Source organism: Natrialba sp. PRR66, from assembly GCF_034808065.1.
Lineage (GTDB): Archaea > Halobacteriota > Halobacteria > Halobacteriales > Natrialbaceae > Natrialba > Natrialba aegyptia.
The window spans coordinates 1-57671 of sequence record NZ_JAXHGN010000003.1 but is presented as its reverse complement, the minus strand read 5'-3'; the positions used below and the strand labels follow the sequence as shown (position 1 = coordinate 57671).

At 64.7% G+C, this 57671-nt stretch carries 45 protein-coding genes and 1 pseudogene (1 of these 46 running past the window's edge); 16 read left to right on the top strand and 30 right to left on the bottom strand.

The window, feature by feature from the left end:
* Positions 1-612, top strand: the end of a protein-coding gene (locus SM755_RS10730; RefSeq protein ID WP_323172653.1) for a (Fe-S)-binding protein. Its footprint begins 1641 nt before the window's first position; the window shows 612 of its 2253 coding nt (coding positions 1642-2253); its start codon lies beyond the left edge, outside the window; it ends in the stop codon at positions 610-612.
* 191 nt (positions 613-803) lie between these two features.
* Here SM755_RS10730 and SM755_RS10725 read toward each other — a convergent pair whose 3' ends face one another.
* Positions 804-2678 (bottom strand): PAS domain S-box protein, encoded by a 1875-nt coding sequence (locus tag SM755_RS10725; protein WP_323172652.1) that lies wholly within the window; start codon positions 2676-2678, stop codon positions 804-806.
* 205 nt (positions 2679-2883) lie between these two features.
* Between SM755_RS10725 and SM755_RS10720 the strand changes: the two genes are divergently transcribed.
* Positions 2884-3213, top strand: coding sequence for a YbjQ family protein (locus tag SM755_RS10720; RefSeq protein WP_006665417.1), 330 nt, complete (start codon positions 2884-2886; stop codon positions 3211-3213).
* A gap of 112 nt (positions 3214-3325) precedes the next feature.
* Here the strand turns inward: SM755_RS10720 and leuS (SM755_RS10715) are convergent, their stop codons facing one another.
* The 5 genes from leuS (SM755_RS10715) to pheA all read right to left on the bottom strand — a co-directional run bounded on the left by leuS (SM755_RS10715) (position 3326) and on the right by pheA (position 11135).
* Positions 3326-5998, bottom strand: a complete 2673-nt coding sequence (gene leuS, locus SM755_RS10715; RefSeq protein ID WP_323172651.1) for a leucine--tRNA ligase — start codon at positions 5996-5998, stop codon at positions 3326-3328.
* Positions 5999-6140: 142 nt separating this feature from the next.
* Positions 6141-9143 carry a leucine--tRNA ligase gene (leuS, locus tag SM755_RS10710; protein ID WP_323172650.1) on the bottom strand — a complete coding sequence of 1001 codons (3003 nt, stop codon included), beginning with the start codon at positions 9141-9143 and terminating at the stop codon, positions 6141-6143.
* 95 nt (positions 9144-9238) lie between these two features.
* Positions 9239-9670 (bottom strand): Hsp20/alpha crystallin family protein, encoded by a 432-nt coding sequence (locus tag SM755_RS10705; RefSeq protein WP_323172649.1) that lies wholly within the window; start codon positions 9668-9670, stop codon positions 9239-9241.
* 94 nt (positions 9671-9764) lie between these two features.
* Positions 9765-10220, bottom strand: a complete 456-nt coding sequence (locus tag SM755_RS10700) for a peroxiredoxin (protein WP_323172648.1) — start codon at positions 10218-10220, stop codon at positions 9765-9767.
* Between the two features lie 96 nt (positions 10221-10316).
* Entirely contained in the window at positions 10317-11135 is an 819-nt protein-coding gene (gene pheA, locus SM755_RS10695) for a prephenate dehydratase (RefSeq protein ID WP_323172647.1), read from the bottom strand.
* Between the two features lie 326 nt (positions 11136-11461).
* Between pheA and SM755_RS10690 the strand changes: the two genes are divergently transcribed.
* Positions 11462-12202 carry a rhodopsin gene (locus tag SM755_RS10690; protein ID WP_323172646.1) on the top strand — a complete coding sequence of 247 codons (741 nt, stop codon included), beginning with the start codon at positions 11462-11464 and terminating at the stop codon, positions 12200-12202.
* Here the strand turns inward: SM755_RS10690 and SM755_RS10685 are convergent.
* On the bottom strand, positions 12199-13521 hold the full coding sequence (locus SM755_RS10685; protein WP_323172645.1) for an MFS transporter: 1323 nt from the start codon (positions 13519-13521) through the stop codon (positions 12199-12201). The genes SM755_RS10690 and SM755_RS10685 overlap by 4 nt on opposite strands.
* A 413-nt stretch (positions 13522-13934) precedes the next feature.
* On the opposite strand from SM755_RS10685, the gene bluB reads away from it, so the two are divergent.
* Positions 13935-14603 (top strand): 5,6-dimethylbenzimidazole synthase, encoded by a 669-nt coding sequence (gene bluB / locus SM755_RS10680; protein WP_323172644.1) that lies wholly within the window; start codon positions 13935-13937, stop codon positions 14601-14603.
* 106 nt (positions 14604-14709) lie between these two features.
* Here the strand turns inward: bluB and SM755_RS10675 are convergent, their stop codons facing one another.
* A complete protein-coding gene (locus SM755_RS10675; RefSeq protein ID WP_006665426.1) occupies positions 14710-15018 on the bottom strand; it encodes a non-histone chromosomal MC1 family protein in 309 nt (102 codons plus the stop codon).
* A 236-nt stretch (positions 15019-15254) separates the two neighbouring features.
* On the opposite strand from SM755_RS10675, the gene SM755_RS10670 reads away from it, so the two are divergent.
* Entirely contained in the window at positions 15255-15452 is a 198-nt protein-coding gene (locus SM755_RS10670; RefSeq protein ID WP_006111025.1) for a hypothetical protein, read from the top strand.
* Between the two features lie 370 nt (positions 15453-15822).
* Positions 15823-18732: a M14 family metallopeptidase gene (locus SM755_RS10665; RefSeq protein ID WP_323172643.1), complete on the top strand. Its 2910-nt coding sequence runs from the start codon at positions 15823-15825 to the stop codon at positions 18730-18732.
* Positions 18733-18776: 44 nt separating this feature from the next.
* Here SM755_RS10665 and pheT read toward each other — a convergent pair whose 3' ends face one another.
* From pheT to SM755_RS10645, 4 genes are all read right to left on the bottom strand, one after another.
* Entirely contained in the window at positions 18777-20492 is a 1716-nt protein-coding gene (pheT, locus tag SM755_RS10660; RefSeq protein WP_323172642.1) for a phenylalanine--tRNA ligase subunit beta, read from the bottom strand.
* Entirely contained in the window at positions 20492-22042 is a 1551-nt protein-coding gene (locus SM755_RS10655) for a phenylalanine--tRNA ligase subunit alpha (RefSeq protein ID WP_323172641.1), read from the bottom strand. Before SM755_RS10655 ends, pheT begins: the two co-directional genes overlap by 1 nt.
* Positions 22043-22511: 469 nt before the next feature.
* Positions 22512-23942: a hypothetical protein gene (locus SM755_RS10650; protein ID WP_323172640.1), complete on the bottom strand. Its 1431-nt coding sequence runs from the start codon at positions 23940-23942 to the stop codon at positions 22512-22514.
* Between the two features lie 125 nt (positions 23943-24067).
* On the bottom strand, positions 24068-25708 hold the full coding sequence (locus SM755_RS10645; RefSeq protein WP_323172639.1) for a tryptophan--tRNA ligase: 1641 nt from the start codon (positions 25706-25708) through the stop codon (positions 24068-24070).
* A 98-nt stretch (positions 25709-25806) separates the two neighbouring features.
* Between SM755_RS10645 and SM755_RS10640 the strand changes: the two genes are divergently transcribed.
* Entirely contained in the window at positions 25807-26772 is a 966-nt protein-coding gene (locus tag SM755_RS10640) for a MoxR family ATPase (protein WP_323172638.1), read from the top strand.
* Positions 26773-26793: 21 nt separating this feature from the next.
* Here SM755_RS10640 and SM755_RS10635 read toward each other — a convergent pair whose 3' ends face one another.
* The 10 genes from SM755_RS10635 to SM755_RS10590 all read right to left on the bottom strand — a co-directional run bounded on the left by SM755_RS10635 (position 26794) and on the right by SM755_RS10590 (position 40319).
* Positions 26794-28884, bottom strand: coding sequence for a hypothetical protein (locus tag SM755_RS10635; protein WP_323172637.1), 2091 nt, complete (start codon positions 28882-28884; stop codon positions 26794-26796).
* Positions 28884-30218, bottom strand: coding sequence for a DUF58 domain-containing protein (locus SM755_RS10630; protein WP_323172636.1), 1335 nt, complete (start codon positions 30216-30218; stop codon positions 28884-28886). The genes SM755_RS10635 and SM755_RS10630 overlap by 1 nt, the downstream gene beginning before the upstream one ends.
* The gene (locus SM755_RS10625; RefSeq protein ID WP_323172635.1) at positions 30211-31149 is read right to left on the bottom strand and encodes a hypothetical protein; all 939 of its coding nucleotides are present in this window, start codon (positions 31147-31149) and stop codon (positions 30211-30213) included. Before SM755_RS10625 ends, SM755_RS10630 begins: the two co-directional genes overlap by 8 nt.
* On the bottom strand, positions 31146-34067 hold the full coding sequence (locus SM755_RS10620) for a hypothetical protein (protein ID WP_323172634.1): 2922 nt from the start codon (positions 34065-34067) through the stop codon (positions 31146-31148). Before SM755_RS10620 ends, SM755_RS10625 begins: the two co-directional genes overlap by 4 nt.
* 156 nt (positions 34068-34223) lie before the next feature.
* Positions 34224-35411 carry a tubulin/FtsZ family protein gene (locus SM755_RS10615; RefSeq protein WP_323172633.1) on the bottom strand — a complete coding sequence of 396 codons (1188 nt, stop codon included), beginning with the start codon at positions 35409-35411 and terminating at the stop codon, positions 34224-34226.
* Positions 35412-35588: 177 nt separating this feature from the next.
* A complete protein-coding gene (gene endA / locus SM755_RS10610; protein WP_323172632.1) occupies positions 35589-36668 on the bottom strand; it encodes a tRNA-intron lyase in 1080 nt (359 codons plus the stop codon).
* Positions 36669-36735: 67 nt separating this feature from the next.
* A complete protein-coding gene (locus SM755_RS10605; RefSeq protein WP_323172631.1) occupies positions 36736-37512 on the bottom strand; it encodes a DUF91 domain-containing protein in 777 nt (258 codons plus the stop codon).
* Positions 37513-37624: 112 nt separating this feature from the next.
* The gene (locus SM755_RS10600; protein ID WP_323172630.1) at positions 37625-38512 is read right to left on the bottom strand and encodes an ABC transporter permease subunit; all 888 of its coding nucleotides are present in this window, start codon (positions 38510-38512) and stop codon (positions 37625-37627) included.
* Positions 38509-39276: a phosphonate ABC transporter ATP-binding protein gene (gene phnC, locus SM755_RS10595; protein WP_323172629.1), complete on the bottom strand. Its 768-nt coding sequence runs from the start codon at positions 39274-39276 to the stop codon at positions 38509-38511. Before phnC ends, SM755_RS10600 begins: the two co-directional genes overlap by 4 nt.
* A 47-nt stretch (positions 39277-39323) precedes the next feature.
* A complete protein-coding gene (locus tag SM755_RS10590) occupies positions 39324-40319 on the bottom strand; it encodes a substrate-binding domain-containing protein (protein WP_323172628.1) in 996 nt (331 codons plus the stop codon).
* 207 nt (positions 40320-40526) lie between these two features.
* On the opposite strand from SM755_RS10590, the gene SM755_RS10585 reads away from it, so the two are divergent.
* Together SM755_RS10585 and SM755_RS10580 are read left to right on the top strand one after the other, a co-directional pair.
* The gene (locus SM755_RS10585) at positions 40527-41027 is read left to right on the top strand and encodes an AAA family ATPase (RefSeq protein WP_323172627.1); all 501 of its coding nucleotides are present in this window, start codon (positions 40527-40529) and stop codon (positions 41025-41027) included.
* Positions 41028-41122: 95 nt separating this feature from the next.
* The gene (locus tag SM755_RS10580) at positions 41123-42310 is read left to right on the top strand and encodes an HD domain-containing protein (RefSeq protein ID WP_323172626.1); all 1188 of its coding nucleotides are present in this window, start codon (positions 41123-41125) and stop codon (positions 42308-42310) included.
* Between the two features lie 18 nt (positions 42311-42328).
* Here the strand turns inward: SM755_RS10580 and SM755_RS10575 are convergent, their stop codons facing one another.
* Positions 42329-42655, bottom strand: a complete 327-nt coding sequence (locus SM755_RS10575) for a MazG-like family protein (protein ID WP_323172625.1) — start codon at positions 42653-42655, stop codon at positions 42329-42331.
* A gap of 106 nt (positions 42656-42761) precedes the next feature.
* Here SM755_RS10575 and SM755_RS10570 point away from each other — a divergent pair, with 106 nt between their 5' ends.
* The gene (locus SM755_RS10570) at positions 42762-43358 is read left to right on the top strand and encodes a DJ-1/PfpI family protein (RefSeq protein WP_323172624.1); all 597 of its coding nucleotides are present in this window, start codon (positions 42762-42764) and stop codon (positions 43356-43358) included.
* A gap of 62 nt (positions 43359-43420) precedes the next feature.
* Positions 43421-44119: an HAD family phosphatase gene (locus SM755_RS10565; RefSeq protein WP_323172623.1), complete on the top strand. Its 699-nt coding sequence runs from the start codon at positions 43421-43423 to the stop codon at positions 44117-44119.
* On the opposite strand, the gene SM755_RS10560 is transcribed toward SM755_RS10565, so the two are convergent.
* The 5 genes and pseudogenes from SM755_RS10560 to SM755_RS10540 form a co-directional block, all read right to left on the bottom strand.
* Complete coding sequence (locus tag SM755_RS10560; protein ID WP_323172622.1) at positions 44116-45153, bottom strand: poly-gamma-glutamate hydrolase family protein; 1038 nt, start codon at positions 45151-45153, stop codon at positions 44116-44118. The two genes, SM755_RS10565 and SM755_RS10560, sit on opposite strands and share 4 nt — an antisense overlap.
* A 224-nt stretch (positions 45154-45377) precedes the next feature.
* On the bottom strand, positions 45378-47735 hold the full coding sequence (locus tag SM755_RS10555) for a DEAD/DEAH box helicase (RefSeq protein WP_323172621.1): 2358 nt from the start codon (positions 47733-47735) through the stop codon (positions 45378-45380).
* Positions 47736-47829: 94 nt separating this feature from the next.
* Positions 47830-48429: a hypothetical protein gene (locus SM755_RS10550; protein ID WP_323172620.1), complete on the bottom strand. Its 600-nt coding sequence runs from the start codon at positions 48427-48429 to the stop codon at positions 47830-47832.
* Between the two features lie 118 nt (positions 48430-48547).
* On the bottom strand, positions 48548-49063 hold the full coding sequence (locus tag SM755_RS10545; protein ID WP_323172619.1) for a PH domain-containing protein: 516 nt from the start codon (positions 49061-49063) through the stop codon (positions 48548-48550).
* A 111-nt stretch (positions 49064-49174) separates the two neighbouring features.
* Positions 49175-49294, bottom strand: a pseudogene (locus SM755_RS10540) (sodium:dicarboxylate symporter); the annotation flags it as partial.
* Positions 49295-49424: 130 nt separating this feature from the next.
* Here SM755_RS10540 and lipA point away from each other — a divergent pair.
* The 5 genes from lipA (at position 49425) to lpdA (ending at position 56193) form a co-directional block, all read left to right on the top strand.
* Positions 49425-50435 carry a lipoyl synthase gene (gene lipA / locus SM755_RS10535; RefSeq protein WP_323172617.1) on the top strand — a complete coding sequence of 337 codons (1011 nt, stop codon included), beginning with the start codon at positions 49425-49427 and terminating at the stop codon, positions 50433-50435.
* Positions 50436-50793: 358 nt separating this feature from the next.
* Entirely contained in the window at positions 50794-51903 is a 1110-nt protein-coding gene (gene pdhA / locus SM755_RS10530; RefSeq protein ID WP_323172616.1) for a pyruvate dehydrogenase (acetyl-transferring) E1 component subunit alpha, read from the top strand.
* A gap of 1 nt (position 51904) precedes the next feature.
* Positions 51905-52915 (top strand): alpha-ketoacid dehydrogenase subunit beta, encoded by a 1011-nt coding sequence (locus tag SM755_RS10525; RefSeq protein WP_323172615.1) that lies wholly within the window; start codon positions 51905-51907, stop codon positions 52913-52915.
* A 1-nt stretch (position 52916) separates the two neighbouring features.
* Complete coding sequence (locus SM755_RS10520) at positions 52917-54569, top strand: 2-oxo acid dehydrogenase subunit E2 (protein WP_323172614.1); 1653 nt, start codon at positions 52917-52919, stop codon at positions 54567-54569.
* Positions 54570-54681: 112 nt separating this feature from the next.
* Positions 54682-56193, top strand: a complete 1512-nt coding sequence (lpdA, locus tag SM755_RS10515; protein WP_323172613.1) for a dihydrolipoyl dehydrogenase — start codon at positions 54682-54684, stop codon at positions 56191-56193.
* Positions 56194-56276: 83 nt separating this feature from the next.
* Here lpdA and SM755_RS10510 read toward each other — a convergent pair whose 3' ends face one another.
* Positions 56277-56573, bottom strand: a complete 297-nt coding sequence (locus tag SM755_RS10510; protein ID WP_323172612.1) for a hypothetical protein — start codon at positions 56571-56573, stop codon at positions 56277-56279.
* Positions 56570-56947 carry a helix-turn-helix domain-containing protein gene (locus tag SM755_RS10505; RefSeq protein WP_006665454.1) on the bottom strand — a complete coding sequence of 126 codons (378 nt, stop codon included), beginning with the start codon at positions 56945-56947 and terminating at the stop codon, positions 56570-56572. The genes SM755_RS10510 and SM755_RS10505 overlap by 4 nt, the downstream gene beginning before the upstream one ends.
* Between the last annotated feature and the right edge of the window lie 724 nt (positions 56948-57671).

The window sequence follows — 57671 nt, the reverse complement described above, 5'->3', positions numbered from 1 at the left end:
ATCGTCTGTACCGACCCACACTCCTACAACACCTTCAAGAACGAGTATCCGGAGGTCGACTTCGAGGAGTTCGCCGACGATCCGATGATGCCCTTCGAGTACACCGACGAGTGGAACGCGGACGGCGAGATCGACGTGCTCCACTGGACCCAAGCCGTCGAAGAACTGGTCACCGAGGGCCGACTCGACCTCGACGGCACCGAACTCGACTACACCGTTACCTACCACGATCCGTGTCACCTCGGCCGGTACAACGACGAGTACGAGGCCCCGCGCGAACTCATCCGCGCCACCGGCTGCGAACTCGACGAGATGCCGCGCAACCGCGCGAACTCGTTCTGTTGTGGCGGCGGCGGTGGCGGCCTCTGGATGGACTTCGAAGAAGAGCCGAAGCCGAGCGAGGAGCGCATCCGCGAAGCGTTAGAGGACACCGACGCCGGTGCCGGCGTCGAGAAGTTCGTCGTCGCCTGCCCGATGTGCATGACGATGTACGAAGACGGCCGCAAGACCGGCGGCTACGAGGACGACATCGAAGTCGTCGACGTGGCTGAACTCGTCGTCGAGGCGATCGGTGCCGAGGACGAGGCGAATCTCGAACTCGCGGCGGACTGAGCGGATACTGCGTTCTTCTCGGCGATTCATCCGTGTCTGTGGTTCGTTCGGAGCGACGGCTCTCGGCTCGACTGTCACCCACCCGCTGTGTGAACGCACGGACCTGCCAGAAGGCGCCTCGAACCCGGCCGCGGTGGTCACTCGTTCCCACACGTCGCGTACCGGCGCGTACTGTCGTCGCTGCGCGGTCGCTATGGCTCGTCTCCAGTGTTCGCCGGCAGGGTGAACACGAACGTTGCCCCGTCGCCAGGCTCCGACTCGACCCAGATCTCGCCACCGTGGCGTTCGACGATTCGTTGCGCCAGTGCAAGCCCGAGCCCGGTGCCGCTGTGTTCGGTCCGGTCGTGAAGCCGCTGGAACACCTGAAAGATTCGGTCGGTATCGTCCGGATCGATCCCAATCCCGCTATCGGCGACTGCGAGCCGCCACATCGATCCCTCCCGCTCGGCCGAAATTTCGACGACAGGCGGCTCGTCGCCGCTGTACTCGATCGCGTTACTCAAAAGGTTCTGGAACACCTGTCGGAGTTGGCTCCGATCACCGCTCACACGCGGCAACTCCTCCGCACCGATTTCCGCGTTCGACTCGTCGATTTGCAGCTGCAAATCGTCGATGACGTCCTCGAGAACATGATCGAGTGCGACCGGTTCGAGCGGCTCGCCTTGCGTCTCGACCCGTGAGTACTCGAGCAGCCCGTCGATCATCTCGCGCATCCGCTCGGCCCCGTCGACGGCGAACTCGATGAACTCCTCGCCGTCCGTATCGAGTTCAGTGCCGTATCGCTGCTCGATGAGTTGCAGGTAGCTGGTAACCATCCGGAGGGGTTCCTGCAGGTCGTGCGAGGCGGCATAGGCGAACTGTTCGAGCCGCTCGTTGGATGCTTCGAGTTTCCGGCGTTGTTCCGTTCGTGTTGTAATATCCCGTCCGATTCCCGCAAGCACCGGATTTCCCGCAGGGTCCTCGAGTGCAGCGGCGATGAACTCGTATGGAACGTGCGTGCCGTCTTTCGTGAGTAAGTCCGCTTCAACGCGGGCGTGTCCGGTTTCGAACACCTCTTCGATCGTGTTCGTAATCGACTCGTGGTCGTCCTCGTCGAAGAACTCCAGTGCGTGCATCGACGCTATTTCTTCGTCGGTGTATCCGGAAACCTCACAGACGCGCTGGTTCCACCGCTGGAGGGACACGTCCGCGTCGACGACGTAGAACACGTCGTCGATTGCGTTCAAGATGTCGTCCGTATACTCTTTGTACTGGTTGAGTTGGCGTTCGCGATCGCGGAGTGCGTACTCGGCCTCCTTCCGCGGTGAGATGTCTCGGAACAGCCCGACGAAGTATCGATCACCGTCGAAGAAAAAGTCGTTCAATGAGATACCGAGCAGGACTTCGTGACCCGATTTGTGCTGGCCGGGGAGTTCGACGTACTCCCAGTCGATGTGTCGGTCTCCGGTTTCGAGATAGCGGTTGAGTGCTTGCAGGTGTGCCTTGCGGAGCCGCTCCGGGATAATACTGAGTTTGCTGCCGCCGACGAGTTCGTGTGGCGTGTAGCCGAGGATTCTCTCGACGGCGGGGTTTGCGTACTGGATCTTACTGTCCGTATCGAGGACGATGATTCCGTCGGACAGTGCGTCGGCGAGAGCGGCGAAGGCTTTTGCCGGCGCTGTTTCTGTGCCGTGGGGATCGCTCCACTCGGGATGGAAAGCCGCCATCGATGGCGGTTCCGAACGGCGATGAAGTGTCCCGATGATAACGGTATTCGTGCTAGAAGCGGGTCGGTCGAAATAGCCGTCAAAAACGGCCGTGTCGCCGTTCGCGGTCGGTATCGTGAGCGGAACTGTGATCGCTGTGGTCGCGTTCGTGGCCCCCGAGTCACCGCTTAGAAAGGCTTCCAGTCGCTCAGGAACCGTTAGAAGGAGTGATTGCAGCGATTTCCCGCGAAGCGTTTCTGGGGCGTATCCCGTTTGCTCGGCGAGCGTGTCGGTTGCGGTGATGATCTCGCCGCTCGGGGTCAGTTGGACGATTGCGATGTCTGCTTGCGCCAACAGCGATGCCAGCTCTCGCGGGGCCATCAAATCGCCGTCTGCCGAGGGGCGATCGCCGGAACGGGTCACGAATGCGTTACCGGGGTGACGATAATAAGTTACACTATTGCCGCATAGTCCAGATTCACATACATTTCAGCTGTGTCGTCTCTCACGCTATTCGACAGCATCGGCCCTGATTACGATAGACCGGTCCACGAAGTTTATAATAATCCGATGAGACCGAGTCGGTATGGACGACATCACGATCGCTACGACGGACGAACTGGACGGCCGAGAAGTAACCGAGTACTGCGGGATCGTCACGGGCGAGGCAGTCATCGGCGCAAACGTCGTGAGCGACATCGCCGCCGGCATTCGAGACGTCGTCGGCGGCCGGAGCGGGTCGTACGAGCGAAAAATCGAAACGGGCCGCGAAGAAGCGATCGCAGATATCCGCGAAGAAGCAGCCGATCTCGGCGCTGACGCCGTCGTCGGGGCCTCCTTCGACTACGAAGAGATGGCAGAGGGCATGCTGTGGGTCAATCTGTCGGGCACCGCCGTCAAAACGCGCCGTCGATAGCGACCGCCGATCGAGTTCAGCGCGCGGTATTCATACGGACTGCTGTCAGTCATTTCCGGCGCACCCGCGCCTGTCCTGCAGTTGCGCCGGTAAATCGTTACAGCAGACCGTATCAGTCCTCGATTTCGATCGCCGGCCGCCCCGGTGCTGCGTTCTTGTGGACGCTTTCGCCGACCTCGTCGGCGTGCACGACCGAAACGGGCGCGTCGAACTCGCGTTCTATCAGCCAGGCCGCAGACTCGAGGGCGTCGTGTTCGTCCTCGGGACCGAGCGTCATCGACAGCGCTTCGCGCTCCGCCTGCAGGTCCTGTCCGTAGTCGGCCGCCACGTCACCCTGTTCGCGGATGTGCGACTCCTGCATGAGTTCGCCGATCAGGTTATCGGCGTCGCTCTCGACGGCAATCTCGAGGGCGTCGTACTTCCAGGTCGGTGCGACAACGACCTCGATCGCGTCGGGATCCTCGATGCCAGCCACGTCGATAATGTCTCGAACGTCCTCGCGCGTGTTCTCGACTAACTGCCGGCGCTTGTCGACGTGCTCGCGGTCGACGCTCGCGGTCGGCCACGGCGCGTCCACGACGAACTCGTCGTTCCCGAGTTCAGTGTACAGTTCCTCGGCCAGGTGGGGCGCGACGGGTGCGAGCAGTCGCACGACGGCGGCAAGGCCGCGCTCGTAGGTTTCGGCGTGTGGTTCCGTGTGACTGGCGTAGTTCCGCAGTGTCCGCGTCAGATCCTGCGTTTCTCGCAGCGCACGGTTGAACGTCAGGTCGTCGTACTTCTCGCCGGCGATGGCGATCGTCGCGTCGATCTCGTTTGCGACGTAGCGCGCGATGGCGTCTTCCTCGCCGTCGGGTTCGTTCGAAACGAAGTCCTCGACCAGTTCCTTTAGTCGTGCGAGGAACGCGTTCGTCGATCGCACGCCCTCCTCGCTCCAGTCGAAGTCGCGTTCGGGCTGGGCGGCCTGCATCATGAACAGCCGCGCGGTATCCGCGCCGTATTCTTCGACGATTCGCTGCGGTGAGACGACGTTGCCCTTCGACTTGGACATCTTCTCGCCTTCCAGTTGGACCATCCCCTGGGCGAGCAGGTTCGTGAACGGTTCGCGGTGTTCCAGTCCCTCGTGGTCTGCAAGCACCTTCGTGAAAAAGCGCGAGTAAAGCAGGTGCATCACGGCGTGCTCGATGCCGCCGACGTACTGATCGACCGGCATCCAGTCGTTGGCGCGTTCGAGATCGAACGGGGCGTCTTCCAGGTCTGGAGAGACGTACCGCAGGAAGTACCACGAGGAGTCGACGAAGGTGTCCATCGTGTCCGTCTCGCGTTCCGCCGGTCCGCCGCAGTCGGGACAGGTCGTTTTCTTCCACTCCTCGGCGGCGTCCAGCGGGTTCCCAGTCGTGTTGATGAACTCCGGGAGCTCGACCGGCAGGTCCTCGTCGGGAACCAGCACGGGACCGCAGTCCTCGCAGTGGACGACCGGAATCGGCGTCCCCCAGTAGCGTTGGCGGGAGATTCCCCAGTCGCGCAGCTGGTACTGCGTGGCTTCCTCGGCGCTCTCGATGTCCTCGGTCAGGCGCTCGCGAGCCGCTTCGCTCTCGAGACCGGAGTACTCGCCCGAGTTCACCAGCACGCCGTCGTCGGTGAACGCGTCCTCGCTCACGTCGGGGACCGTCGGTTCCTCGCCCTCGGCGGGTTCGGACTCGGGATCGGTCTCGGGATCGGGTGCGATAACGGGAACGATCTCCTCGCCCATCTTCTCCGCGAAGGCGTGGTCGCGCTCGTCGTGGCCGGGGACGGCCATCAGCGCGCCCGTCCCGACGTCCGAGAGGACGAAGTCGGCCACGTAGACCGGGATCTCCTCGCCCGTGGCGGGATTCGTGGCTGTCAGGTCCGTCGGGACGCCGTTCGGTTCGTCGCCCTCCGGGTCGGCCTCGTGCTCGATGAACTCGCGGACGGAATCGTCTTCCGCGGCCAACTCCTCGCTGATCGGGTGGTCCGGCGCGAGCGCGAAGAACGTCGCCCCGTGGATGGTGTCGATTCGGGTGGTAAAGGCCGTCACCGGACCGTGGTCTTTGATTTCGAAGTCCACCTCGGCACCGTACTGTCGCCCGATCCAGTTGCGCTGCATCTGGCGGACCGAGTTCGGCCAGCCCTCGAGGTCGTCGATATCCTCGAGCAGTTCGTCGGCGTACTCGGTGATCTTCAGGAACCACTGCTCGAGTTCGCGTTGCTCGACGGGGGTGTCACAGCGCCAGCAGAGTTCGGCCTCGCCTTCGACCTGTTCGTCGGCGAGGACGGTCTCGCAGTGTGGACACCAGTTGACTTCGGCGTCGCGGCGTTCGACGAGGTCCTCGTCGTGAAACCGGGAGAAGAGCCACTGGTTCCACCGGTAGTACTCGGGCGTGCAGGTGGCGATTTCGCGGTCCCAGTCGTAGCCAAAGCCCATCGCCCGCATCTGGTCGCGCATCGTGTCGATGCAGTCGACGGTCCAGTCGCGGGGGTTCGTATCGCGTTCTTTGGCGGCGTTTTCCGCGGGGAGACCGAAGGCGTCCCAGCCCATCGGGTGGAGTACGTCGTCGCCGCGCATTCGACGGTATCGGGCGTAGGCGTCCGTAATCGTGTAGTTTCGGACGTGGCCCATGTGGAGTTTCCCGGACGGGTACGGATACATGCCGAGGACGTACGTCGGATCGTCGACGTCGTCCGGCGTCCGATACGCGTCCGCGTCGTCCCACGCGGCCTGCCAGCGTTGCTCGACTGCTGCGTGGTCGTATCCCGCGTCGCTCATTAGGTAGGTGTGGGGGCGACGCCGCCCTATATTTTCGCATTACCGTTCGACGTGGTCCGAAGAAACGGCCGTCGTGCCATCTAGTCGTCACCGCTTCCGAGACCGGCCGCGTTCCGTTCGCCTGGACCGACTGGCGGCCGTCCTACTCGAGGTGAATCGCCGGCCGGAACGGCTGGGCCTGGCTCGCCTTGCCACCGGGATCGACCGGGTCGCCGTCCTCGTCGTAGACGTCGACGTCAGCGTCGAACTCGCGGGCGAGGAACGCGGACGCGTCCTCGTAGACGGCTCGCTCGTCGATCTCGGACAGGGACGCGAGCGTCGAGTCGTCGCGCTCGCGGACGAACGCGACGAGATCGCCGACGAGAGCGTTGACGGCGTCGCCTTTCTCACGCAACGCCTCGTCTTGCATCACGTCGCCTATGACTCGACCCTGATCCGGACCAACATCACGGACGGTATCGAGGACGCTGCGCTTCCAGTCGGCCGCGACGTAGAGTCGAATCGTCTCCGGATCGGTGTCGGTGACTGCGATGATATCGCGAACGTCTTCGAGGACGCCTTTGACCAGCCGCTCCCGTTCGATGACGGTTGGATTCTCGAACTCGGGAACGGGTTCGGGCCAGGGAACGTCCTCCGCGGGCTCGCCGGTCAGGCGCTCGTGGAGTTCGTTTGCCATGAACGGGACGAACGGTGCCAGCAGCCGCAGTCGAGTTTCGAGGACCGTCCGCAGCGTCCAGCGGACGCCCGGTCGCCGAGCGCTCACTCCGCGAGTGCGATGCTCGGGCGAGCCGTCGGTCCCCCGTTGATCGAGGTTCACGCGGCGACGGTACCATTTGAGGTGCTCTTCGAAGCGGTAGAAGGCACGCTGGCTGGCGGTACGTGTCTCGAAGCGCTCCATGGCGTCGGTGACGGTACGGACGGTCCGCTGGAGTCGGGCGAGCAGCCAGCGGTCGATCGTCTCGAGGTCTCGCTCGCCTTCGGAGTCCTCAATCACGTCGACGGCGCGGTTCCAGAACCGTTCTAGCTGGTCGCGGGTCGAACCGACTTCGTCGGCCCGCCAGTCGAAGTCCTGCCAGGGCTCGGAGCTGTTCAGCAGGAAGAACCGAACGGTGTCTGCGCCGTACGTCTCGATGGCCTCGTCGGGTAACACGACGTGGCCCTTCGAGGAACTCATCTTCTCGCCCTCGAGCAGGCCCATACCCATGCTGGTAATCCCCTTTGGCCACCGGTCTTCGTCGAAGAGTTCCGCGTGATGGTAGAGGAAGAACGTGAGGTGGTTCGAAATCAGATCGTTGGCCGAACAGCGGTAGTCGACGGGGTACCAGTAATCCCACTCCTCGCGCAGGTCCAGCGCGCGCTCGTCGGGGTCGGCCACGGCGTCCTCGCCGTAGAACAGCGTCTCGAAGAAGTCCCGGTCCAGCTCCTCCGGTGGAACGTCCTCGAGCCGGTGGGCGATCGTGTAGTAGGCCATGTAAATCGTCGAGTCCGACAGGGGTTCGATGACGAACTCGTCGTCCCACGGTAACCGCGTCCCAAGCCCGTAATTGCGGATGCAGGGCCACTCTTCGAGCCAGTCGACGGTGTGGGTGTACTGCTCGCGGGTCGTCTCGGGGATCGCATCGAGGTTCTCGATCGCTCGTAGAGCCTTCTCACTCCACTCCTCGTCGTTGTACCGCAGGAACCACGTCTCCTGTTCGGCGACTTCGACGTCGCCGCCGCAGCGACAGACGACGTCCTCGTCGAAGTCGTACATCGCGTCGAAGACGCCCTGCCGTTGAAAGTGCGATTCGAGTTCATCGCGGACGTCCTCGATGCTCTCGCCGGCGAACTCGCCGTACTCCTCGATCAGTTCACCCCGGTGGAACTCGCGGTTGTACAGCTCTTGGGTGGCCTCCTCGAGCGCGGGATCGCTCGAGGATTCGACGCCGTGGTCCTCGACGGCGTCTTTCGCGGGGAACTCGCCGTACCCCTCGATGGTGAGGATCGCCCGCGGTTCGATCGCCCGGATCTCGTCCGGATCGAGCCCGTATTCGGTCAGGTCGTCGGCCCGCGCTTTCGCCTCTTCCAGGGCGATCCAATCGTCGGGCGAGTGGGCCGGAACGGACATCACGACGCCGGTCGCGTTGTCGGTGTCGACGAAGTCAGCCGGAACGACGATGATCTCCTCGTCGGTGACCGGATTCGCGACGCGCTCGCCGACCAGCTCGGCTCCCTCGAAGGTCTCCTCGACGTCGACGTTGCGGGCCTGGAGGTCCAACTTCTCGGTCGCTTCCGCGGAGACGATCCACTCCTCGCCGCCGGAAGACGCACCCGCGCCTTCCTTGCCTTCCTCGCCGTCCGAGCTGTCCGAGCCGTCCGAGCCGTTAGAGCGCTGCTCGGCGACGTCTACCGTCACGCGGGCGTAGGTCGCGTCGGGGTCGACGTACGCGTTGGTGACTCCACGGACCGTCTCCGGGCGGAGCGTGGCCATCGGATAGACGACGCCCTCGTCCTCGTCTTCGAATTTGATCAGGGTATACTCCTGAAATTCTGCATCTTCGCCCTCGAGCAGGTCGTGAGTCGTGACCGGCTGTTCCTCGTTCGTACAGTAATTGACGGGATGCAGCCCCTTCTCGAGCAGCCCGCGCTCCTTGAGGGTCTCGTACTGCCAGGCGATGAACTTCGAATACCGTTCGTCGTTCGTCGTGAACTCGCGACGCCAGTCGATCGACAGGCCGAGCCGGCGCATCCCGGTCTTGTAACTACAGTCAGCCTCCTCGATGAAGTATCGTGCGTAGCCCATCGGCGTTTCGAGTTCCTTCAAATCGGACTCGGGGACGCCGAAGGCGTTTTCGAGGCTGTGTATCTGCTCCTCTTCGCCGCTTTTGAGCCGTTCGACTGCGCCGACGATCGGCGTGCCCGTGACGTGCCAGCCGATCGGGAACAGCACGTTATCGCCCTGCTGGCGGCGGTATCGTGCGTAGACATCCGGAACCGTGTACGTGCGAGCGTGGCCGATGTGCATCCCGCCGCTCGGATAGGGGTAGGGAACAGTCACGAACGTCACGTCGTCGGCCCCTCGTCGGTCGGGATCGGCCTCGTACCGCCCCGACTCGGCCCAGCGCTCGCGCCACTCGGCCTCGAGTTCCCGCGGGTCGTAACTCATGACTGCGTCTTATGCCGGATCGGGTAAAAGTACTATCACGTTTGGCATGTGCCGCTGACCGAGAAAAGTGTCCCGCGTCGTCGTCCACCAACCGCTCACTCGATGTCGATCCGCTTTGACTCCTCACTTCCCGACTCCTTCGGCAATCGAACGGTCAACACGCCGTTCTCGTATCCAGCCGACACGTCGTCCTCGTCGACCGGCTCCGGCAGCCGAATGCTGCGGTTCGCCGTCTTTCGAGTTCGTTCGTGTCGGAGGTATCGCCCCTCCCCCTCGTCGTCCGCGAACTTGGCTTCCTCGGTGCGGTTCGCTTCGAGTCGCAACGTTCCCTCCGTGAGCGTCAGGTCGATATCCGCGACCTCGTAGCCCGGCAGGTCGGCCGTCACGACGAACTCGTCGCCGGTATCGGTCACGTCGACCGGTACCGTTCCGGGGACCTGCAGGCCGCCGCTTGCCATCCCTTCCTCGACCTGCTTGCTGACGCGGTCGAGCATCTCCTCGATTTCGTCGAACGGGTTTCGTCGCATACGTCCACCTAGGTGTTCGAGGTGGATAAATTCTGCCCGTGATAAAACAACAGAACGGGCCTGCGAGTTCTTCGAGCGAGGCGACTCGTCTACACTACTCCGGCAGCGTCGCCAGGTCGTCGTCCAGCGCGTCGAGCAGTACCTCGCGTGCGTGCCCGTCCGGATCGACGTTCTCGTAGACGGCCCGTATTTCGCCGTCGGCGAGGACGAACGTCGTCCGCGGGGCTGCCCCGTCCTCCACCTCGACGCCGAAGGCGTCGGCGACCTCGCCGTCGGGGTCCGCGAGCAGATCGAACTCGAGTTCTTCTGACTGAGCAAACGAGCTGTGAGACGCCACGTCGTCGGTAGAGACGCCGTAGACCTCGACGCCAGCCTCCCGATAGGTCTCGCGCTCGCGCTGGAACTGCGTGGCCTCAGTTGTACAGCCGGGCGTGTCGTCGCGCGGGTAGAAGTACACGACGGTCGGATCGTCGAACGCGGGGGAAACCGCTTCGCCGTCCTGGTTTGGCGCTGTCACGGTCGGCGCGTCGTCGCCTGTTGTCAGTGTCATCGTTTCCGGTCGTGTGTCCGCGAGACAAGGGAAAACAGTTTGTGGTCGGTGTCAGTGTCGGTGTCGATATCGTCGTCCGCGGGCGGCGAATCAGCCTCACTCGACGACGTGTTCCATATCGTACGAGCCGAGTCGCCGCACCCAGCCGTTCTCGGCGAGCGCTTCGAGTTCGGCGATGGCTTCGCTCGTTCGCGCTTCGTAGAGGCCGGCCTCGATGTCGACGTGGAAGATGTAGTCGCCGAGGCGCTGGCCGCTCGGGCGGGATTCGACGCGCGTGAGGTTGATGTCGCGGTCGGCGAAGGGTTCGAGCAGTTCGAGCAGCAGTCCGGGGTAGTTCGCGTTCGGATAGACGACGAGCGTCGTCTTACCGCCGCCTTTCGACCGATCTTCGGCGGGCGCGACCGCGAAGAATCGCGTCGCGTTCGAGTCCTGATCCTGGATGTCCTCGGCCAGCACCTCGAGCGCGGCGTCGTCGGTGGCGTTTGCGGGGTGAGCGATGCCGGCGACGGAGGGATCGTCGCGGGCGAACTCGACGCCCTGGGCCGTGCTCGCGACGGCTTCGAGGCTGGTGTCGGGGTATTCTCGTTCGAGGTAGGAGCGACACTGAGCGAGGGCCTGCGAGTGGCTGGCGATCGTTTCGAAGTCGGGGCCCTGTGCGAGCAGCGCGTGTTTGATCGGCGTGACGATTTCGCGGACGACGGCCACGTCGTACTCGGCGAGCGCGTCCAGGCTCTCCGTGACGCTGCCCTCGATGCTGTTCTCGATGGGGATGACGCCGCGGTCGTACTCGCTGCTCGCGACGGCATCGACGATCGAGGTCACGGACTGGCGAAAGTCGATCGCATCCGTGTCGGCGATCGACTGTGCCGCCCGGTGCGAGTAGGTCCCTTCGGGGCCGAGTGTCACTGCGGTCATCGCCACTTCATTGCCGAGAGAACGTGAAAATACCCGGGGTTCGTGCCGACGTTGCCGGGGTGTTCGGTGCGGTCGCCGCGGTCCGGCACCGCCTTCCACCCCGGTATCGGCGATAACAGTTATCTGGGGTCGACACAGTCGTGTTCACTACCCCGCAGTTACGGCCGAGTCGTCTCGATACGAACGGCCACAGATATGGATACAGACACGAATACGATGACCGACACACCACCCATTTCGATCCGCCGTCGGCGACAGCACCGTCAGCACACCATCTCAGGAACCGCCCGTCCCGAACGTCTCGAACTCGTCGGAGGGAACCGATCGTGATCGGTCCGCTCGCCCTCCTCGGCGTGTCGAGCGTCGTGCTCGTCGCCGCCGCGCTCGCGTTCTACTGGCGGACGCGATCGCTTCGCCCGAACTCTCGACCGTACGGGTACGCCGTCGTCGTCGCAACGATCGCGATGGGAATCACCTATCTGTGCATGGCTGTCGCCGACATGTCCGGGATCGGGACGGATTTCATCCGGTTCATCGGCTATACGGTCATGTGGGCTGCACTCCTCCCCGTCGTCTGTGCCGTTGCCGGTGCCGATCGCCGGCTGACGCTCTTGCTAGTTGCCGTCGTCGTGGGTCGGCTTTGGGTCACCCTTGGAAGCTGGTTCCTCGATGGAGCGCTCGCGATGATCGCAACGCTCGGCACGTTCGGCGCTCTCGGCGGCGGGCTCTACTTGCTGTTCGGACCGATCTCCCGCGCGACGAGATCGCTCCCGGCCGAACGAGCGCTCTTGTTTACCAAACTCAAGTACCTGCTCGTCCTCGGGTGGGGCGGTCTCGTCGTGACCGGACTGCTCTCGGGAAGTCTGAGCCTCGCGGACGACTTCGTCGGCCAACTCATCGTCATCTACGTCGAGGCGATCCTGCTGCTCGGTTTCGGCGGCATGGTCCTCCGGAGCTCCGCGGCGCTCGAACAGACGGCGTCATCGACCGGGCTTCTCTCGTTCGATACTGAACTCGGCGATGCTGACACGCCTGAATCCACGGAGCACGTCGACCACGCCGATTAGTCGTCTCCCGTTGGATTGGCAGCACCGATCGGTTCGTCGCCGCCAACGGCCAGGCCATCCTCGGTCGCACGCTCCGCGATCCGGGGCTGGAAGACCCACGAACAGAGCGCCAGAACCGGGATCATCGTGACGGCGACGACCGCGTACCCGACGTGCAGATTGGGAAGGAACGGCGCGGCAAACACGAGCGGATAGACGGTGCCACCGACAGTTCCGATCCCGCCGACGACGCCGGAGACGGTGCCCGAATTGTTCGGGAACATCGCGGGAACCTGTGCGAAGATCGCTCCTTCGGAGAACGCACAGCCGACGCCGACGAAAAACCCGGCGACGACCGCGACGTAGATGTTGCCGGTCAGTCCCGCGGCCGTCATCACCAGCAACGACACGACGACGAAGACGAGCATCGTGAACGTCCACTGTTCGCGGTAGCGACCCTCGAACCACGGCAACACGGACCGTTCCGTTCGAGCGACGAGATCGCTAATGTAGCCACCGATGGGACGAAGCAAACCAGCCGCAATCGAGAACGTCGCCGCGAACGTCGCCGCGATCACGATATCCCCCTGACCGAACGCCTCGCGATAATACGTTCCGAGCCAGCCGTTCATCGCGACTTCGAGCCCGAACGTCATCACGTAGGCGGCCGACAGTACGATCGCGCCGTACCGTGTGCCCACGTAAAGCACTCGCCGGAGACTGGCGCTCTCCCTCGTCGCACGACGCTTCTCCTCGGTCTTTGCGGCATCTCCGAACAGGGAGTAACTGAGTCCCAGAACGATGGCGACAAGCCCCGTATAGAAGAACGCAGCGCGCCAGTTCGTCGAGAACAGCGGGCCAGCGTAGTCGGCCCCGAAGATCCTTGGCAGCGTAACGTATGCACCGAGCCCCGCGCCGGCGTTTCCGACACCGGCGAAGATGCCCTCCGCCATTCCCAGATTCTCCTCTTTAAACCACTCAGAAACGTGTTGAATGCCGATGACGAACGTGATTCCTGCCAGGGAAGCGATGACTCGCGAAACCGTGAATACCTCGTACGTCTGTGCGAACGCGCTGATCACCGAAAAGACACCGACGATGACGAGCGTCACACTGGCCGTTATCGGTGCACCAAAGCGGTCAGTAAGTGGCCCGATAAGGAGTCGGCCAGCCGGAACCGCAACGACTGCCGCACTCGAGACGATCCCGAGTTCAGTGACCGAGAGTCCGAACTCGGTGGCGATGTCGTCGGTAAACGGGGCGAACGAGAACCAGATCGTAAACCCCAGATTGAACATGAGCGTCGCGAGTATCAGATTCTTCCATTTATCGTCGATCATAGACACGCATCACCGCCCCGTTGTCAGGGGTGCGTCTACTGAGACTGACACACTATTGGCGGGGTTCGAATCGTGTCGTTCTCCAATTGAACTCGACTGATGGCGGATAGTTGTACTCATGTGGTGGAGAGTACTGGACGTATACAAGCATATAGGCTTAGTTCTTAGATAAATATGAAACGTATGCTGGCTGGGGTACTACCCTAATCCGTATTATCGCCCCTAGAGGTTCGACAATTGTTGGGTTCTCCGCTGGTGTCCCTCCGTCTACGGACCGCTAGTGAATTGCTCTCACGCGCCCCGGACCGGCGAACGGCGGGTAAAGCGGTAGGTACAGCGGTGAGGGACGAACCTGGTGCTCGTGATCGATCGTCCCAAAACTGGTATACAAGTAGAACTGATGCGTGACAATTATGGTTTCATTCACCGCAGATGAGCGAGCAGCCGTCTACAAGTCGATCTATGCGCGACGCGATATCAGGCGGTTCAGTGATGATCCCGTTTCCGAGGAAACGATGGCGCGGATTCTGGACGCTGCACATCACGCACCCAGCGTTGGATTCTCCCAGCCGTGGGACTTCATCGTCATCGAGGACGGAGAGACGAAAACCGAGGTTGCAGCGATCGCTGAACGAGCGATTGCTGCTGCGCGCGAAGGGTACCAGGAGCCACGGCGGTCCGATTTCGGCGCGTTGAAACTGGAGGGAATCACCGATGCACCGGTAAATATTTGCGTCACTTGCGATCCGACCCGTGACGCGCCTCACGTCCTCGGTCGCAACACGATGCAGAAGATGGACGCCTATTCGACGTGTCTTGCCGTCCAGAACATCTGGTTGGCCGCCCGAAGTGAGGGTATCGGCGTGGGATGGGTATCGTTCCTCTATCCCCACGAACTCCGCGATGTGCTGGGGATTCCATACCACGTGGATCCCGTCGCGTACCTCTGTGTCGGGTATCCCAGAAACGGCTTTCCTGCTGAACCCGTCCTGCAAGAGCAAGGATGGCGTGACCGTCTCGATGGCGAGCAACTGATTCACTACGACGAGTGGAACTCCGAGAAAGCGCCGCAGGGACGATGACCTGTGTCGCCATCCGGTCCCGAGTTACCCGTCGTCGCTGGATAGTTACTCCTCGCCAGAGACGCCACTCATGGACTCGTCCCCCCGAAATCGCCGACAATCCGTGTTACTCGTCCAGGTGGTCGATTCCCTTCTTGGAGACGTTCGCCTCCGTGATCTCGTCGGGCATCCAATCCGGCTTATCGTCGGGTGCTGTCTCCTCCCAGGCCCAGCCGTCGTAGATGTGGACTTTATCCGTCCCCTTCTCACGAAGCCTGAGTTCAGTTCGGTCAGCCGCGTCCTCGCTCGAGCCCGGTTCGAGCCGTCGTGCCGCCTTGAGGGCGGCTTGCCGGGGGGTATTCCCCGAAAAGACACTTTCCTCTTCCCCGCTCGACGCTCGCAGCGCAAAGTTTCGTTTACCGTCTTCGCGTACCATGGTTTTGCCTCCATGCCAACCCAGCACACGGCCCGACATAAATATATCCCTGAAAATCGACCGACAGTGCCGGTATCTTTAAGTATGTCCGTCAGTCACCTCTTCGCACTATCTCGCTCCGCCGGTCGCCGCTCTCCCGTAATTGTCCGCGTGACTACTGTGTAATAAGGTCATTCCCCAGGGCGTCGAAAACACTTAAGTATATCCTACGGCGAAGTTCGTCATAGAATCCCGCGATGGTACGGAAAAAGAAGTTGAGTCCAAGCGGTGCGAAAGACGAAGACGGTAACTACCACAACGTCCACCTCAATCTCCACGAGGATGAACTCGCAGTCGCGGGGATGGACATCGGCGACGAAGTTTTCGTTCGGGTCCGGGACGGGAAGATCATCATTCAGAAAGCCGACGAGGAAGACGTCGAACACGAGTTCTAATCGACTATTGAACGACGGACGGCAGTGTCGTACATCGAACGTACTTGCCGCTACAGCACGAACGCGGGTCTGTCTCGCGTTCGGCCGCGCTCGTTTCTCGAGAAGACGGCACTCACACAGACTGCTGTCAGCCGGTTCCGGCGCACCCACACACTCCTGCGGTTGCGACGGAAATCGGTATAACAGCCTCTCAGGAATCGACTACTGACCGTTACACTCGCCGTAGCAGTCGACTCTTGTGATCGAGTTCCGATCGAAGGACGTCCGCCGTTGTAAGCATACGTGTTCCAGAGACGTTCGCTCGTTCCACATCGTTCTTACTGAGAATCATTGTGGGATATTTCCGTGGGCAACAACCACGTGATCGAGAATGTTAGACGACATAGATAACGAGGCCCCGAGCAACGCGACGGACCGGTCGGCTGCCGGCGACGAGCATCTTCCCGGCGAACGGTTCACGAACAGTCCAGTCGACCGACGAACGTTTCTCCGCCTCTCGGCCACGACCGGTGCTGCGCTCGCGCTTCCGGGCAGTGCCACTGCCGACGTTTCCGGCGACGCGCTCACCGACGAGTTCACCTTCGTCGTCAATCACACGCCCGAGGCGTACGAGGCTGCGGCCGTCATCGAGTTCGGCGAGCGGGAGGCGTTTGACGCCTTCGCGGACGAGTACGAGGAAGAACCCGATCCGGAACTGTCTCGGGCACCGAAGGCGGTCACCCGGGAGGAGCCGACGCTCGCGGCGCACGCCCACCTCACCGCCGCCGAGGTCGAGGACGTGCTCGACCTGAGCGGTGATGGAATCGACGTCATAGACTTCGCACCCGGTGCGAACCCGTGGTGGACGATCGAAGCTCCCTACGAAGACGGCGTCTTTCCGCCGGTCGAGTCGGCGCGCAACTACGTTTCCTACGAGGAAACCGTCGAGGCGCTCGGACACCTCGAAGACGCGTATTCGGATCGCGTTCGGGTCCACAATATCGGCGAGTCGCCGGGCTGGACGAACGCATTTACCGGCGAGGAGTCCGATCCGCGGGATATCTACGTCGCGGAGGTGACGAACGACGTTCGAGACGAGACCGCCTTCGACGAGAAGGAGAAGGTTGTCTTCTCGCTCAGCATTCACGGCGACGAACGCGCCGGCGTCGAAGCCGGCAGTCGGCTCCTCGAGGACCTCGCCCGCGGGGAGGCGGGGGCGTTCGAACCCCTGCTCGACGACATCGCCGTCGTCTTCCTGTTTACCAACCCCGACGGCTGGGTCGCGCGCAACCCCCAGACCGAAATCCCGTGGGTCGAGGCCCACGACACCAACTTCCAGCGCGGCAACGCGAGCGTCTTCGACGGCCAGCCGATCGATACCAACCGGCAGTATCCGACCATCGGGTGGACGAATCCGAGTTTCCGGCCGGCCGAACCCGAGGGCGTACCCGACGAGTTCACCGAACTCGTGCCGGATTCGCTGGCCATCGTTGAGCACTTCCGCGGGTACGAGAACGTGGCGTTCCTCTGTGATTACCACGGGATGTACACGGCCGACCACCTGGTGTTCAACCTCGAGACGAACGCGTCGTTCGAGCACGAGGGGACCCACGATCTGGACGAGGTCAACATCCGGATCGGCGAGGGAATGCAGGATCACTGGGGTGGTATCGATGCGATCGCCGACGACATCGAGACAGCCGGCGAGGAGATGTACGGCGTGCCGTTCGTGCCGGACGGCGACAGTTTCGACGGGCTCCTGGACTGGGGGTCGATCTACGACTCGCTCGCCTACCAGATCACCGGGAGCTTCCTCGGCTGGGCCGGCCAACCCGAGGCGGACGGGGGACTCGGCGCGATCACCGTCGCCCCGGAGATCGTCCTCTCGAACCACTATATGAACGCACAGAAGGAGTGGAAACCCTACTGGTCGCGCCACTACGAGACGGCCTATCGGCTGTCTATGCGCGAGTTCGCCCAGATGGCCGCCCGGGAAACGACCGCCACCGTCGCAACTGGCGGCCAAGACACGGCCTACGTCACAACCGACGAACTCACCCGCTCGTCCGCCGATCTGCCCCACACGGGCGTCGATTCGGGTCGCGGCGGAGACGACGACAGCGGACGGGGACAGGGACGCGCTCAGAATCAGGGTCGCGGGACGGCGGTACGACGACGCCACGAGGTCGTCCGGCCGGGCCCGGCCGGTCAGTCGCGCGTCGGCGCGGAGACCACGGACGCCTCACACTCGCTGTTCGTGGATCTCGAGGGCGTACAGCACGCGACCGACGGCACCGTTCGCGTCCGCAATCCTGCGGGAACCGTCGTCCGCGAGGTCGACCTCGCGGCAAAGGCCGATCCGGCCGACTCGGAAGTCCGGACGCACGATTTCGAGGGAGCCTTCGTCCGCCGGCCGCAGGCGGGCCAGTGGACCGTCGAGGTCGACAGCGACGCCGAGGTACACGTCCTCACGACGGTACTCGACGTCGAGGGCGACGACGAGATCCCCGATCCCGGGGAAGTTCTCGGCTACGAGCAACGCCCCTACACCGTCAATCCGATGCGGTTCTTCGCCGACCTCGACGAGTCGGTCGTCGACGGCGACGTGGACTACATGGGCACCCACCACGTGAGCGTCGGCCGCCTCCTGCGGGGCAACTCCGGAAAGCGCCACTACGACAAACTCGTCGTCTCCCACGACGACGGCATCGACGACTCGCGGTACCTCTCGGCGATCGAGGAGTTCGTCCAGGCTGGCGGCGACCTCGTCCTCACGGATTCGGGCGTGAACTTACTCGCCGAACTCGAGATCGGCGACGCCGCCGACATCGCTGCCGGCGACATCGCCGACGTCCTCCTCCCGTTTGCGAACCTCGAAAACAGGGACTTCGACCACCCGCTACTCGCCGGCATCAGACCCCGCCAGCAGGAGATCTGGAAGGGGTCACAGCTGGGGTACACGACCGGCGTCGACCAACCCGCGACGATCGTCGACCGGGAGGCGTTCGAGCGCGCCGGCGGCTCCGTCGCCGGCACGTTCACCGTCGGCGACCTGCAGGACGGCGAACCGACCGATCTCGCGTCCGGCGTCGCCGCCGGCACGCTCTCGGCGGGCGACAGCGAAATTTCGGTCGTCGGCTCGGTGCTGCCGCCCGCCCGACAGACCGAACTCCACCCGTTCGGGATGGCCGACTACGCCGTGTCCTTCATGGGCCATACGCTCCTGTGTAACGCGCTCGGATTCGAACAGCGCCGCTACGCCGACGGTGAACTCGTGCGGACGTATGGAGAGATCCGCTAACAGCGTCGCTCTCGTGGCGTCCTCCAGTAGCCTCGCAACGCGGACTACTCCAGCGCCGCGAGGTCGAACTCGAACGCCGCGACCGGTACTTCCAGATCGTGTTCGACGAGGATTTTCGGATGAACCTCCCCGATCACGCCCACCACCTCGTCGTCCATGACGACGGCCGCCGTTCGACCCGAAATGAAGGTGGGGTGTTCCGTCGGCGGCGTCTCGAGTTCGACGTCGAACCGACGGGCCAGCGCTTGCAGTCGCGCCTTGGCGTCCTCGTAGCCGGCGTCGTGATTCGCGAGAACGGCCCCCACGTGACGGCGTTCGTCGATGCCGATGTTCTCGGTCTCGTCGACGGCGGCGGTAAAGCCGATTTCCGCGAGGTGCTGGGGATACGCGCGGTGGGTGTTTCGCTCTAACACCATCAGCAGCGAGGGCATGACCCACGTTCGTAACATTGTGAAGTCCTCGCTGTAGGGTTCCTTGATCGTCGCGGGCTCGCCGGCCCCGTAGACGTCCGCATCGGGGTCGAGATCGAAGCGGTCGTAGTTCTCCGCCTCGTTGATCATGTGGAAGTTCAGCAGATCCTCGAAGCCGAGGCCGACGAGTTGGGTGCGCGTCGCGTCTTCGAGTCGGGAGCGTTCGTGTCGACCGCCGACGGTCCCTATGTCGGGGTACTTCGGTTCGAGTTCGTTGAAGCCGTAGGCCCGCCCGAGGTCGTCGATGATATCGAGCGGGTGGAGCACGTCGACGCGGTAGGGTGGCACGGTGAACTCGTAGACGAGTTCGCCGTCGTTATCGCCTTCTTCCTTCGCCGCGTCGAGTCCCGACCGCTCGGCCAGGTCGATGACCTCGTCCGGATCGAGGTCGATTCCGAGGATGGTCTCGATGCGGTCGTGGGAAACGGTCTTGGTCTTTGTCGAGAGATCCGGGCGGACGAGTTCGTGATCGGAGTATTCGACGCTGATGTCCTCGAGCGTCGCGCCGCGGGCCGCGAGTGCGTAGCAGACGATGTTCAGCATCTTGTCGATCGTCCACTGATCGGTGCCGGTCATCTCGACGAACAGGTCGCGAGAGTCCGTCGACACTTCGGTGCGGCGGCCGTTGATCACCGGCGGGAACGAGAACAGCCCGATGTCGTCGTAGATCGCCGGGTAGCGCTCGTACTCGCTGACGAGGTCCGCGTACGTCCGGCCCGTGTCGTGTTCTTCGAGCACCTCGGCGGGCGTCAGTTCGGCGTCCGAGTCGAGCGGCACGAAGCGGTCCCCGTCGGGGTCGATGCCGACGTACTCGATGGTCGGGTTGCCCTCAGTCGCTGGGCTTCCGCGGAGCATCGTCAGGTCGTGAATCCCGATCGCGCCCTTCGCGCGTTTTCGGCCCATCGTCGCGTGTAACTTCTCCTGGAGTTGGATCAGCGAGTCGAGGCTTTCCTCGTCCAGATCGACGTCGCGGATCACCGCGCCCGTCACGTACGGCCGCTCGTCCGGCACCGACTCGTCGACCCGAATCGTCCACTCGGCCGAGTTCGTCGCGGGAACGTGCACGCCACGGGCGTCGCCGTACTGGTAGCGCATCGAGCGGGCGACGCCTTCGACCGACAGGCGGTCGAGCCGATCCGGCGCGAACTCGAGTTCGAACGCGCCGTCCTCGGTGCGGCCCTCGAACTCGAGGCCGAGTCCGAACAGGTCCGCCTGCAGTTCCTCGTCGGATTTTTCCTCGTGGCCGGTCAGTTCGCGCAGTTCGTCGGGGTCGATATCGACCGTTGGCATCAGTAGGTCACCTCCGTCTCGCGAAGCAGTTCCAGGTCACACAGCGTCCCGTGGATGTCCCGGATGTCCTCGAAGCCATACATCAGCATGAGCAGGCGTTCCAGGGCCAGTCCCCAGGCCATCACGTCGCACTCCACGCCGAGGGGTTCTAACATCTCCTCGCGGAAGATGCCCGAGTTGCCGATTTCGACCAACTCGCCGGTCGTCGGGTGGGTGCCGAACAGTTCGAACGACGGCTCGGTGTAGGGGTTGTAGTGGGGTTTGAACTGGATGTCCTCGATGCCGAACTGGGCGTAGAACTCCTCGAAGGTACCCATCAAATCCCGGACAGAGAGGTCCTCAGCCATCACCCAGCCCTCGATCTGGAAGAACTCGAGTAGGTGGGTCGGGTCGAGCGTGTCGTTGCGGTACACCTTCTCGACGCTGAAGAAGCGCGCCGGCGGTTCGATCTCGCCGATCTCCCTGCCCGACAGATAGCGCGTCGACAGCGAGGTCGTGTGTCCGCGGAGCGCGAGCGCCCGGGCGAAGTCCTCGTCCCAGGGCGAGTGATAGCCCTCGCCGTCCTCGCCGACGCCCTCCCTGTGGGCGCGCTCGACGCGCTCGACGAGTTCGGTCGGCAACTCGTCGATGTGGGTCGGCTGCTCCAGGGCGAACCGGTCCCAGTGCGTGCGAGCGGGGTGGTCCTGGGGCATGAACAGGCTGTCGTTGATCCAGAAGTCCGCGTCGACGTGCGGGCCTTCCATCTCCTGAAAACCCATGCCGACGAGCACGTCCTTCACGCGGTCGGCCGTCTGGCGCAGGATGTGCACCCGGCCGCCTTCGAACTGCTCGGCGTCGGCCTCGACGTTGTACTCGGCGAACTCGACGTCCTCCCACTCGCCGCCGGTGAGGAGTTCGGGCGTGACCTGGCCGACCGTCTCGGCCGTCTCGAGGCCCGCCATCAGCTCCGTGACGCCGTCGTCAGTCAGCGTGATCTCGCGGACCGTCGTCTCGGCGAGTTCGAGCAATCCGCGGCGTTCGAGTTGGTCGCGAATTTCCGTGCTGAACTCGTCGGCGGCGAGTTCACCGTCGCTATCACTCTCACCGTCACCATCACCGTCGTCGGCAAGCACCGACAGGGCGTTCGCCTCCGCGTCGGCGTCCGGGTCGGCGTCGGGATCCGCGGTGATCTCGCCGCTGTCGATCTGTCCGTAGCCCTTGCGCGCGTAGTTCGAGAGCGCGATGTCGACCTGGTTGCCGTCGAGTTCGGCCGCGCCGATGACCTGTCCCATCGAGACGGGCTCGTCGTCGGCACCGGCCGCGAGTGCGGCCTCGTAGAGGCGGATCTCGGGGAGGTCGCCGGCTGCGTATTCGGCTCCCTCGTCGGTGAGCGTGATCGTTTCGTCGACGCGTTCCGTGACGGCGACCAGTCCCTCGTCTTCGAGTTCGAAGACCGCGCCGGTGACGGTCTCGGGGGGGAGGTCGGTCGCCTCGGCGATGGCGTCGACGGACGTTGCGTCGTCCGCGTTCGCGGCCTCGAGGACCGCGACCTGTGCTGCTGGAAGTTGCATTCGCTTGTGTAGATGGCTGTGTGGTGGTCAGTTAGCGGTTCCGACTCGAATCGATGACGGTAGCGAGTGCAGCGAGCGACGGCGGGTGTGACGACCCTCTCGAGACCGTTCCGTCCCGATGCCACTGCGGCACCAGCCGCTCATCGGCGTCCTGTGACCGGTTTCACCGCGACAACCCGGTGTGGATCACCGCGGGTTCACCGGATCCTCTCACTCTCAGCGCGCAAAAACGAACCCGAATCCCGAGTGTGGCTGCTGTGGCTGACTCACGACGCTGGCACGAGTCGGGGATTCGGGTGCCATACACGTTCGATACCCTGGCTGGGGCAAAAGCGTTGCGGGACGGTGACACCGCCCGCGACCGATCCTTCGCCGGCTCACCCGCGTTCGGACGACCCCCGGCCAGCGGACTCGAACGGACTCTTGCAGCGGTCTCGAACGCGCTCCATCGCGGACTCGCCGGCTACGACTACGAGTTCGACACGCGCGTCGTCTCAAGCGACCCCGATTCAACCCAGACGAACCCAGACTGCTCGGCCGCCGCCTTCGCCCGCGAAACCGCCGCCGGATCGAACGCGTCGCCGAACTCGATGCGCGTCTCCGATCGCTCCGCTTCCGGCAGCTCCGGCAGGAACTCCTCGTCCTCGAGCAGTCCGCGCACGGAGACGTTCCCGCCGGCACCGAGGGCCGCACCCAGCGCGCGATACCGGTCGGTTTCGGTCTCCCACTCGACGTCGCCCCCGAAGGAGTCGTTTGCGACCCGCGTCGTCGTACTCGATCCCGAGAGCGAGCCGAACTCGTCGGCGGCCGTCCCATCGGATGCTGACGCGTCCGTCCCGGACGATGCTGAGGCCAAGGGCGATGCCGAGGACGATACCGTGGCTGACGCTCCGTCGAACCCCTCGCGTTCAGTTTGCGAACGCGGGTCGGTGCTGGGTCCGGGTGTGTCGGCGTTGGCATCGGTTCCGGTTCCGGCTCCGGCTCCGGCGTCGGTTCCGGGTCCGATTTCGCTGGTCTCGTCGGTGCCACCCTCCGCCACCCGCGAGACGGTCGGTGAGCCGCGGAGTTCGAAGTCGTTCTTGCTCTTGTTCTCGCGCTCCGTGGCCGCCGTCGCCTCGGCTTCTGCCTCCTCGATCAGCGAGTTGAACTCCTTGCCTGCCGTCCGCGTCCCGTCGCGCTCGCGGTCGGCGGCCCAGTCGGGCCACGGGGCAGCACCGTCACTTGGTGTGGCACTCGTGTGGGCTGTCGATTCGTCGGGGACGTACGCCCCGAGTTCGTGCTCGGGGAGGAGCGGCGTTCCGACGGCGTCGATTCGCAGGCCGTACCGTTCGCGCAGCCACTCGAGTTCGGGTTCCGCGACCAGCGCGGCCCGCCAGCGATCGACGCCGGCGGAGAGCAGGACGAATCGCGCGTCGGTTCCGACGAGCAGCGAGGCGTTTATCGCCTGCAGGAGGGCCGGCAGATTGTCGGTACCGAGCGGCGTGTCGGGATACTCGACGGTCGTCTCCCGTTCTCGGCCCTGATAGTCGGACGCTCGCAGGTGGAGTCGGTCGTCCGAGCGCAGCGCTGCGGCGATCCGTTCGCACCGAAATGACCAGCCGATGGCGTCGAAGACGGCCGTTAGTTCCCGATCCAGATCGTCCTGCGCGTAGCGTGCGGCGCAACTGAGCCCGCGCTCGCTCCCGGCGATCGTCCGGCGGAGGACGGCCATCCGATCCTGGCCGGCCGCGAGTTCGTCGGCGAGGGCGGTTGCGAGGTCGTCAGGTCCGTTGTTGACACCGCCGGCGTGCCGCTGTGTCCGGATATCGGCCGCCGTGACGCCGAAGGAGCCGAGGATCGCTGCACAACTGAGGAGGTCGTCAGCATCCTCCGGGGGATCGGGAGGGCGAGAGGAGGGCATCCGTTGTCGGTGTTTCACGAACGGCCCTATATAACTTCGTCAGACGCCAAAACACAACGCCGACGCGGGGAGAAACGTACCGCTGCCGTCACGGCCGACTCGTCGACTGCAGTGGGGTCGGAGTACTACCGCCGACGCGGCGATTCGAGTTCGATATCCGCCTCCTCGAGCAACTCCTCGACCTCCGCTCGCTTTTGCTGGTGCTCTTCGAGGAACTCCTTCATCAACTGGGCGGCCTGTTCCTTGCAGTCGCCACAGAGGCGCTCGCCGCCGACGCACTCATCGTAGACGCGCTTTGCGAACTCGTCGTCGTCGCCGGCGAGCAGGTAGGCGTACAGTTCGTAGACCGGACACTCGTCGGCTTTGCCGCCTTTCTCTCGCTGCTCTTCAGCAGTTTCGCGGCCGCCGGTTGTCGCCGACTTGACCTTATCGTAGCCGTCCTCGGGGTCGTCGAGCAGGGAAATGTGGGAGGCCGGAATCGAGGAGGACATCTTCCCGCCCGTCAGCCCGGTCATGAAGCGGTGGTAGATCGACGACGGCGGCTGGAAGCCGTAGCCGCCGTTCTCGACCTCGATCTCCCGTGCGAGTTCTTCCGCTTCGGCGCGGTCGATCTCGAAGGCGTCGACGTGGTTTTCGTAGACGCGCTTTTCGCCCTCGACGGCGTCGATGAGTGCGTCGAAGGCGTCCTCGGTCGCCCGTCGGTCGGAGAACCGCGTTCGCGGGCGAAGCGGTTCCATTCCGCCCTCGTTCAGCTTCGTCAGGACCGACTCGAGCGTGCTCGCGCCGACCCCGAGTTCGGCCAGCGGCGTTTCTTCGAGGGTTTCGGCGACGTGGACACACCGGAGTTGCTCGTCGTCGAACTCGGCCGGGTCGAGGCGCTCGTAGAATTCGGCGACGAGTTCGCGCTCGTCGGCCTCGAGTTCGAAGCTAGCGTAGGCCTTGGAGACCTTGAAAAAGCGCATCCGTTCGGCGAGGTCGCGGGCCAGGCGGACGTGGGGGTCCTGGTCGGGGCCGACGGGGATCACGGTGGGCTTGGGCTCGTCTAACTGCGGGTAGAGGATGTCGGCCATCTGGGTGACGACCGACTGCATGTGCGAGACGTCGGTCTCGCCGTCGAAGCCGTAGATCGCCTGGAACTCGGAGAAGTTGGCTTCGGCCCCGAGATCGAAGGCCAGGTCCTGGACCTCGCGGTTTTCCGACTGGCGGTAGAGGTCGCCGTCCTCGGGGTCGAAGCCGAGTGCGAGCAGGGAGAGCAGGTAGCTCCGGGCGTGTTCGTCGATTTCTTCCCAGGAGAGGCCGCGAGCGGCGTTGGCTTCGAGGTCGGCGATCAGCGCGTGGGCCTCTGCACCCTGCTGTTGGTGCCAGATGATCTCGTCGAAGACGAGTTTGTGGCCGATGTGGGGGTCGCCGGTTGGCATGAATCCCGAAAGGACGGCCGCCGGTTCGTCGTTTTGCAGCGCGCGGATGACCGACCGGTAATCACGCTGGCCGAAGATGACGCCTCGGCGCATCAGGTAGTGGGGGTGGGGCACCTCGTCCAGAACGTCGTCGAACTCCTCGATGCCGAACTCGTCGAACAGTTTGCGGTAGTCGGAGACGGTCGAGGAGCCCCACGGGTCCAGCGCGACGTCGTCGGCACCCGCAGCGCCGCCGTCCGCTCGAAGGGGTGTCGCCCCCTCGTCGCCGACAGCGACAGCGTCGGCCGCAGTCCCGGACGCCTCGTCCTCGAACTTCCTGGGCTCCTCGCGTGGGTCGTCTCCGGTCATTACCACCGTTTTGGCGCGCCGGCGCGCAAAAGCCTTCGCTTCTCTGCCGTTCGCTGCCTGCCAGTATCTTCATGTGACGCCCCCGACAACGCCAACCGATGGCAGACGACGTTTCGGCCGTCGCGACGAGCGAGACCTGTACCGAAGTTCTCTCGCGGATCGGCGATGCGGTGATCACCGACCGCGAGTTCCTCGAGCAGGTGCTCACCGCGGCGCTCGCCCGCGGCCACGTCCTCCTCGAAGACGTACCCGGTACCGGGAAGACGCTGACGGCGCTGGCGTTCGCCCGGGCGCTCGGGCTCGAATTCTCCCGCATCCAGTTCACCCCGGATCTGTTGCCGAGCGACATCACCGGCTCGCACGTGTTCAACGAACACACCGGCGCGTTCGAGTTCACCCGCGGGCCGGTATTCGCGAACGTGGTACTCGCCGACGAGATCAACCGCGCGCCGCCGAAAACCCAGGCCGCCCTCCTCGAGGCGATGGACGAAGGACAGGTCACCGTCGACGGGACGACGCGCGACCTGCCGGACCCGTTCCTGGTCATCGCGACGCAGAACCCGGTCGAACAGGAGGGGACCTTCGAATTGCCCGAAGCGCAGCGTGACCGCTTTACGATCAAGACCGCCATCGGCTACCCGGATCGGGCGGGTGAACTCGAGTTGATCGAGCGGCGAAGCGAGCGCGAGACGAAGCTGCCGACGGTCGAGCCGGTGCTCGATGCGGCGGGCGTGCGGACGCTCCAGCGCGTCCCCGAGCGGGTGTCGATGAGCGAGCCGGTTCGGGGCTATCTCGTGGATCTCGCGCGGGCGACCAGAGCGGACGACCGGGTCGAGATCGGCATCTCGCCGCGGGGGATTCAACGATATTTCGAGGCTGCACGCGCACGCGCGGCGATTGCCGGTCGGGAGTACGTCGCACCGGACGATATCAAGCGGATCGCCGAGCCGATCATGCAGCATCGGCTCGTGCTGACTACCGATGCGCAAATCGAGGGCGTCGACGGATCGACCGTCGTCCGGTCCGTGCTGGACCGGGTCGAGGTTCCGGCAGTCGACCCGTAGCGCCGTCCCGACCGAACGCGGCTAGTCGGTTTTCGAAGCCGAGTGCTCCGTTTCGCTCTCGTCGCTCTCGTCGGATGGCGGCTCGGAGACCGCCTCCGTGCATGCTTGTGAGTCGACTCCGGACGACTCGCTGCCGGTGAACTCGGCTGCGGCTGACTCATCCGACGGCACGGCGTCGAGACGGGAGGTGATGGCCGCGACTGTCTCGTCGCTCAGCGTCTCGACGGATTCGAGTTCGGCCGTGCGGGCGGTCTGGATGTCGCCGATCGTTTCGAAGCCGGCGGTTCGCAGGGCGCGGGCTTCGCCGGTGTCGATGCCGGGAACGGTTCCCGCCGCGACGGGGAGCCGGGAGATGTCGCTCGTTCGGGTTCGACCGGCCGCAGCGGCGGCGGTCGCTCGTCGTTTGAGGATTATAAGCAAGGCGAGCAACGCAACGGTACAAGCGACGGCGATCGTCACGCCAGTTCGGATCGCGAGCCGATTGAGGAGGGAGTCGAGGCCGACTGCGAAACCGATTCCGAGCACCCCCACGAGGACTGTGCCGGTCGTATGCGCCAGTGCCGGCCGTCGTGCGGAGACGTCTCGACCGAGTTCGTCGACGAGTGAGACGCCGTAGACGCCGGCGTCCCAGGCGACGAGTGCGCAGGCGACGGCGGTGCCGACCGCGAGCGTCGATCCGCCGCCGAGCGCGACGACCACGCCGCCGGCGACGAGCGAACTCGCGGCCAGCGTGGCGGGAGCCGCGCGGTCCGAAAGCGGGCCGAGTGCGCCGAGCAGCCAGACGGCGACCAGTAGCGCGAAAATCGTCCCGACGAGCCCGCTCAGCACGAACCCGACGGCGGCGATTCCCGTCGGCGGCGACGCGAGCGAGCGTAGGTCATCGGCCGCGAGTTCACCGGCGGCTCCCGGCAGCGCGCCCCGTTCGTTCGCGGCGGCCATCGCCTCGAGTTCGGGACCGATCCAGTGGTCGAACACCAGCGGGTAGCCGATCGAGACGAGAACCACGACGAGGGCCCCGCCCGCGAACGCCGGCAGCCACCTGACGGCGGTACTGTATCGAAGTCTGGAGAACGTGGGGAGCCGCGAGCCGAGGCCGGCCAGACAGAGCGCGATGATCCCCGCGAGAACGGCGACACGAACGGGTGTCGCCATGGTTAGCGGGACGAGCGTCGACTCGACGAGCGCGGCCGCGGTATCGATGCCTCGATTGTCGCCGGTTCGAGCCAGGACCGCGACTGAACTCGCCAGGAGGGTGCCACCCAGGACTGCCCAGCCGGCCCAGCCCGCTCGCGAAGCGAGCCACTCGATCCGCCGGCGTGCCGTCTCGCGTCGATCCCGGGGCAGGAGTTCCGGGATCGGAAGTCGCGGCAGGACGAGCACCGCGAGCCACAGCAGTCCCACGAGGAGCCCGACGAAGCTCAGCGCACCCGCAGTCGTCGCCGACGGAGACGGCGACACGAGTTCACCGAGCGCTTGCGCTGGAGTGGTGCCGTTCCCGTTTCCTGTCCCTGTTCCAGTCGCAGTCCCAGTCCCGGGGAGAGAGGGCCACAGCGACAGCGACCGAATCGGGTCGAAAAACACCGCTGAGACGACAGCGACGGGGATCGACGTGAGCCAGACGACCGGCAGCGCGGAGCGGACGGCCCCGTCGCCGACCGCGCCCGTTCTGGTCGCCGCGCCGCCGAACGTCGCGAGAACGATCGCGAGGACGATCCAGACGCGGTATTCCGGTTGAACCGAGGCCGAATCGCCGCGAAGGGCGAGTCCGAGCGCGCCGGCCGTTCCGAGTGCAGTGAGCACGGCGAGCAGGCTCCCGACGGCTCGACCGCCCGGCGTTCGCCGTTTCGTGGCCGTCACCGTCGCCGCTAGTATGCCGCCGGTGAGACCGGCGACGATCGCCGCCGCGACGGCATCGATGCTGACGGCGAGAACGAGTATCCCGACGAGCGTCGCCAGAATCGTCGCGACAGCCGGTATCGGCGCGCTGACCGTCCCGCCGGATCGCGCGGTGGTGGATCGAGCGGCGTTCGGTCGCGCCGTCGCCGGTTTTTCACCGGCATGTCGTCCCGTCCGCCCCCGCTTCTGGAGCCCGAGGTCGTCGTCCGTCGCCATTAGCGACGCACCTCCCCGAACACCCGATCGAGGGTCGTCGCAAGCGGCTGTTCCGGTTCCCAGTCCACCACGGGAATTTCCCCTCGCTGGAGGCGTTCGAGCCGCGTCTCCCGGCGAATCGCCGCCAGCCGCGCCCCGATTTCCGCACGCGTCGTCACGTTCGGCGACACGACCGACAGCCGGTACCCGTGCCGTCGAAGCGCCAGCGCGAGGTCGACGATGCCGTCGTCCACCGCCGGCGTACAGACCACGAGTTGCGCATCCGACGGCAACAGCGTCTCGAGCCGGTCGGCGGTCGCCGTCGACGTCTCGCTTGCCCTCGCTCGTTCACCCTCGCCGCCATCGCTTCGCGCCCGCATCTGCGTCGGCTCATCCCGTGCGGCGACGGCGTCACAGACGCTCGCAATACGACCGCTCACGTCCGCACCCCTTCCCGGTTCGACGTACGCCGGCGGTCCCGCGTAGACGTCGGGTATCCGGCCCCGAACGCCGAGTCCGACGACCCCGACGCTGTGGGCGGCCTCGAGCATCGCCGCACTCGTCACCGTCCCGGCGTAGGCCGCGAGCGTGGTTCCACCCGGGTGTCCGCGGGCCGCCGCGACTCCCGACACCGCCCTGCCGTCGACGACGACCACGATCTTCGTCGCCTCCTGCTCGCGGTAGCGCACGGTACCGAGTTCACCCGTCCGGGCGTACCGCCGCCAGTCGATCCGGCTCACCGGATCGCCCTGGTGGTAGTCCCGCGTCGAGTGGAACTCGTACCCCGCGCCGCCGCTGTCGCTCGCGACGGTACCGGCGAGCGGCAGCGTCTCCCGGCGGAGTGAGAGCCCGTCCACCGGAATCGTACACTCGAGTTCGTCGTCGCCGGCGGCCGGAATCGAGGCCGTCGCCACGGCCGTTCCGCTCAGGCTTCGCACGCGGACCCACGCGTCGTCGAAGGCGTAGGTGCCCCGCCGCGGGCGCACCGCGTAGGTGAACTCGGTCTGCTCGCCGGCGCGGAGCGTCGTCGCGGTCCGTGCGGTTCCGTCGACGACGGCGATTTCGGACGGAACGCGGTCGGCGATTCGAACGTCCGGAAGCGGTCGCGTCGAGTCGTTTCGAACCGTGAGCGTCACGTCGACGCGCTCGCCGGGGAACGGGTGCCGCGGGTCGCAATCTCGTTCTACCGATATCGTCGTTGTCGGGTCGGGAACGGACGACAGCGCGGCGTAGCCGAGGTAGCCGACGGGGACGGTCGCAGCGAGCAACAGCGTCGCCGAGCCGAACACGGTGCCGACGGCGGCGAGGGCGAGCGACGCGACGACGCCGGAGTGCCACCGGGAGACGCTACGCACGCGTTCCCTCCGGTGGTGTCGCGGTGTCTCCGGCGGAATCGCCACCGGCGTTGTCCGGCTTTCGATTAGTCGGTTCCCCACCTTCCACCGCCCCGCCCGCTCTCCGTGCGTCGTCCGTCTCTCCCGTTGTAGCCGTCGATCCGGCGGATTCCGTTGCGTACCGCTCCAGTTCGGTAATCGTTCGCTCGAGACGGCGTTCGAACGTTCGTCCCGGGAACAACCAGTTCCGAAGTCGGTGCCAGATCGAGAGCCGCCCTGCGGACTCGTCGCCGAGAAACGCCGCCGCGATCCGGTCGTCCGTCCACTCGCCGCGCCGAATCCGCTCGTCGACCTTGTTGATTCCGTCCGCCTTCTCCGCTCCATCCGCTCCGTCCGCATCCGCTCCGTCTGCATCCGCTCCGTCCGCATCCGCCCCATCCCCCCGACCGTGTGCGTGTGCCGTCTCGATGGCTCGAAGCGTCTCCCGAAGCTCCTCGACGACGGCTTCCGTCCGGACCGTTCCCACCGATCCCCGTTTCAACGCGCGACTCGTCCGATCGACGCGCTCGGTAATCTCCTCGCCGACCACCTCGACGGCCGGCGGCTCATCCACTGTCTCCCGAGTTCGTGTCGGCGGTCGATTCCCGGCACGGTCCCCGTGCGGATTTTGAACTCGCGTCCGGGGTCGGTTCCGTTCATACGCAGCGCCGACGCCATGATCCGTCACGTCACTCGCACCCGAGAAGTACGCCCGCCAGAGGGCGAACAGCCCGATCACCCCACCGAGCACGAGGAGGGCACGCTCCGCGTCGACCGTCTGCTCGATCGTCGCCACGAGTTCGATGACCGCGGTCGGGAGAAGCGTCGGGGCCGCTGCCAGTATCGTGGCGATACCGAGCGTGCCGACCGCGAGCACGCCGAGCAGCACGTTCAGCACCGATCGGTCGCTCACGGCCGGTCACCCTCTTCTACCTCTTGTGCCGTCTCGTCCTCTCGGTTCGGCTCGTGTTCGCCCCGTGACATCGAATCTGTCGTCTCTTCCCCCTCCCCTTCTTCTTCCGCTGCCCTTGCCCCTGTTTCCGCGCCTGCGTCCGCCGTTGGGGCTGTGTCTCCAGCGACCGACCGCACGGCAGCCTGCACGCGTTCGATCCGCGGCTCCGCCGGCGATGACTCGCCGTACTCCGCGTCTCTGAACCCCTCGACGACGGTCCGAACCGGTCGCTCCGGAAACCCGCGCTCGACCGCGTACCGACCGATCTCGCCCGCGGTCTTCGTCCGAACGCCGGGCGGTCGCACCGCTCGGATGAACTCGCGCCAGAGCCCGCGGACCGTTCGCCTTCGACCTTCGGGCTCGCCCGCCGATTCGGTCCCGCTCGTCTCGGCGCGAGCGTCCGACGCGGACTCCGGTTTACGTTCTCGATCCGCCCGTCGTAACGACCGCAGGACGGCGCGGATGAACGCGACGAACCGTCTCGGATGGAGCGCCGCCAGTGCGGCGAGCCCTCGCTCCGCGAGTTCACCCGGCAGTCCGCGGAGTCGGCGACCGGTCCGCTGGAGTGCTCGCAGCGCGGCCCGACCCTGGACGGCCAGCCAGTCCCCGACTCGTTCGAGGGCGGCGGCGAGTTGGACGACCGCCTTGACAGTCTGCCCCCCGAGGTCGCGGATGAACTCGCCCGTTCGAGCCAGGAGTCGACGAACTCGCGTCGGCAGCGTTCGGACCGTCGCCGTCGGCATTCCGAATCGACGCCTGAGGAACCATCCGAGGAGGGTGACGAGTGCGAGTCCGACGGTGGCGACGACTGCGGCGTTCCGGTAGAGTCCGGTGAGGGTGGTTTCGACCGTCGTCCCGGCGACCTGCGCGCTGATCGTGGCCTCGTTCGAAACGGGAAGGGTGACCGTCGCGGTCCCGTCGGCTCCGGTCGCCGTCACCGGGTCCCCATCGATCAGCAGGGTCGCATTTTCAACCGCAGTCGCTGCGCCCGGCATCCCGGTATCGTTGTCCGTGGCGGTCTCGCTCCCGTCTTCGACTCCGTCCCGTGCATCTCCGGCGTCGTACTGCACCACCGCTTCGACCGTTCGACCGGGGAGCGGCACCCGCTCGACGACCTCGATCGACAGCCCGTAGACTCCGACCGTCCGCTCGGCACGGATATCGTCGCGCTCGACGGCGATCGTCGTTTCTCCCCGCGTTTCCGGAATCCTGATCTCCGCCGTTCCGAACTCGTCCGTCGTCCCGACCTGTTCCCCGTCGAGTAGCACCGTCCCCGCTGGGATCGGATTCCCTTCGACCGTGGCCGTCACCGTGCTGTTCGTTCCAGCCAGGACCGCGTCGTCGTCCGCGAGTTCACTCGCACGATCGATCGCGAGCGTGGTCTCAGCGTCCATTTCGACGGTCCGTTCGGTGCCTGCCACTCGTCCCCTCGGCTGTGCCGACTCGTTCGACGCACCTCCCTCGTCCGTACTCTCGTCTTGGAAGCGAGCAGGTGGCCCGGCGACGCTCCCGCCGTAGAACTGGATCGGTGAGCCCCCGAGACGCGCGCCGATCGCGCCCTGAACGGCTGGGTCCCGCACTGCCGTCGCTGCCGGGGATTGTGTCCGTTCTTGTTCTCGTTCCCATTCCTGTTCCTGCTCTCGCTCTCGTGGCTCGACCGTCACTGTCACGGCCTCCGTAAACGGCACCGTTCCGCTCACGGTCCCATCAGCACCGGTGACGCCGATCGGGTCCGCGTTGAATGAAACAACCGCATCCGGGAGCGGATCGCCGTCTTCCGTGACGGTAACCTCGACCTCGCTTCCGGGCGTCGGCGGCTCGCCGAAGGAAATCTCGTAGCCGCTTGCGGCCCCCTCGCGCTCCGTTTCGCCGTCGGTTTCCTCGCCACTTCCGTCCTCCCCAGCCGACTCCCCGGCGTCCCCGGACCCGGCCGCCGACTCGCCTCCGCTTTCGCTCGATTCAGATCCGCCGTCGCTATCGACCCCATCACCGTCGGTCTCCTCCCCCGTCGCACCCTCCCCACTCGCCGGCTCTCCATCGCTATCGCTTCCTTCGGCACCACTCCCGTCCTGGCCGAACTCGTCGCCGGCCTCGTCGCCGACCTCGTCTCCCTCGGCGGGATCCGCACTGAACTCGCCATCACCGCCCGGTTCCCCGGCCGTTCCGTTCTCCCCAACAACACCAGTCTCGCCAGTCTCGCCTCCCTCGCCGGCCCCACCGCTGGAATCACCACCAGTTTCTCCGTCCCCACTCTGCTCGCCACCAGCGCCACCCTCACCACCAGCGCCACTCTCGTCGCTCTCGAACCCGCTCTCACTCGACTCACCACCCTCTCCTGAACCGCCACTGAACTCGTCTCCATCCCCGCCACGGCCTCCATCACTCGTCTCCCCGTCCCGATTCGGAACCGCCGCTCCACCGCTCCCATCCTCGCCACTGGTCGCCGATCCACCACTCACGTTCCCGTTCCCGCTCTCGCTTCCGCTCCCGAGTTCAGTACTACCGTTTCCGCTTCGTGCTGTCCCCCCTGTCTCGGCTGTACCATCTACACTGTCGTTCCCGCCCGCGCCGAGTTCAAGGAGATTCCCCGCCCCCGCGGCCGAACGGGTCCCGTGGCCGCCGACGCCACCGAGTGCCGGGATCGCAATCGCTGCCAGCGCGAGCACCAGGACGGTCAGTACGACGAGCAGGAACTGTATCCAATCGGGGCCGGGGCCCGACTTGGACTCGTACTCAGATCCGAACTCGGATGCGGATCCGGATTCCGGTACTGGTGTTGATACCGATGTCGCCGCCGCCGATACCGATCCCGAACGTGAACTCGTCGCTGCGTCCCCCGTTCGTGTCGGCTCCGCCGGTTCCGTCGGTTCCGTTTCCATCCAGACCTACCGTTCGAAGAGACATATTGGTTCTTCGACCATAAACGTACGCACAGATGACATGCAGACGGCCAAAACACTTACTGGATGGTCGTTTTTCCGCCGTGGAGTACTGACAGAATACGTAACTAATGTGGTCGGCGGGGTACTGCGCTGTCACTGTCCGGACTGGCGCGCCGCTGCCCGCAACTGCTCGATTCGGTCGACGGGTCCGATGCCGGCCAGCACCGCGAGCGCGAAGACGGCCTCGCTGTCCGGTCGCGGTGCGTCACCGCCAAGCGTCTGCGTCGATTCCGTCGCCGATTCGAGCCGGCGGCGACCGTCTGCGACCGCCGTCCGATTGAGCCACTCGGGCGGCCCGCCGACGATGAGCAGTGCTCGGTCGGTGTTCGTGCGCTCGCACTCGAGCGTGAGTTTTCCCTGGATCGCTTTGCCGACCGTGGTTTCGACGGCGCTGACGGCGGCGCTCGTTTCGACGGTCGAGTCCGAGCCGAAGAGACCGAGGCCCAGATCGAGTTCGAGTCCCAGTACGGAGCCGGAGTCGTCACCGGATTCGATTCGCTGCGTGCCGTAGCCGAGCGTAACGAGCGCCGTCTCGGTGCCCAGAATGCGGCGAATGTCGTTCGCGTCGATGACGGTTTCGGCGCTCGTTGCACGCTCGTCGGTCGGCTGCGCTGTCGCACCGAACAGCGCCTCAATGCGGGCTGCAAGCTCCCGATTGAGCCGGGCACGCCCGTCGACCATGTCCTCGCCGGTTCGAAGCCACGGCTCGTTGTCGAAACAGAGCACGGCGTTCGCGAGCCCGTCCAGTCGAGAGAGCGTCTGCGTCGCGTTCGCCGCGGCAAGCGGTCGCGTCGCGCCGTCTGCATCCGCGCCTGACGGACGAGTGTCGTCGGTCGGTACTGACGGATCACCGTCAGGCGAGCGCTCGCGGTCGGCCGGGAGCGTCCCGAGAACGTACACCGGCACGTCGTACAGCGTCTGCAGGTTTGCGACGAGTTCGGGTGCGGCCCCGCCGCCGGTTGCGCCGCCGAGGCCGACGACGACGAGGAACGCGTCCGCGGCCGAGGGCTGGCCGGCGTCGAGTTTACGGCTGAGTTCGTCGACGTGTTCTTCGCCGAGGGTTTCGCCGCGCTGAAGGTTCCCGTTGAGGCCGGTATCGATGCCCGCACCGTATCGGTGGCGGTGGTCATCGGGAACGGATTCGAGTTCGGCAAGCGCCTGCGCATCGGTATCGAACGCGAAGACGTCACAGAGAAACGGCCGGGTCGCGGTTTCTGCCGTGCGAATCGCATCGGCGATTCGACATCCTGCGCCGCCGACCCCGATCACCTCGAGTTGCATGGTGATCCCTATCGGCTGGTGGGACTTTCATGGTTCCGTTTGTGTCGGTCCTATTGTCACGTCGCGGTAGTGTCCAGCACCTGAGTGGACGGATAGAACGACCACCTCGCAGTGATTGCTGTCCGGAGTCTGTAGTCCGGCCACGCGGACTCCGGAATACGGACTCTGGACTATGGACTACGGTGTTAACCGCTCGATCGACCACCACTCGATATCGGACTCCGCAGGTGTCGCTCCGTCATCCCGCTCGACAAGCGCAAACACCATCGTCTTTCGCACCCCGTGGGCCAGCCGCACGTCGAGTGCCAGATCTCGGGGCTCGAAGACCGCTCCCGCGGGATGAACCCGTACCAGTAACTCCGAGTGTCCGAGTTCGGCGACCGACTCCACCTCGGCGTACGTCCGAAAGTCAGCCCCGAACTTGTAGCCCGTCTTGGGGACGATTTCGCGCTCGCGCAGTTCGGTGTAGACTCGCAATCGGCGGTCGAAGCGTTCCCCCTCGACCTCGCGTCCCCGCTCCCGAACCGCACCGAACTCGAGGTCGATCACATCCTGTTTGGCAAGGTAGGCCGCTTCGAGGAGCGAACACTGTAGCGTCGGCCGCTCGTACTCCCGCCCTTCCAAGGGCTGGCCGTAGAACGCATCCTCGTAGAGGTCGATCGGCGGCTCCCAGAGGACGACGCGGTCCGCGAGCAACGTTGCGTCGACCCCGCTCGGAAGGCTGGTCGCCGTGCTCCCCGTCGGCTTGCTCTCTGTCACCTCGAAGTACGTGATCTCACTTTCTTCGTCGACGACCGCGAGCACGCCGTCCGCGAGTGAACTCGCGGGGACGTCGGTTCGTTCGCCGATGATTCGGAGTGCATAGGCTATTTCGCCGTCGCCGGGGCCCTTGCCGCGGGGGAAGACGGCGAAGTCGACCGCCCCTCCTGGCGGGTCGTCGACCCACGGCTCGGCGGCCGGTGACAGGTAGAACCCGCGTTCGCGCAGATCCGCGTAGACGAGAAATCGGACGCCGAAGTCGGTACCGGGTTCGCGGCTGGCAAACGCTTGAAAGTCGAGTCGGTCGCCGGTCGCATCGTCGACGACGGCGTCGAGGTCGCCGCGATAGAGCAAGTGGGCCGCCTCGACGGGTGCGAGAGCGATCTCGTTGCCCTCGAGTGGATAGCCGTAGCCGCGCGAGTCGTGATAGCGCTGGCGCGCGTCGTTGCCGACGCGGACGACGCCCGTCTCGGCGTCGAATCGCCCCTCCAGTGACATACGCAGTGGTTGTCTGTGGTGCGTTAAGTGCGTGTGGATCGACGCTGCGTGTGCCGTCCGACCGATCTCAGTCGTCGCTTGCAGCCTCGACGTGTCGGGCGACCGCTCGGTCACACGTCGCATCGAGACACCGCGTCCCGCCGTGCGTTTCGAACGTCGGCAGGCCACAGCCACACTCGCCGTCGACGACGCCCGCGGGCATCGCGAAGCCGGTGTCGCACTCGGGATAGTGCTCACAACCGGCGATGAGTCCGCCGCGCCGGAGGATGCGAAGGTCGCCGTCGCAGTTCGACTCCGGACAGTCCCATTCGCGGTCGAAGGCCTCTCGGACGGCCTCATCGAGCGATTCGCAGTTGCGATCGAGACAGACGTCGAACGCGAGGCCGCGCTCGACGCGCATCCGCGGCAGCCCGCAGTCGCAGTACGATTGGTCGTCCTTGATCGTCGCGTCGGTCGGGATACCGTAGCGCGTCCCGCAGTCGACGCAGTGGACGCCCTTCGAGCGGACGAGTTCACCATCGCAGTTCTCGTTTTGGCACGTTCCGACGGGCGTCCCGGCCGCAGAGGCCGGGTAGTGAGCGAAGCCGTCCTGCTCGTGGGCTGCGATTCGCAGGGTCTGGGTGTCCTTTTTCGCGACGAGCGTGAAGTCGCCCGCACGGTCGCTGGAGACGCTGTCGGCGCGCGTGAGCCAGGCGACGGGCTGGTAGCCGTCGATGTCGTGGACGAGGACGGTGTTGTCGGGTTTGACGATCGTCGTCACCCGGCCGCGGTACTCCGATCGGTCGTCGGCCTCGGCGATCACGGTACAGTCGCCGGCGAGGACGCGAATCGCGTCGTCGATCATAGGCTGGCTGATGCGGATTCCTATTTAAACTCGCGGCCGGCGGACGGGTGGTCGCCACAACAGCATCGACTGTCGATTTCGACGATACACCCACAAAGCGGTGTCTGTGTCGCTATTTGAGCGCCGATTCGACCATCCGTTGTGGCAGGCCGACCAGGAGTGCGACCAGTCCGCTCGTCTCTTCGTCGTCACGCAGGTATGACCGGAACCGCTGGCTGATGATTTCGACGGCGAGAATCAGGAACAGGACCACGACAATGCCGGCCATCATGTTTCCGTACGCACGCAGCCCCTGTTGGACCTGAATGATCTCGCCGATCCCGCTGCCGCCGAGCAGGCCGAGCGTGACCGCCGTCCGGACGTTCACCTCGAAGATGTACAGCGTCCAGGCGATGAACGACGTTTTGACCTGGCTAATCATGCCGAAGACGACCGTCTGTCCCTTCGATGCACCGGTCGTCTTCATCGCCTCGATCTGTCCCTCCTCGACCTCCTCGAGTTCGTCCGTGAACAGTCGACCGAGATTCCCGATCGTACTGACGACCACCGCGATAGTCGCGGTGACCGCCGACAGGCCGGCGAGCGGGATGAACATCAGGAACCAGACGAGCGACGGGATCGCACGGAAAACGCCCATCACGCCTCGAAAGAGGAAGTTCAGGGGGAACGGTGTCACTCGCGAGCTGCCGAGGACGCCGAGCAGCAGTGCCAGGGGGAGTCCGATAACCGTTCCCGCAAAGCCGACCGCGAGGGTGATCACTGACTCGCGCGGGAGGTTCCGTTCCAAAATGAACATCCAGTTCGGGGTGTAGTTCGTGATCCGTTCCGCAAAGACTGGAAGTTGATTATAGAGGTCGACGACGGAGAACTGGATCAGGAGTAACGATCCGTAGAACGCGCTGATAAAACAGAGCGACAGGAAGCCGTAGAGTATCCATCGAACTCGCCGAGTAAGTCGAATCTCCTCGAGTCGTTGTTCGAGCGACGGTTGGGTACTCATTGTACCACCGTCGCATCGGTTTCGTCTCCGGAGAGGAATTCCTCCATGTCGATGCCGCCGTACAGATCGTCGATGACGTCGAACGTGAGGTCCTCTCGGTAGCCGTCGAAAACGACTCGTCCGTCCGCGAGGCCGATAAACCGCTCGCCAAACTGGCGGGCGAGATTCACCTGGTGAAGGCTGATCATCGCCGTTAGCCCGCGCTCTTGGGCTGCACCGCGCAAATAGCGCATAACCGTCTGTGAACTACCGGGGTCGAGACTCGCAACCGGTTCGTCGGCGAGCAGTATCTGCGGGTTCTGGACGAGCGCGCGAGCGATGCCGACGCGCTGTTGTTGTCCGCCGCTCATTCTGCCGGCGCGTTGGCTCGCCTCGTCTAGCAGCCCGACCATATCCAGCGCCTCGAGCGCCTGGAGTTTATCCTCCCGGTCGTTGAACCGAAGGAGGCTCCGGAGAAAGCTCGTCCGACCCAATGCGCCGCTGAGCGCGTTCGAGTACGCGCTCGTTCCGTCGAGAATATTGTGCTGTTGGAAGACCATCGCCACGTCGTCTCGATGCGATGTCACGGGGTCGCCATCGACGACTACCCGGCCGCTGGTTGGGGCAGTTAGCCCGTTGACACACCGGAGCAGCGTCGATTTCCCCGACCCCGAAATACCGAGCACGACGGTGAACTCGCCGTCTTCGATTTCGAACGAGACATCGTCGAGCGCGACGGTTTCCCCGAACCGCTTTGTGAGGTTCTCTACGCGTATCGCAGACATTGATAGCTGTGTGAATGGTTGGTTGCTCGGCTACGTCTGTTGCTTCGTTATTCGCCGAAATCCTGGAACTCGAGTCCGAGTTCATCGAGGATGTCGTCGATCGGTTCGTAATCGCTCCGCTCGGCTTCCTCGATGCCGGTAAACCAGAGTTCGTACTCGTCGTCGACATCTTCCGGGACCAGGTCCGTCTCGTCGGCTTCGAGCAGTGCCGTTTCGATGGCGTCACGCTCCGAACCGTCCCACTCGCTGCGAGCCATGATCGGGGCTCGTGGAAGGGGATCCGAGACGGCCAGGAGGCGTAGTTCCGGGTTCTCGTCGTCGATTCCCGAGCCGGCATCCTCGTACTCGGACGAATGCTCGACGAACTCGGAGTAGTCGTCGAACTGTTCCTGTGGTACCTGTGGCGCAGACGCAAACGCACCTGTTGCGGCGGCGACAATTGCGTCATCGTTGACCAACTGTTCGCGCGACCGATCGTGATCCGGTGCGTTTTGTAGCTCCAGATCGACCGCGTCGCCGTCGGGGTAGTTTCCGGTGTCGAGACCGGCGTCTTTCAGCATAAGCGTCGGTGCGAGGGTGCCGCTGGTCGACATTCTGGCACCGGTCGTCATCACTTCACCCTCCAAGTCGGACAGGCTCTCGATGTCGCTGTCTGCCAGCGTCGTGATCGTCGAAAAGTAAAGCGCGCCGCCGTACGCGGTTCGCATTCCGATGATATCGGCGAACCCGTCTCCGGCCGGAACTGCGGTCGGCGACGTATCGGCGATATCTCCCTGATCGGTTTCGAGCGATTCGAGGGTGTCGACGTACGAATCGGCCCGGATGAGTTCGATTTCCGCCTCGGTTTCGCTCTCGAGATATTCCTTCATCGGCGTATACTCCTGTACGATGTCAGTCTGTTCCTCGGCCGGATTGAGAATGAACCGGACTGCACCGCTTTCGGTACTGCTGAGACACCCAGCCATCCCAGCGAGCGTAAGCCCCCCTGTCGCCTTCAGGAACGTGCGTCTGGTGTGATCGCCGCGTCGTGGTAGCTGCACCATACGTAGTACGAAAATCGAATCATTATAAACATAATGATAATTCTGCTACGGAACAGAATATATTCATATATATCTCGCTCGTGTTCAACGGAATCGTCCACGTTCACGTCCCCCGGTCGAATCCATCTCTCTGGGTATTCGCTCCAACTATCGGATTTCGATATTGAAATCCGGGCGGATTTAGTATCCGACCCGAAACTGGAACACGTGGCTCGTCCAACGCTAACTGTCTACTGTGGCCTCCCTGGGGCGGGGAAATCGGCCGCTTCAGCCTATACTGCTGCTGAACTCTCCGCTGAACGCTACCGGACTGACCGGGTCCGCAAACAGCTCTTTTCCGATCCCGACTATACGACGGCGGAAACCGACGCGACCTACGAGGAACTACTCGAACGCGCTCGCACGGCCCTCGAGAGCGGGTCGAACGTCGTCCTCGACGCGACGTTTCAGTCCCGACGCTACCGGGACCGCGCTGCTGCGGTCGCAACCGCAACCGGTGCCGAGTTCACGTTCGTCTTCGTCGATTGTGAACTCGAGATCGTCAAAGAACGGCTCGCGGAGCGAACGGACACAATCAGCGACGCGCAGTTCGAACAGCACCTGCAGTTGCGCGAGACGTTCGACTCCATCGAGCGCGATCACGTCGTCATCGACAATTCGGGGACGCTCGAGGAGACCCACCGGCAGATCGACGAGTTCGTTCTGTAAACGGTCTCGTGTCGCAGCCGTCCTCGCCTCGCCTGCACGCGCGATGGCGGACAAGAGACCACCGCGTCTAAGAGCCCTCCGCCGAGTGGTCGACTATGACTCCGACGGCGACGACGATCAAGGACAGCGTTCACGACTACATCGAACTCTGTCCGACCGCGGAAGCGCTGCTCGATACCGCCCCGATGCAGCGGCTGCGCTACGTCCGGCAACTGAGCACCGTCCAGTTGGTCTATCCGTCCGCAAATCACACGCGCTTCGAGCACAGCCTCGGCGTCTACCACCTCTCCTCGCGCGCCGTCAACCGGCTCGACGTCGACGACCCGCTCGCCGACCGCCTCCGCGCCGCGGCGCTCGTCCACGACGTCGGCCACGGCCCGTTCGGCCACCAGACCGAGGCCGCCATCGAACGCCACCTCGACCGCCACCACGACGAAATCGAGTGGCTCCTCACCGATAGCGAGGTCGGCGACGTCCTCGAAGATCGGGGCCTCGATCCCGACGCAGTCGCGGCCACCGTCGACGGCCGCGGCCCGCTCGGCGAACTCGTCTCCGGCTCGCTCGACGTCGACCGGATGGATTACCTCGTTCGCGACGCCCACCACACCGGCGTTCCCTACGGCACCATCGACCACTCACGACTCCTCTATTCTCTCTGCACCGTCGACGGCGAACTCGCGCTCGAGGCGGGCAACGTCGCCACGGCCGAGAGCGCGCTGATCGCCCGCACGCTGATGAACGCGACCGTCTATGGCCACCACGTCTCCCGCATCGCCGGCGCGATGCTCGACCGCGCGAGCGAACGCGTGCTGCGCGACGCGGTTATCGCGCCCGATCGATTCGCACGACTCACCGATTCGGAACTGCTCTCACTGCTCGCAGACTACGAGCCGACGGCCGACTTCGAAACCCGGCTCCGCGAGCGCTCGCTGTACAAACGGGCGATCTGGGCACAGCGCGGAGCCGTGCCGGACCGGTTCGTCGGCCTCGCGTACGACCGCACGCGTGAACTCGAACGCGAAATCGCCGACCTCGCCGGCGTCGACCCGTCCACCGTCATCGTCGACAGCCCGTCGATCCCCAGTTCTCCCGAATCGCGGGCTAAAATCGTGGTCGACGGCAAGCTTCGGCGGCTCGCAGAGCGGTCCTCGCTCGTCGCCGGACTGGACGCCTGCGCCCGAGAAATTTGGCGGCTCGGCGTCTACGCGCCCGAACCCGTGTTACCGGCGGTGCGCGACGCCGCGGCAGCCGTCCTCGAGACTGAGGCGACGGTCGCCCCGTAGTCCTCGTCCGTCGTTACTTTACTGTCCCGACCCCGGCGACGCCGCATCTTCGAGACGCGCTTCGTACTTTGCAAGTGCCTCGTCAAGCGCCGCTTCAGCATCGACGTCGACCGAGTTCGCGAGCGCGAGCAGCGCAAACAGGACGTCTCCGAGTTCATCCGACGAGAGGTCGAGTTCGTCCGGGGCCGAGCCGTAGTCGGTCGACTCGTTCGCGTCCTTCGCGAGTTCACCCACCTCGGACGTGAGATCGAGCAGCCTGAACGCGGGTGGGGTTTCGAGGTCGTGGCGGTCGATGAACGCGGCGACGCGGTCCTGCTGGGACTGGGACTGGGACTGGGTCGTCATAGACCGCTCCAGAACCTGTTGGAAGAAAAGATGATCGCTTCCGCGCCCGTTCTGCACGTCGATGGCCGGCACAACACGTTTCTTCCGCGACAGTGACCGGTTGCACATGGTCAACGTTACCGCCGAAATCGTCCTGTTCGACGGCTTCGATGAACTCGACGCGATCGGTCCGTACGAGGTGCTCGAAAACGCCGCCCACGCCGGTGCGTCGATCGACACGGAACTCGTGGCGCTCGAGGAAACCGACCTCGTGACGGCAAGTCACGACCTGCGGGTCGAACCTGATGGGACGCTCGGCGACCCGGACCTGTTGCTCGTCCCGGGCGGCGGGTGGACGAGCGCGAACGAGGGCGTCCGCGCGGCCGTCGAGGGCGGCGCGTTGCCGGACGCGGTCGACGAACGCTACACGAACGGCGCAACCGTTGCCTCGGTCTGTACCGGGGCAATGGTCCTCGCCGAGGCAGGGTTGCTCGAGGGTCGCCCCGCGACCACGCATCGCGTCGCGGTCGACGACCTCGAGGCGACCGCCGCGAACGTGGTCGACGAGCGCGTGGTCGACGACGGCGACGTGCTCACCGCCGGCGGCGTCACCTCGGGGATCGATCTCGGCCTCTGGCTCGTCGAGCGCGAGTTCGGCGCGTCGGTCGCGGACGAGGTCGCAACCAAGATGGCCCACGAGCGCCGCGGCGACGTTTTCGGGTAACTCGCGACGAAACCGGCTGCGAGCCAAACGGCTATACGGGACCGTCGGGTAGCCCGATACACATGGACGAAGCGACGGCAGTCACGACGGACGTGAGCGTCGACGCAGTGTTATTCGATATGGACGGCGTCCTCGTCAACAGCGAGGACTACTGGGTGACCTTCCAGGAGGAGGAAATTCTGCCCGCGGCGGTCCCGAACGAAGACGTCGACGTCGCCGAAGTCAGCGGCATGAACTACCGGGAGATCTACGACTACCTCGACTCGACGTATGGAACGGCGATCACGCGCGAGGCGTTCGTCGATCGGTTCGCCCGGGCCGCGGAAGAACTCTACACGGAACGGGTCGAACTGCTCGACGGACTGCACGACTTGCTCGCCGAACTCGATGCACGCGGGATCGAGACGGCGATCGTCTCCTCGTCGCCCCACGAGTGGATCGGCTGGGTCACGGACCGATTCGAACTCGGCGACTCGTTCGACCACGTTATCAGCGCCGACGACATCGACGCGGCGAGCAAACCGGCTCCGGACGTGTTCGAGTACGCCGCGGACGAAGTCGGCGTCCCGCCCGCCGCGTGCGCCGTCGTCGAGGATTCGGCGAACGGCATCGAGGCGGCGGAGCGGGCCGGCACGGCCGTGGTCGCCTACCGGATCGACGCCCACGGCGACATCGACCGGTCGGGGGCGGACGTGGTGGTCGAGACGCCGGCGGCGCTCTCTCGGACCGTCCTGGCGTTCACCGCGGACGACGCCCGCTAGATCGCTCGCTCGTACACGTCGACGACGGCGTCGGCGATTACTTCCCAGTTCCCGTCCTCCCGAACGACGGGCGACTGTTCGACCTGAAGGCCGCTGGCATCGTCCGCGGTGAGCCAGTTGACGAAATTGGCGGTGCTGGTCCCGGGAAACGGCTCTTGCTCGCAGTCGTGATCGGTCGCTTCGTCGCCGTCGACGCCCGTGACGAGGACCGCGAACTCGGTGCGGGATTCGATCTCGGCTTCGAGGTCTCGCTTCAGTTGCTCGGGGGCACCGCCTCCGATCACGATATCCTGGTCGAAGCAGTCCCAGCCGCTGAAGCCGTGAAAACTCACCGCGTGGTCGAACCCGCGGTCGGCGATTCGGTCGAGTTCGGGAAACGACCGCGGGCTAATATCCGCCGACATGATGTGCCAGCGGTCGAACGCACCCAACTCGTCGCTGTAGCCGACGCAGGTCCACTCGACGGCGTCGGCGGTAGTCTGATCGAAGACCCGGTCGGCCTGTTTCTCGGTATTGTACTCGAGATACGTCCCGTGGGGTGCGGTCACGGCGAGTTCAGCGGCCGCGCCGTCGTCTTCGAGGACTTCGACGTACTCGGTGTGATCGAGCGCGTCCTGCCGGGTCTCGTACTCGGGGTGTGGACCGTACGGTTCGATCGACGCCGCCGCGCCGACGATGTCGTCCATCGACCCGCCGTCGTCGATGAACGCCAGCCGCTCGGCCGTGGCCTCCTCGAAGCCGACGACATCGCCGCGTCGCTCCGCCAGTCCGACGCCGATCGTGGCGATTCCGTCTTCGGTACCGTCGTTGCAGTCGCCGCACTCGATTCGCACCTGGTCGCCGTTCTCGAGGCCGAGTTGGTCGCGCGTCTGCACTGCGAGTGCGAGTCGCTCGCGGTGGGCGGTCGTCTCGTGGTCAAAACCGATGATTTCGTGGTCGTCGGCCGTCGTCGACGACGCTGACGGTCCTGCCCAGGCTGCAACCTCGCTGCTGATGGCCGTCAGTATCGTTTGTGGCGATAGTTCACGTTTCACATCATTCGCAGATGCCAGAAGAATCGGGATAAAATTGATTCATGGGTGCTAATATGTTCGGACAGATACAAACTTCTCGGCGAGAGACGTCTCGTCACCACCGGGACACTCTCACCGCCCTCTTACTCGATCTTCGATCCTGATCTACGACGCGGTCGAAACGGACGACGAGATCGAGCAACGGCCTGAGACGGAACGACTGGATTTGCCCCGGCTCGGCCCCGTCATCGAACCCGGACGGTTCGTGTCTCCTCGACCGGAACCAGCGGCTCCTCGGGGAAGGCAACGCTCACCGTGAACTCGAGTTCATCTGCGTCGGCACCGAAGACGCCGACCGGGACGGTCTCGGTATCGCGGAGGTAAGTGCTCGTACTGGTCATCTCGACGCCATTGACCGTGACACGGATGCCGGCCCGCGCCGGCTCGCCGATGTTACGGATCGTCACCTCGCAGACCTCGTTCTCGCCCGCCTCGATCGACTCGGGGAACGCGCCCCAACTGAACTCGACCGAGGGGAGCGACTGTGCGCCCTCGTAGATCCGCTCGGCGACACCGTCACCGAGTCCGGCACCGACGATGCCGTCGATATCGGCGTCGAGAACGTCGCCGGGGGTCGACACACCTTCTTTCGCGAGTTTACTCGCCCGCCCGGCCGCGACGCCGTCGATGGCCGTCAACCCGACCGCGTCCTCGGCGACGCCGTTCTCGATGCGAGCTTCGGTTCGGCGCGCGAGATTCGCCGCGTGCGGCCCGACGAACCGGTCGAGAAACGCCCCCAGTGCGGAGACGAGTCGCGTCGCGTTCCGCTGGATGACCCAGGCGTCGCTTCGCAACTCCGCCGGCGTCGTCCCGCTCGCGGAACTGCGCAAGATCGCGAGCACCTTCCGCTGCCCGGCGTCGAGGTCGCCGGCGTCGGTCCCAACGAGGACCGCGTCGATCGCGTCGCGTTCGTCCTGGCGGGCCGACACCGAGTCGAACTCGTCGGCGGTCGCCACGGCCGTCAAAATATCGTCCATCTCGAGCGTTCCCGGGCCGTCGGCCGCGCGGTCACAGAGTTCAGCGAAGGCGGCGGCCGTCGGGAGCCGAAGGTAGTACTTCGAGGCGAGCACGCCGCGGGGGGTCGCTTCGATCGAGAGGTCCGCGCCGGTTTCGACGAAGCCGCGGTCGACGAGTTCTTCGAGGCAGTCCCGGACGCGCTGTCTGAGGTTCGGAAAGTCGTAGTCCTCGGGGCGGGACTGCCCGCGGACGTAGTAGAAGGTCGTTTCGAGCCAGTCCATCACGTCCTCCAAGTCGGTGATGGTTCCCATCGCGATCTCGGCGTTCAGGTGCGTCTGCAGGCTCTCGGCGAGGCGCGATTCGATCTCCTTGCCGTCTCGCAGGAGGCGGCGGTACTTGTCGGCCTCCGCGCCGTCGCAGACGACCCAGCCGTAGCCCACGTCGTCGTAGCCCGGTCGGCCCGCGCGCCCGAGCATCTGGAGCACGTCGAGCGGGCTCATGTCGACCTCGCCCTCCAGGGGGTCGTGGAGTTTCGTGTCCCGAATCACGACGCAGCGGGCGGGAAGATTCACCCCCCAGGCCAGCGTCGAGGTCGAAAAGAGCAGTTCGACGATGCCCTCCTTGAACCACTCCTCGACGAGGTCGCGGTCGTTCTTCGAGAGGCCCGCGTGGTGGAAGGCGACGCCGTCGAGCACCGAATTCCGGAGCGTGTCGTTGTCGAGTTCCTTCGACTCCGTATGAAAATCGTAATCGCCGCGCGCGCCCATCGGCACGTCGCGTTCGGCGATCTCGTCGCGGGCCTTCTCGGCCGCCCGAACGGTATCCTGTCGGGAGGAGACGAACACGAGCGCCTGGCCGTCCTCGCGGAGGTGCGGCTCCGCCAAATCGAGCGCCCGGTACAGCCGGCGGTACTTGTCCGCGAAGGAGTTCTCGCCGTGCGTGTAGGTCTTGACGCCGGCGTTGAGTTCGACCGGGCGGTACTCCTCGCCGAACTCGAAGGTTGTCTCATCGGGCGCGTCGAGCCAGGCCGCCACGTCGGAGACGTTCGGCATGGTCGCCGAGAGCGCGACGACGCGCGGGTCACAGAGCCGACGCAGGCGGGAGATCGTGACTTCGAGGACGGATCCCCGTCGATCGGCGTCCAACAGGTGGACCTCGTCGATGACGCAGACGTCGATGTCCGTGACGAAGTCGTACCGTCTGGAGTCGTGTTTGCGGGTCGCCGAGTCGAGTTTCTCGGGCGTCATCACGAGAATGTCCGCGTGGCGGGCGCGCCGCGAGTTCAGTTCGCGCTCGCCGGTGACGACGTAGACCGAGTAGCCGAGTTCCTCGAAGCGGTCCCAGTCGTCTTCCTTCTCGTTGGTCAGCGCCCGTAGCGGCGCGATAAAGAGCGCGGTCCCGCCGTCGGCCAGCGCCTTGCAGATCGCGAGTTCGGCCAGCGCGGTTTTGCCCGAGGCGGTCGGCGCGCTTGCGACGACGTTGGCCTCGGATTCGAGCAGCGCGGGCAGGGCCTCGCGTTGCATGCGGTTGAACTCGCTAAAGGCGAAGGCGTCGGCGAACTCGGGAAGAACCTCGGCGACCTCCATCAGGCAAAAACGGGAAGCGGGTGGTGAAAGGCGTTTCCTTCGGTGCGTGCCAGCGGGCTGATGACTCGGGCAATCAATTCGAGACAGCGGCGGGTTACTGCGACCGGACCAAGGCCGCCGCGACCGCCCCGGCGGTGGCGAACACGACCGGATAGAGCACGCCGCCGAGGACGACCGCGGGCAGGAGTTCTGGAGCCATCGATTCCGCGGCGTCGATGCCGAAGAACGAGGCCTCCGTGCTCGACTCGGCGACGACCGCGCCCAGCCCCATCACGACGGCGTAGCCGATCGTGACCGGTGCACCGACCAGAACCGCTTCGCCGAGATTGCGCGCGTCGAACTGCGACGCCAGTATCGCCCCGACGGCGACGAGGACGAGCGGCGGGATCGCGTACGCGGCTACTGAACTCGTGGTCTCGGACTGGGCGATCAGGTCGACAGTGTCGGTACGACTGACGCCGCCGACCTCCGCGGAGGCCTCGATTTCGACGAAGTGGGCGTTGTAGTAGTACCAGGCGACGCCCATCCAGTCGGCGACGCTGTCGCCGAAGGCCTCGCGAACCTCGTCGACGACCAGCAGGTAGGTGACGAGGTAGCCGACCGCGGCAGCGAGGACGCCACCGCCGGCGCTTGCGGCAACGCGTGTGGCGCGCGATACCGACCGTCCCGTTGCCGACAGTGACTGGTGTGCCATCGGCTGGAGCGACCAGCGTCCGCGTAATATGCTTTATGCTTTGTGTATCGCCGGATCAGGTGGTCGTTTCGCTCGGGAAGCCACAACCGTCGCGATGGTGCCGGGTATCGAGCGCTACTCACACGGCCGGCTCGTTGCGTGCAGTCTCCTCGAGTTCGTCACTGAGCAGACTGGAGGCGTGTTCGGGTTGGGGAACGCGCTCGAAGGTCAGTTCGGGGTCGCCGGAGCCGGCCGTGTAGACGGTCAGATCGCCGTAGCCGAGGACGCGGCCGAGCATCGTCTGGCGAAGACTGGTGTTCTGGACGCGCTCGAGGCGAAACTGGGTGACGTTCCGGGAGATGACGCCGTGTTTCTTGTACAGTTCGCCGGACGTAATCACGTAGCGGGTGTTCGTCCAGGCGAGGTAGCGCACGAGCGCGATCGCTGCGCCAACGAGGGCGACCGCAACGCCGAGCAGCGTCAGCGTGTCGATACCACCGGTCGCGCTCCAGGTGGCGAGCAAGACGCCGACGAGTGTGACCCCGATTCCGATCGGCATCCTGGTCCCCATCGAAATCGGATGCGGACGACTCTCCCAGATGATGTCCTCGTCGTCGCTAATGTGAAACCACTTAGGAGTCGAACCCAACCCCATTGCCCGCCGTTACTCTGTTCGTGGCCGTAAAGGTGGCGTGAGAATGCCTAAGTAGTGGCCCTCGCTCGCCGCTTCGGTTCGCGTGGCGGGACAGCGAACTGCCCGGGGTATCTACCCGTCGGCGTGTTCGGTCGGCGACTCACCGTTCCAGACGCCGGCACTGAACTCGACCGCGTCGTTCCAGTAGGCGACGACCGTCGTGACGGCGAGGTCGCCCGAAATGTTGGTCATCTGTCCCCACATATTTTAACGGCGTTTCACGAGTTCAGGCGGTCGCGAGCGTCGACGGTCACGAGTTCAACACCTGCGTTTCCAGAGTGGGGCGCGTGTCCGACAGCGAGTACGGGAGGGCCGTCAGATCGTGAGAACCACCACGGTTTTTCACCTCGCGCGCCGACGGTCCGGTATGCGCAGCGCACGAAAGCCCGACTGGCTCAAGATGCGGCCCCCGTCGGGGCGGGAGTTCACCGATATCCGGGAGACGCTCCGCGAGCGGGACCTGCACACGGTCTGCGAGGAAGCGAACTGCCCGAATCTCGGGGAGTGTTGGTCCGGCGGGGCCGGAACGGGCGAGGGAGAGGGCGGCACGGCCACGTTCATGCTCATGGGCGATCGCTGCTCGCGAGCGTGTAATTTTTGTGACGTGACCACCGGCGGCATGGAGCCGCTCGACCCCGACGAACCCGCGAACGTCGCTGACGCCATCGCCGAAATCGGCCTCGACTACGTCGTCCTCACGTCCGTCGACCGGGACGACCTCCCCGATCAGGGCGCGGGTCACTTCGCCGACACCATCCGCGAGATCACGGACCGCCACCCCGGCATCCTCGTCGAGGTGTTGATCCCCGACTTTCGGGGCGAGCCCGAACTTGTGCGGAAGATCATCGACGCCGATCCGGACGTGATCGCGCACAACGTCGAAACCGTCGACCGCCTCCAGTTCCCCGTGCGCGACCGCCGGGCCGGCTACGAACAGTCCCTGTCCGTGCTCGAACAGGTCGACCACGAGTCCGACATTTACACGAAAACCTCGATCATGCTCGGCCACGGCGAGTACGACCACGAGGTCTACCAGACCCTCGCGGACTGTCGCGAGCGCGGCGTCGACATCGTCACCCTCGGACAGTACCTCCAGCCCTCGCGGAACCACCTGGATGTCGAGCGCTACGACCACCCGCACAAGTACGAGACGTGGCGGCAGGTCGCCGAAGAGGAGTTAGGCTATCTCTACTGCGCAAGCGGCCCAATGGTTCGCTCGTCGTACAAGGCGGGCGAGTTATTCGTCGACGCCGTCCTCCGAGCGGGCAAGAGCGTCGAGGAGGCCCGCAGGAACGCTCGGCGCGTCGATTCACCTGTCTCGGCGACCGAGTAAGCGTTCGGAACCGATCGCGTTTCGATCGCGTTCAGTGTCCTGCTCCGTTCGCTCCGTCCGTCTCGCACCGATACCGTTTTCGCCGGCCGCTCTCGACTCGCTGCGCCGAGTCACCGTCGATTGTACCGCCGTTTTCGGGTAGTTTGCTGCCCAACTGTCCACTGTTCTGGCGAAAGTCATCGCTCTTTCCGAGGCTATTCTAAAAATAATAATCAAGGTGGACGATTGCGCTATTTTAATCTGGATTCTCCCCGGTCCTTCGCTCACGATGGCAAGAATTCCACCGACAGTAAACTATTTACGAAAATCCTTTAACAGGAGCGATAATTCACTAGAGCATGCGCAGGTGGATATCTCCGTGAGCACGATACAGCGCGACCCCCGAGAACGAGTACAGATTCTCGACGACACCGGCCGCGTCCTGAACGACGCCGAGGTCCCCGACCTCTCCGAGGCTGAACTCGTCGAGATGTACGAACAGATGCGGCTGGTTCGACACTTCGACGAACGCGCGGTGAGCCTGCAGCGACAGGGACGGATGGGAACGTATCCGCCGCTGTCTGGACAGGAAGCCGCACAAGTCGGCAGCGCCCACGCGCTGGATACGGACGATTGGGTCTTCCCCAGCTATCGCGAACACGGCGTCGGGCTGGTTCGGGGTCTCTCGTTGGAGCACACCCTGCTGTACTGGATGGGCCACGAACAGGGGAATCACATCCCCGAGGACACGAACATCTTCACCGTCGCCGTTCCGATCGCAACCCAGATCCCCCACGCGACGGGTGCCGCCTGGGCCTCGCAACTGCAGGACGAGGAGAAGGCCTTTCTCTGTTACTTCGGCGACGGCGCGACCTCCGAAGGCGACTTCCACGAAGGGCTCAACTTCGCCGGCGTCTTCGACACGCCGAACGTCTTCTTCTGTAACAACAACCAGTGGGCCATCTCCGTGCCGCGCGAGCGCCAGACCGCGAGCGCCACGTTAGCCCAGAAGGCAACTGCCTACGGTTTCGAAGGCGTGCAGGTCGACGGGATGGACCCGCTCGCGGTGTACAAGGTCACACGAGACGCCGTCGAGAAAGCGAAGAACCCGGACGACGACGAACTCCGGCCGACCCTGATCGAGGCCGTCCAGTATCGCTTCGGCGCGCACACGACCGCCGACGACCCCTCGGTCTACCGCGACGACGACGAAGTCGAACGCTGGAAGCAAAAGGACCCGATCCCGCGTCTCGAGACGTTCCTGCGGAACAACGGGATGCTCGACGACGAACGCGTCGATGCGATCGAATCCCGAATCGAGAGCGATGTCGCAGATGCCATCGACGCCGCGGAATCCGTCGAACGACCCGACCCGGCCGAAATCTTCGCGCACGTCTATGAGGGCATGCCGAAGCGACTGCAGGAGCAACTCGAGTGGTTCGAATCGATTCGCGAGGAACACGGCGACGACGCGCTGCTGGAGGGATAACATGGCTGCAGAATCACAACCACAATCGGAATCCGAATCCGACAACCTCACGCTGGTACAGGCGGTCCGCGACGGACTCCAGAGCGAGATGACGCGCGACGAGGACGTCGTCGTTATGGGCGAGGACGTCGGCCAAAACGGCGGCGTCTTCCGCGCCACGGAGGGATTATACGACGAGTTCGGCGGCGACCGCGTCATCGATACCCCGCTCGCGGAGTCGGGAATCATCGGCACGGCGGTCGGCATGGCCGCCTACGGGATGCGCCCGGTACCCGAAATTCAGTTCCTCGGCTTTATCTACCCGGGATTCGATCAGATCGTCTCGCACGCGGCGCGGCTGCGAACGCGCTCGCGCGGTCGGTTTACGTGCCCGATGGTGCTTCGCGCACCCTACGGCGGCGGTATCCGCGCGCCCGAACACCACTCCGAGTCCTCGGAGTCGATGTTCGTCCACCAGCCCGGGCTCAAGGTCGTCGTCCCATCGACGCCGTACGACACGAAGGGACTGCTGACGAGTGCGATCCGCTCGCCCGATCCGGTGGTCTTCCTCGAGCCGAAGCTCATCTACCGAGCCTTCCGCGAGGAGGTCCCCGCGGACTCCTACGAGGTCCCCCTCGGCGAGGCTGCGGTCCGCCGCGAGGGGTCCGATATCTCCGTCTTCACGTGGGGTGCGATGACGCGTCCGACGATCGAAGCCGCGGAGAACCTCGAAGGCGAAATCGACGTCGAGGTCGTCGACCTGCGAACGCTCTCGCCGCTCGATGAGGAGGCGATCGTCGACTCCTTCACAAAAACCGGTCGGGCAGCGGTCGTCCACGAAGCGCCACAGACCGGCGGCCTCGGCGCGGAGATCACCGCGACGATCCAGGAGGAAGCGCTGGTCTACCAGGAGGCACCGGTCGAGCGCATCACCGGCTTCGACACCCCGTTCCCGCTGTACGCGCTCGAAGACTACTACCTGCCCGAGGCGGCCCGTATCGAGTCGGGCATCCGGGACGCGGTGGGGTTCTAACATGGTCCGCGAGTTCGAACTCCCCGACGTCGGCGAGGGCGTCGCCGAAGGTGAACTCGTCTCGTGGCTCGTCGAATCGGGGGAGACGGTCAGCGAGGACCAGCCGGTCGCCGAGGTAGAGACGGACAAGGCGCTCGTCGAGGTCCCTGCCCCGGTCAACGGGACGGTCCGCGAGTTGCACTTCGAAGAGGGCGACGTGATTCCGGTCGGCGACGTGTTCGTCACGTTCGACGTGGACGGCGAGGACGGAGCGACCGATGCCCCAGCGGAGGAAGCGGTTGAAACGCCCGACAGTGCGGCGGAAACCGACAGCGACAGCGACACCGAACCCGCGGGCGATCCCGGTGCGACCGGGGCCGGTGACGATACAGAGCCGGCAGAGACACCCGACGATCGGATCTTCGCGCCGCCGCGCGTGCGGCGCATGGCCCGCGACGAGGGAATCGATCTCTCGCAGCTCCGAGGCAGCGGTCCGGGCGGCCGGATCACCGCTGCCGACGTGCAGGCCGCTGCGGGTACTGCACCGAGTGGGACAGAAACGGCACAAGCGGCTGCGGGTGCCGACGAGGGCGCTGCTGCGGAAACGACGGCCGACGCGACCGAGGGAGCGCCGGCAGCAGACTCGAGTTCTGGAACGGAGACGGCAGCCGGACCGAGTGGCCAGACCGTCACCGCGACACAAACGCAGCCCCCGGCGCAGGTCGACGCTGCGGACCGCGACCGCACGCTCGCCGCTCCCGCGACCCGTCGGATCGCCCGGGAAGAAGGCGTCGACCTCGACGCCGTCCCCGCCACCGAGGAGCGAGACGGCGAGGCGTTCGTCACGCCCGAAGCGGTTCAGGAATACGCCGACGCCCAGCGCCAGGCTCAGGAAGCCGACGCGGCGGCGCTCGAAGCCGGCGAGGCGGTCGGCGAGACGGCGGACGAGTTCGCCGAGGGCCAGCGCGAACGCCGCGAACCGTTCCGCGGCGTCCGCAAGACCATCGCCGACGCGATGGTCGAGTCGAAGTTCTCGGCCCCCCACGTCACCCACCACGACGAGGTCGACGTCACCGAACTCGTCGAGGCCCGCGAACGGCTCAAACCCCGCGCCGAGGACCGGGGTATCCGGCTGACCTACATGCCGTTCATCATGAAAGCCGTCGTCGCGGCGCTCAAGCAACACCCCCAGATGAATGCGGTCATCGACGAGGCAAACGAGGAAATCGTCCACCGCAACTACTACAACATCGGCGTTGCGACGGCGACCGACGTCGGGCTGATGGTACCGGTCGTCGACGACGCCGACGGAAAGGGACTGCTCCAACTGTCCTCCGAGATGAACGAACTCATATCGCGCGCTCGCGACCGCTCGATCAGCCCGGACGAACTCCGCGGGTCGACGTTCACGATCACGAACATCGGCGGTATCGGCGGCGAGTACGCGACCCCGATTCTGAACTACCCCGAATCGGGCATCCTCGCCATCGGCGAGATCAAGCGCAAGCCCCGCGTCGTCACCGACGAGCACGGCGACGAGTCGATCGAGCCGCGGTCCGTGCTAACCCTCTCGGTGTCGTTCGACCACCGACTGATCGACGGTGCCGACGGCGCACGGTTTACGAACACGGTGATGGAATACCTCGAGAATCCGGACCTGCTCCTGCTCGAGTGACCACCACCCCTAAACGTTAGACACTACCCACCCTACCTATGCACATGCGCACGCACACGGTACGATCGACTCCCGAGAACTCGAGTGCAACTCCGAACGGAGGTACCAACTGATGGTCGTCGGAGACGTTACCACCGGGACCGACGTCCTCGTCATCGGTGCCGGGCCCGCCGGCTACGTCGCCGCCATTCGAGCCGGCCAGCTCGATCTCGATGTCACGCTCGTCGAGAAAGACGCCTACGGCGGCACCTGCCTGAACTACGGCTGTATCCCGTCGAAAGCCCTGATCACAGCCACCGACATCGCCCACGACGCCCGCAACGCCGAGCAGATGGGGATCCACGCCGATCCCGCGATCGATCTCTCGGGAATGGTCAGCTGGAAAGACGACGTCGTCGACCAGCTCACCGGCGGCGTCGAAAAGCTCTGCAAGGCAAACGGCATCAACCTGATGGAGGGCACCGCCACCTTCACCGACGAATCCACCGTCCGCATCTCCCACGACGGCGACGGCCAGGGCTCCGAAACCCTCGAGTTCGAACACGCGATCGTCGCGACCGGGTCGAGCCCCATCGAGATCCCCAACTTCTCCTACGGCGACGAGCCAGTCCTGAACTCGCGCCAAGCCCTCTCGCTCGACTCCGTCCCCGACTCGCTGGTCGTCGTCGGCGCCGGCTACATCGGCATGGAACTCGCGAGCGTCTTCGCCAAACTCGGCACGGATGTGACGGTCATCGAAATGCTCGACGAGATGCTCCCAGGCTACGACGACGACCTCAAACGCCCCGTCAAACAGCGCGCGACCGACCTCGGCATCGAGTTCGAGTTCGGCTACACGGCCGCAGAGTGGTCCGAACGCGAGGACGGATCCGGCATTCGCGTCGTCGCAGATCCCGTCGACGGAGCCGACGTTGCGGCGGACGGTGGCACCGCAGCCGGCGAAACCGAAGTCGAGGCTGAGGACGAGGACGAAAACGAGGAGCCAGCACCGCTCGAACTCGACGCCGAGAAAGTCCTCGTCGCCGTCGGCCGTCGCCCCGTCTCGGATACGCTCGACCTCGACGCGGCCGGCGTCGACATCGACGACAACGGCTTCATCGAAACCGATTCGCGCGCACGCACGTCCGTCGACCACATCTACGCCGTCGGCGACGTTGCCGGCGAACCCATGCTCGCCCACAAGGGCAGCATGGAGGGTCAGGTTGCCGCCGAGGTCATCGCCGGCGAGCCGTCGGCGATCGATTACCAGGCGATGCCCGCCGTCGTCTTCACCGACCCCGAAATCGCCACCGTCGGCATGACCGAGACGGACGCGGCGGACGCCGGCTTCGACACCGTCGTCGGCACGTTCCCCTTCCGAGCCAGCGGCCGCGCGCTCACGACCGGTGAGAGCGACGGCTTCGTCAAAATCGTCGCCGAGGAAGACGAGGGCTACGTCCTCGGTGCCAGCATCGTCGGCCCCGAAGCGTCCGAACTCGTCGCCGAACTCGGACTCGCAATTGAACTCGGGGCTACCCTTGAGGATGTCGCCTCGACGGTGCACACACATCCGACACTCTCGGAGTCAGTGATGGAAGCCGCTGAGAACGCGCTTGGACACGCAATTCACACACTGAACCGATAGCACTCTTCTCGAAATCAGTTTCTGGTCGCTCTTCGGACCGCTCCACTCACCGGGCCTGCACTTGGGCTCACTCTCGACATCCTTCACTGTACGTACAGTGAATACGCAATCACGAGAAAGCCTGCGAGTACGAGCAGACTCTCGAGCAAGACTCCCGTCATAAGATGGACGCTGAGCACTTCATACAGCATTCCTGCCAGCACGAATCCGAGCGTTACGAGGCCGAATCCGAACGACAGATATCCGAGTGCTCGCTGTCTCGTCCGCCGATACGCCTTGAACGCGAAGTACGTGATGATGCCGCCCACGATGAGGACGAGCGTTTTGACGACTGCGAGTGCAAGCGCGATCTCTGCTCCGCCAGTGTTGTATGGACTCATGTCTCCTTTCGCACCTCCGACCAGAGTTCTGCAAGCCGTTCGTCTGCCGTCTGAGCTGGACGGTCGATCTGCACCGATAGCGACCGGTCCTCGTCTAACCCTAGTGTGATCTCATCGAACGCGACGGCATACTTGCTTGCGTGGTGGCCGTCACGGCGAATCTCCGTCGTCTCCTCGAGCAACGTCGACTCCGTCAGTAACTCGAGTTTTCGGTAGAGCGTCGATTGGGGTATCTCACACCGGGCAGTGAGTTCAGAAGCCGTCATCGGTTCCTCGAGATTTCGGATAATCTCACGGCAGTCAGGGTCGTCGAGTGCAGCGCAAATCTCCGCTGCAGACGGCATCGACTCCGAACCGATCGGGTCCCGGACCATTCATTCTCTCCTTGTAACGCGTGCCGTTTATTCGCATCGATGTGTTTCCCCCGCTTATCGCTTCATTCCCGATTTCAGCGGTTTTCTCAACCGTTGTCGCCGATCGTCCCGACCGCCGCTCGGCAAACAGTGAACCATTTCCAACTGCCAGACCAGCTCCATCTCCACTCCCGATCGAGCTCACGCGAATCAGTAATTGCGCTCCATTTCAGCTCCCCTCCCATTTCCGTCGAAACGCACCGGTACCACGTCACACCGACCACAACAACCAACTACAAACCTTCTTACACCCGCGCCTCCGAACACACCCCACGCGGGTATCATCCGGTCCGACCGATCTACGAGGACGGGATGACCGACCGACCTCCGCCCGCGTAACACGTTCATATCCGTCTCTCTCCGACCTGAACTCGAGACGAGACGTTTCTCTACCGAGACAACCATTGCCCTCAAAATAGCCAGCTGTGGCTTCAACTCGCTTCTACAGTTCTACAGTTGCGCTTCAGCGACTGGCAATAAAATCCTCAGTGCCGGTCTGATACCTTCTACACTCCTTTTAGCCCACCCAAACTAGGAACATCCATCCGGTAATCGACCACCGTGACTCTCTACCTTGGGAGGAGGATCAACACGGACCAGGCCGCCCACGAGACGACGGCCTTATATATGTACCCTCGCCTCGTCATTACTGTGAACGACGTGGCCCACGCCGCCACGTCCCCTC

What these genes read in the sequence shown, in the direction of transcription:
- SM755_RS10725 (WP_323172652.1), bottom strand. Translation starts at nt 2,678, where the DNA reads ATGGCCCCGCGAGAGCTGGCATCGCTGTTGGCGCAAGCAGACATCGCA.
- SM755_RS10720 (WP_006665417.1), top strand. Translation starts at nt 2,884, where the DNA reads ATGGACGACATCACGATCGCTACGACGGACGAACTGGACGGCCGAGAA.
- leuS (WP_323172651.1), bottom strand. Translation starts at nt 5,998, where the DNA reads ATGAGCGACGCGGGATACGACCACGCAGCAGTCGAGCAACGCTGGCAG.
- leuS (WP_323172650.1), bottom strand. Translation starts at nt 9,143, where the DNA reads ATGAGTTACGACCCGCGGGAACTCGAGGCCGAGTGGCGCGAGCGCTGG.
- SM755_RS10705 (WP_323172649.1), bottom strand. Translation starts at nt 9,670, where the DNA reads ATGCGACGAAACCCGTTCGACGAAATCGAGGAGATGCTCGACCGCGTC.
- SM755_RS10700 (WP_323172648.1), bottom strand. Translation starts at nt 10,220, where the DNA reads ATGACACTGACAACAGGCGACGACGCGCCGACCGTGACAGCGCCAAAC.
- pheA (WP_323172647.1), bottom strand. Translation starts at nt 11,135, where the DNA reads ATGACCGCAGTGACACTCGGCCCCGAAGGGACCTACTCGCACCGGGCG.
- SM755_RS10685 (WP_323172645.1), bottom strand. Translation starts at nt 13,521, where the DNA reads ATGATCGACGATAAATGGAAGAATCTGATACTCGCGACGCTCATGTTC.
- bluB (WP_323172644.1), top strand. Translation starts at nt 13,935, where the DNA reads ATGGTTTCATTCACCGCAGATGAGCGAGCAGCCGTCTACAAGTCGATC.
- SM755_RS10675 (WP_006665426.1), bottom strand. Translation starts at nt 15,018, where the DNA reads ATGGTACGCGAAGACGGTAAACGAAACTTTGCGCTGCGAGCGTCGAGC.
- SM755_RS10670 (WP_006111025.1), top strand. Translation starts at nt 15,255, where the DNA reads ATGGTACGGAAAAAGAAGTTGAGTCCAAGCGGTGCGAAAGACGAAGAC.
- SM755_RS10665 (WP_323172643.1), top strand. Translation starts at nt 15,823, where the DNA reads ATGTTAGACGACATAGATAACGAGGCCCCGAGCAACGCGACGGACCGG.
- pheT (WP_323172642.1), bottom strand. Translation starts at nt 20,492, where the DNA reads ATGCCAACGGTCGATATCGACCCCGACGAACTGCGCGAACTGACCGGC.
- SM755_RS10655 (WP_323172641.1), bottom strand. Translation starts at nt 22,042, where the DNA reads ATGCAACTTCCAGCAGCACAGGTCGCGGTCCTCGAGGCCGCGAACGCG.
- SM755_RS10650 (WP_323172640.1), bottom strand. Translation starts at nt 23,942, where the DNA reads ATGCCCTCCTCTCGCCCTCCCGATCCCCCGGAGGATGCTGACGACCTC.
- SM755_RS10645 (WP_323172639.1), bottom strand. Translation starts at nt 25,708, where the DNA reads ATGACCGGAGACGACCCACGCGAGGAGCCCAGGAAGTTCGAGGACGAG.
- SM755_RS10640 (WP_323172638.1), top strand. Translation starts at nt 25,807, where the DNA reads ATGGCAGACGACGTTTCGGCCGTCGCGACGAGCGAGACCTGTACCGAA.
- SM755_RS10635 (WP_323172637.1), bottom strand. Translation starts at nt 28,884, where the DNA reads ATGGCGACGGACGACGACCTCGGGCTCCAGAAGCGGGGGCGGACGGGA.
- SM755_RS10620 (WP_323172634.1), bottom strand. Translation starts at nt 34,067, where the DNA reads ATGGAAACGGAACCGACGGAACCGGCGGAGCCGACACGAACGGGGGAC.
- SM755_RS10615 (WP_323172633.1), bottom strand. Translation starts at nt 35,411, where the DNA reads ATGCAACTCGAGGTGATCGGGGTCGGCGGCGCAGGATGTCGAATCGCC.
- endA (WP_323172632.1), bottom strand. Translation starts at nt 36,668, where the DNA reads ATGTCACTGGAGGGGCGATTCGACGCCGAGACGGGCGTCGTCCGCGTC.
- SM755_RS10605 (WP_323172631.1), bottom strand. Translation starts at nt 37,512, where the DNA reads ATGATCGACGACGCGATTCGCGTCCTCGCCGGCGACTGTACCGTGATC.
- SM755_RS10600 (WP_323172630.1), bottom strand. Translation starts at nt 38,512, where the DNA reads ATGAGTACCCAACCGTCGCTCGAACAACGACTCGAGGAGATTCGACTT.
- phnC (WP_323172629.1), bottom strand. Translation starts at nt 39,276, where the DNA reads ATGTCTGCGATACGCGTAGAGAACCTCACAAAGCGGTTCGGGGAAACC.
- SM755_RS10590 (WP_323172628.1), bottom strand. Translation starts at nt 40,319, where the DNA reads ATGGTGCAGCTACCACGACGCGGCGATCACACCAGACGCACGTTCCTG.
- SM755_RS10580 (WP_323172626.1), top strand. Translation starts at nt 41,123, where the DNA reads ATGACTCCGACGGCGACGACGATCAAGGACAGCGTTCACGACTACATC.
- SM755_RS10575 (WP_323172625.1), bottom strand. Translation starts at nt 42,655, where the DNA reads ATGACGACCCAGTCCCAGTCCCAGTCCCAGCAGGACCGCGTCGCCGCG.
- SM755_RS10570 (WP_323172624.1), top strand. Translation starts at nt 42,762, where the DNA reads ATGGTCAACGTTACCGCCGAAATCGTCCTGTTCGACGGCTTCGATGAA.
- SM755_RS10565 (WP_323172623.1), top strand. Translation starts at nt 43,421, where the DNA reads ATGGACGAAGCGACGGCAGTCACGACGGACGTGAGCGTCGACGCAGTG.
- SM755_RS10555 (WP_323172621.1), bottom strand. Translation starts at nt 47,735, where the DNA reads ATGGAGGTCGCCGAGGTTCTTCCCGAGTTCGCCGACGCCTTCGCCTTT.
- SM755_RS10550 (WP_323172620.1), bottom strand. Translation starts at nt 48,429, where the DNA reads ATGGCACACCAGTCACTGTCGGCAACGGGACGGTCGGTATCGCGCGCC.
- SM755_RS10545 (WP_323172619.1), bottom strand. Translation starts at nt 49,063, where the DNA reads ATGGGGTTGGGTTCGACTCCTAAGTGGTTTCACATTAGCGACGACGAG.
- SM755_RS10525 (WP_323172615.1), top strand. Translation starts at nt 51,905, where the DNA reads ATGGCTGCAGAATCACAACCACAATCGGAATCCGAATCCGACAACCTC.
- SM755_RS10520 (WP_323172614.1), top strand. Translation starts at nt 52,917, where the DNA reads ATGGTCCGCGAGTTCGAACTCCCCGACGTCGGCGAGGGCGTCGCCGAA.
- lpdA (WP_323172613.1), top strand. Translation starts at nt 54,682, where the DNA reads ATGGTCGTCGGAGACGTTACCACCGGGACCGACGTCCTCGTCATCGGT.
- SM755_RS10510 (WP_323172612.1), bottom strand. Translation starts at nt 56,573, where the DNA reads ATGAGTCCATACAACACTGGCGGAGCAGAGATCGCGCTTGCACTCGCA.
- SM755_RS10505 (WP_006665454.1), bottom strand. Translation starts at nt 56,947, where the DNA reads ATGGTCCGGGACCCGATCGGTTCGGAGTCGATGCCGTCTGCAGCGGAG.